Annotated in this window: 56 protein-coding genes, 1 tRNA gene, 1 pseudogene and 1 riboswitch (1 of these 59 only partly in view); of the genes and pseudogenes, 34 read left to right on the forward strand and 24 right to left on the reverse strand. The window is 60.5% G+C overall.

Translation table 11 applies throughout. The features are described from left to right. A partial coding sequence (locus NN484_RS25815) for a type I secretion C-terminal target domain-containing protein (RefSeq protein ID WP_274658269.1) occupies nt 1-597 on the forward strand: 597 nt, incomplete at its 5' end. Nucleotides 598-693: 96 nt separating this feature from the next. Here NN484_RS25815 and NN484_RS25820 read toward each other — a convergent pair. From NN484_RS25820 to NN484_RS25840, 5 genes are all read right to left on the reverse strand, one after another. Next, entirely contained in the window at nt 694-3,429 is a 2,736-nt protein-coding gene (locus NN484_RS25820; RefSeq protein ID WP_274658270.1) for a winged helix-turn-helix domain-containing protein, read from the reverse strand. 268 nt (nt 3,430-3,697) lie between these two features. Then, nucleotides 3,698-5,062, reverse strand: coding sequence for a DUF1329 domain-containing protein (locus NN484_RS25825; protein WP_127652361.1), 1,365 nt, complete (start codon nt 5,060-5,062; stop codon nt 3,698-3,700). Nucleotides 5,063-5,090: 28 nt separating this feature from the next. Then, complete coding sequence (locus NN484_RS25830; protein WP_127652362.1) at nt 5,091-6,980, reverse strand: DUF1302 domain-containing protein; 1,890 nt, start codon at nt 6,978-6,980, stop codon at nt 5,091-5,093. A 337-nt stretch (nt 6,981-7,317) separates the two neighbouring features. Then, complete coding sequence (locus tag NN484_RS25835; protein WP_127652363.1) at nt 7,318-9,000, reverse strand: fatty acid--CoA ligase; 1,683 nt, start codon at nt 8,998-9,000, stop codon at nt 7,318-7,320. 146 nt (nt 9,001-9,146) lie between these two features. After that, nucleotides 9,147-10,331, reverse strand: coding sequence for an MFS transporter (locus NN484_RS25840; RefSeq protein WP_274658271.1), 1,185 nt, complete (start codon nt 10,329-10,331; stop codon nt 9,147-9,149). Nucleotides 10,332-10,431: 100 nt separating this feature from the next. Between NN484_RS25840 and NN484_RS25845 the strand changes: the two genes are divergently transcribed. Further along, nucleotides 10,432-11,196, forward strand: a complete 765-nt coding sequence (locus tag NN484_RS25845; protein WP_215502361.1) for an AraC family transcriptional regulator — start codon at nt 10,432-10,434, stop codon at nt 11,194-11,196. A 94-nt stretch (nt 11,197-11,290) separates the two neighbouring features. Here NN484_RS25845 and NN484_RS25850 read toward each other — a convergent pair whose 3' ends face one another. Beyond that, nucleotides 11,291-11,920, reverse strand: coding sequence for a LysE family translocator (locus tag NN484_RS25850; protein ID WP_127652366.1), 630 nt, complete (start codon nt 11,918-11,920; stop codon nt 11,291-11,293). A 266-nt stretch (nt 11,921-12,186) separates the two neighbouring features. Here NN484_RS25850 and NN484_RS25855 point away from each other — a divergent pair, with 266 nt between their 5' ends. The 3 genes from NN484_RS25855 to NN484_RS25865 all read left to right on the forward strand — a co-directional run bounded on the left by NN484_RS25855 (nt 12,187) and on the right by NN484_RS25865 (nt 15,019). Beyond that, nucleotides 12,187-13,152, forward strand: coding sequence for a 2-hydroxyacid dehydrogenase (locus NN484_RS25855; RefSeq protein ID WP_274658272.1), 966 nt, complete (start codon nt 12,187-12,189; stop codon nt 13,150-13,152). A 32-nt stretch (nt 13,153-13,184) separates the two neighbouring features. Beyond that, the gene (locus NN484_RS25860) at nt 13,185-14,183 is read left to right on the forward strand and encodes a methyltransferase (RefSeq protein ID WP_003228088.1); all 999 of its coding nucleotides are present in this window, start codon (nt 13,185-13,187) and stop codon (nt 14,181-14,183) included. 39 nt (nt 14,184-14,222) lie between these two features. Next, nucleotides 14,223-14,347, forward strand: a riboswitch (yybP-ykoY riboswitch). Nucleotides 14,348-14,434: 87 nt separating this feature from the next. Beyond that, on the forward strand, nt 14,435-15,019 hold the full coding sequence (locus NN484_RS25865) for a TMEM165/GDT1 family protein (RefSeq protein WP_134787312.1): 585 nt from the start codon (nt 14,435-14,437) through the stop codon (nt 15,017-15,019). A 174-nt stretch (nt 15,020-15,193) separates the two neighbouring features. Here the strand turns inward: NN484_RS25865 and NN484_RS25870 are convergent, their stop codons facing one another. Next, nucleotides 15,194-16,012: a M48 family metallopeptidase gene (locus NN484_RS25870; RefSeq protein WP_274658273.1), complete on the reverse strand. Its 819-nt coding sequence runs from the start codon at nt 16,010-16,012 to the stop codon at nt 15,194-15,196. 1,352 nt (nt 16,013-17,364) lie between these two features. Here NN484_RS25870 and NN484_RS27435 point away from each other — a divergent pair. Further along, nucleotides 17,365-17,562: pseudogene (locus NN484_RS27435) on the forward strand (HAMP domain-containing protein); the annotation flags it as partial. A 111-nt stretch (nt 17,563-17,673) separates the two neighbouring features. Further along, entirely contained in the window at nt 17,674-18,417 is a 744-nt protein-coding gene (locus NN484_RS27440) for a methyl-accepting chemotaxis protein (protein ID WP_425518817.1), read from the forward strand. A gap of 99 nt (nt 18,418-18,516) precedes the next feature. On the opposite strand, the gene NN484_RS25880 is transcribed toward NN484_RS27440, so the two are convergent. The 3 genes from NN484_RS25880 to NN484_RS25890 are packed head-to-tail and all read right to left on the reverse strand — an operon-like array spanning nt 18,517 to nt 19,629. Beyond that, complete coding sequence (locus NN484_RS25880) at nt 18,517-19,140, reverse strand: SOS response-associated peptidase (protein WP_274658275.1); 624 nt, start codon at nt 19,138-19,140, stop codon at nt 18,517-18,519. A 36-nt stretch (nt 19,141-19,176) separates the two neighbouring features. After that, a complete protein-coding gene (locus tag NN484_RS25885) occupies nt 19,177-19,437 on the reverse strand; it encodes a putative signal transducing protein (protein ID WP_215502366.1) in 261 nt (86 codons plus the stop codon). Between the two features lie 9 nt (nt 19,438-19,446). Beyond that, the gene (locus NN484_RS25890) at nt 19,447-19,629 is read right to left on the reverse strand and encodes a CPXCG motif-containing cysteine-rich protein (protein ID WP_215502367.1); all 183 of its coding nucleotides are present in this window, start codon (nt 19,627-19,629) and stop codon (nt 19,447-19,449) included. Between the two features lie 143 nt (nt 19,630-19,772). Between NN484_RS25890 and NN484_RS25895 the strand changes: the two genes are divergently transcribed. After that, nucleotides 19,773-20,936: a 1-acyl-sn-glycerol-3-phosphate acyltransferase gene (locus NN484_RS25895; protein ID WP_174823809.1), complete on the forward strand. Its 1,164-nt coding sequence runs from the start codon at nt 19,773-19,775 to the stop codon at nt 20,934-20,936. 88 nt (nt 20,937-21,024) lie between these two features. Here the strand turns inward: NN484_RS25895 and NN484_RS25900 are convergent, their stop codons facing one another. After that, nucleotides 21,025-21,303 (reverse strand): hypothetical protein, encoded by a 279-nt coding sequence (locus NN484_RS25900; RefSeq protein WP_007967709.1) that lies wholly within the window; start codon nt 21,301-21,303, stop codon nt 21,025-21,027. A 194-nt stretch (nt 21,304-21,497) separates the two neighbouring features. Between NN484_RS25900 and NN484_RS25905 the strand changes: the two genes are divergently transcribed. After that, nucleotides 21,498-21,704, forward strand: a complete 207-nt coding sequence (locus NN484_RS25905; protein ID WP_027612213.1) for a hypothetical protein — start codon at nt 21,498-21,500, stop codon at nt 21,702-21,704. A gap of 179 nt (nt 21,705-21,883) precedes the next feature. On the opposite strand, the gene NN484_RS25910 is transcribed toward NN484_RS25905, so the two are convergent. Further along, the gene (locus NN484_RS25910; RefSeq protein ID WP_025109324.1) at nt 21,884-22,468 is read right to left on the reverse strand and encodes a YajG family lipoprotein; all 585 of its coding nucleotides are present in this window, start codon (nt 22,466-22,468) and stop codon (nt 21,884-21,886) included. A 205-nt stretch (nt 22,469-22,673) separates the two neighbouring features. Here NN484_RS25910 and NN484_RS25915 point away from each other — a divergent pair, with 205 nt between their 5' ends. Together NN484_RS25915 and mqo are read left to right on the forward strand one after the other, a co-directional pair. Beyond that, entirely contained in the window at nt 22,674-22,907 is a 234-nt protein-coding gene (locus tag NN484_RS25915; RefSeq protein ID WP_215502369.1) for a hypothetical protein, read from the forward strand. 707 nt (nt 22,908-23,614) lie between these two features. Next, a complete protein-coding gene (gene mqo, locus NN484_RS25920; RefSeq protein ID WP_274658276.1) occupies nt 23,615-25,123 on the forward strand; it encodes a malate dehydrogenase (quinone) in 1,509 nt (502 codons plus the stop codon). Between the two features lie 148 nt (nt 25,124-25,271). Here the strand turns inward: mqo and NN484_RS25925 are convergent, their stop codons facing one another. The 3 genes from NN484_RS25925 to NN484_RS25935 form a co-directional block, all read right to left on the reverse strand. Beyond that, nucleotides 25,272-25,559, reverse strand: coding sequence for a PA4642 family protein (locus NN484_RS25925; protein ID WP_215502371.1), 288 nt, complete (start codon nt 25,557-25,559; stop codon nt 25,272-25,274). Nucleotides 25,560-25,622: 63 nt separating this feature from the next. Further along, nucleotides 25,623-26,108: a hypothetical protein gene (locus tag NN484_RS25930; protein WP_274658277.1), complete on the reverse strand. Its 486-nt coding sequence runs from the start codon at nt 26,106-26,108 to the stop codon at nt 25,623-25,625. Between the two features lie 133 nt (nt 26,109-26,241). Beyond that, on the reverse strand, nt 26,242-26,799 hold the full coding sequence (locus NN484_RS25935) for a hypoxanthine-guanine phosphoribosyltransferase (RefSeq protein ID WP_127652380.1): 558 nt from the start codon (nt 26,797-26,799) through the stop codon (nt 26,242-26,244). 175 nt (nt 26,800-26,974) lie between these two features. Here NN484_RS25935 and upp point away from each other — a divergent pair, with 175 nt between their 5' ends. Both upp and NN484_RS25945 read left to right on the forward strand, forming a co-directional pair. Continuing rightward, nucleotides 26,975-27,613: a uracil phosphoribosyltransferase gene (gene upp, locus NN484_RS25940; RefSeq protein ID WP_064589149.1), complete on the forward strand. Its 639-nt coding sequence runs from the start codon at nt 26,975-26,977 to the stop codon at nt 27,611-27,613. A 2-nt stretch (nt 27,614-27,615) separates the two neighbouring features. Next, nucleotides 27,616-28,890, forward strand: coding sequence for a uracil-xanthine permease family protein (locus NN484_RS25945; RefSeq protein ID WP_127652381.1), 1,275 nt, complete (start codon nt 27,616-27,618; stop codon nt 28,888-28,890). A 103-nt stretch (nt 28,891-28,993) separates the two neighbouring features. Here the strand turns inward: NN484_RS25945 and hemH are convergent, their stop codons facing one another. Next, a complete protein-coding gene (hemH, locus tag NN484_RS25950) occupies nt 28,994-30,019 on the reverse strand; it encodes a ferrochelatase (RefSeq protein ID WP_274658278.1) in 1,026 nt (341 codons plus the stop codon). 13 nt (nt 30,020-30,032) lie between these two features. Beyond that, on the reverse strand, nt 30,033-30,935 hold the full coding sequence (locus NN484_RS25955) for a TIGR01777 family oxidoreductase (protein WP_274658279.1): 903 nt from the start codon (nt 30,933-30,935) through the stop codon (nt 30,033-30,035). Between the two features lie 197 nt (nt 30,936-31,132). On the opposite strand from NN484_RS25955, the gene NN484_RS25960 reads away from it, so the two are divergent. The 12 genes from NN484_RS25960 to NN484_RS26015 all read left to right on the forward strand — a co-directional run bounded on the left by NN484_RS25960 (nt 31,133) and on the right by NN484_RS26015 (nt 41,252). Next, nucleotides 31,133-32,119, forward strand: coding sequence for an NAD(P)/FAD-dependent oxidoreductase (locus NN484_RS25960; RefSeq protein ID WP_215502375.1), 987 nt, complete (start codon nt 31,133-31,135; stop codon nt 32,117-32,119). Next, on the forward strand, nt 32,116-32,331 hold the full coding sequence (locus NN484_RS25965; protein ID WP_127652385.1) for a TIGR02450 family Trp-rich protein: 216 nt from the start codon (nt 32,116-32,118) through the stop codon (nt 32,329-32,331). Before NN484_RS25960 ends, NN484_RS25965 begins: the two co-directional genes overlap by 4 nt. 216 nt (nt 32,332-32,547) lie before the next feature. Next, nucleotides 32,548-33,510, forward strand: coding sequence for a YbgA family protein (locus tag NN484_RS25970; RefSeq protein WP_127652386.1), 963 nt, complete (start codon nt 32,548-32,550; stop codon nt 33,508-33,510). After that, entirely contained in the window at nt 33,510-34,451 is a 942-nt protein-coding gene (locus tag NN484_RS25975; RefSeq protein WP_274658280.1) for a MerR family transcriptional regulator, read from the forward strand. The genes NN484_RS25970 and NN484_RS25975 overlap by 1 nt, the downstream gene beginning before the upstream one ends. A gap of 11 nt (nt 34,452-34,462) precedes the next feature. Further along, nucleotides 34,463-35,908, forward strand: coding sequence for a deoxyribodipyrimidine photo-lyase (gene phrB, locus NN484_RS25980; protein ID WP_274658281.1), 1,446 nt, complete (start codon nt 34,463-34,465; stop codon nt 35,906-35,908). Further along, the gene (locus tag NN484_RS25985; RefSeq protein WP_003228136.1) at nt 35,901-36,323 is read left to right on the forward strand and encodes a nuclear transport factor 2 family protein; all 423 of its coding nucleotides are present in this window, start codon (nt 35,901-35,903) and stop codon (nt 36,321-36,323) included. The genes phrB and NN484_RS25985 overlap by 8 nt, the downstream gene beginning before the upstream one ends. Continuing rightward, the gene (locus NN484_RS25990) at nt 36,320-37,102 is read left to right on the forward strand and encodes an SDR family NAD(P)-dependent oxidoreductase (RefSeq protein ID WP_215502380.1); all 783 of its coding nucleotides are present in this window, start codon (nt 36,320-36,322) and stop codon (nt 37,100-37,102) included. Before NN484_RS25985 ends, NN484_RS25990 begins: the two co-directional genes overlap by 4 nt. Then, on the forward strand, nt 37,099-38,346 hold the full coding sequence (locus tag NN484_RS25995; protein ID WP_274658282.1) for an NAD(P)/FAD-dependent oxidoreductase: 1,248 nt from the start codon (nt 37,099-37,101) through the stop codon (nt 38,344-38,346). Before NN484_RS25990 ends, NN484_RS25995 begins: the two co-directional genes overlap by 4 nt. Further along, nucleotides 38,343-39,158, forward strand: coding sequence for a DUF1365 domain-containing protein (locus NN484_RS26000; protein ID WP_215502381.1), 816 nt, complete (start codon nt 38,343-38,345; stop codon nt 39,156-39,158). Before NN484_RS25995 ends, NN484_RS26000 begins: the two co-directional genes overlap by 4 nt. Then, a complete protein-coding gene (locus NN484_RS26005; protein WP_127652392.1) occupies nt 39,145-40,410 on the forward strand; it encodes an SAM-dependent methyltransferase in 1,266 nt (421 codons plus the stop codon). The genes NN484_RS26000 and NN484_RS26005 overlap by 14 nt, the downstream gene beginning before the upstream one ends. Then, nucleotides 40,403-40,894, forward strand: coding sequence for a DUF2878 domain-containing protein (locus tag NN484_RS26010; RefSeq protein ID WP_215502382.1), 492 nt, complete (start codon nt 40,403-40,405; stop codon nt 40,892-40,894). Before NN484_RS26005 ends, NN484_RS26010 begins: the two co-directional genes overlap by 8 nt. Nucleotides 40,895-40,946: 52 nt before the next feature. Continuing rightward, nucleotides 40,947-41,252 carry a YkgJ family cysteine cluster protein gene (locus tag NN484_RS26015; protein ID WP_127652394.1) on the forward strand — a complete coding sequence of 102 codons (306 nt, stop codon included), beginning with the start codon at nt 40,947-40,949 and terminating at the stop codon, nt 41,250-41,252. A gap of 92 nt (nt 41,253-41,344) precedes the next feature. Here the strand turns inward: NN484_RS26015 and NN484_RS26020 are convergent, their stop codons facing one another. The 6 genes from NN484_RS26020 to hemA all read right to left on the reverse strand — a co-directional run bounded on the left by NN484_RS26020 (nt 41,345) and on the right by hemA (nt 46,705). Next, the gene (locus tag NN484_RS26020; RefSeq protein ID WP_127652395.1) at nt 41,345-41,863 is read right to left on the reverse strand and encodes an acyloxyacyl hydrolase; all 519 of its coding nucleotides are present in this window, start codon (nt 41,861-41,863) and stop codon (nt 41,345-41,347) included. A 112-nt stretch (nt 41,864-41,975) separates the two neighbouring features. Further along, on the reverse strand, nt 41,976-42,767 hold the full coding sequence (gene murI / locus NN484_RS26025) for a glutamate racemase (RefSeq protein WP_215502383.1): 792 nt from the start codon (nt 42,765-42,767) through the stop codon (nt 41,976-41,978). After that, on the reverse strand, nt 42,760-43,515 hold the full coding sequence (locus NN484_RS26030; RefSeq protein WP_274658283.1) for a molybdopterin-synthase adenylyltransferase MoeB: 756 nt from the start codon (nt 43,513-43,515) through the stop codon (nt 42,760-42,762). Before NN484_RS26030 ends, murI begins: the two co-directional genes overlap by 8 nt. Then, nucleotides 43,509-44,339: a peptide chain release factor N(5)-glutamine methyltransferase gene (prmC, locus tag NN484_RS26035; protein WP_215502385.1), complete on the reverse strand. Its 831-nt coding sequence runs from the start codon at nt 44,337-44,339 to the stop codon at nt 43,509-43,511. The genes NN484_RS26030 and prmC overlap by 7 nt, the downstream gene beginning before the upstream one ends. Then, the gene (gene prfA, locus NN484_RS26040; RefSeq protein ID WP_127652399.1) at nt 44,340-45,422 is read right to left on the reverse strand and encodes a peptide chain release factor 1; all 1,083 of its coding nucleotides are present in this window, start codon (nt 45,420-45,422) and stop codon (nt 44,340-44,342) included. Next, nucleotides 45,419-46,705 (reverse strand): glutamyl-tRNA reductase, encoded by a 1,287-nt coding sequence (gene hemA / locus NN484_RS26045; protein WP_127652400.1) that lies wholly within the window; start codon nt 46,703-46,705, stop codon nt 45,419-45,421. The genes prfA and hemA overlap by 4 nt, the downstream gene beginning before the upstream one ends. A 317-nt stretch (nt 46,706-47,022) precedes the next feature. Between hemA and NN484_RS26050 the strand changes: the two genes are divergently transcribed. From NN484_RS26050 to ychF, 8 genes are all read left to right on the forward strand, one after another. Continuing rightward, nucleotides 47,023-48,747 (forward strand): tetratricopeptide repeat protein, encoded by a 1,725-nt coding sequence (locus tag NN484_RS26050; RefSeq protein ID WP_127652401.1) that lies wholly within the window; start codon nt 47,023-47,025, stop codon nt 48,745-48,747. 3 nt (nt 48,748-48,750) lie between these two features. Then, on the forward strand, nt 48,751-49,368 hold the full coding sequence (gene lolB, locus NN484_RS26055) for a lipoprotein insertase outer membrane protein LolB (protein ID WP_127652402.1): 618 nt from the start codon (nt 48,751-48,753) through the stop codon (nt 49,366-49,368). Nucleotides 49,369-49,370: 2 nt separating this feature from the next. Then, a complete protein-coding gene (ispE, locus tag NN484_RS26060) occupies nt 49,371-50,222 on the forward strand; it encodes a 4-(cytidine 5'-diphospho)-2-C-methyl-D-erythritol kinase (protein ID WP_127652403.1) in 852 nt (283 codons plus the stop codon). A 37-nt stretch (nt 50,223-50,259) separates the two neighbouring features. Then, nucleotides 50,260-50,334 (forward strand) — tRNA-Gln (locus tag NN484_RS26065). Between the two features lie 45 nt (nt 50,335-50,379). Next, entirely contained in the window at nt 50,380-51,321 is a 942-nt protein-coding gene (locus tag NN484_RS26070) for a ribose-phosphate pyrophosphokinase (RefSeq protein ID WP_003171603.1), read from the forward strand. Nucleotides 51,322-51,462: 141 nt separating this feature from the next. Further along, nucleotides 51,463-52,065, forward strand: a complete 603-nt coding sequence (locus NN484_RS26075) for a 50S ribosomal protein L25/general stress protein Ctc (protein WP_215502387.1) — start codon at nt 51,463-51,465, stop codon at nt 52,063-52,065. Between the two features lie 171 nt (nt 52,066-52,236). Then, a complete protein-coding gene (pth, locus tag NN484_RS26080; protein ID WP_003228164.1) occupies nt 52,237-52,821 on the forward strand; it encodes an aminoacyl-tRNA hydrolase in 585 nt (194 codons plus the stop codon). Nucleotides 52,822-52,843: 22 nt separating this feature from the next. After that, the gene (gene ychF, locus NN484_RS26085) at nt 52,844-53,944 is read left to right on the forward strand and encodes a redox-regulated ATPase YchF (protein ID WP_127652405.1); all 1,101 of its coding nucleotides are present in this window, start codon (nt 52,844-52,846) and stop codon (nt 53,942-53,944) included. 182 nt (nt 53,945-54,126) lie between these two features. On the opposite strand, the gene NN484_RS26090 is transcribed toward ychF, so the two are convergent. Then, nucleotides 54,127-55,344: an MFS transporter gene (locus NN484_RS26090; protein WP_127652406.1), complete on the reverse strand. Its 1,218-nt coding sequence runs from the start codon at nt 55,342-55,344 to the stop codon at nt 54,127-54,129. A gap of 439 nt (nt 55,345-55,783) precedes the next feature. On the opposite strand from NN484_RS26090, the gene NN484_RS26095 reads away from it, so the two are divergent. Beyond that, nucleotides 55,784-56,624 carry the 5' portion of a methyl-accepting chemotaxis protein gene (locus NN484_RS26095; RefSeq protein ID WP_274658284.1) on the forward strand. 1,217 nt of this gene lie beyond the right edge of the window, so only the first 841 of its 2,058 coding nucleotides appear in the window; its start codon is at nt 55,784-55,786; the stop codon falls past the right edge of the window.

Here is a 56,624-nt window from a genome sequence, read left to right on the forward strand (position 1 = left end):
ACCATGATCGGCGGCGGTGGCTTCGATACTTACTACGTCGATAACGTCGGTGATGTGGTGATCGAAACCGACGCGACCCCAAGTGCGACCGACCGGGTGTTCGCATCCATCGACTACACCCTGACTGCCAATGTCGAAAATCTGCTCCTGACTGGCAGCGCCAACCTCACAGGCACAGGCAACGATAGCAACAACCGCCTGGTGGGCAACGATGGCGCGAACATCCTCGACGGCGGCCTGGGGAACGACACATTGATCGGCGGCCTGGGCACCGACTCTCTGACGGGCGGAAGTGGCGCGGACCGGTTCGTGTTCAATGACTGGAACGAGTCCGGAATCGGTAACCTGCGCGACGTCATCACCGACTTCAACAGCGCGCAAGGCGACAAGATCGATCTGACGAAGTTTGATGCCAATCTGTTGAGCGAAGGCATCAACGGTTTCAACTTCATCGGTGCAAATGACTTCACCGGTGCAGGTCAAATTCGCTTCGTTGACCACGTACTCTCGGGTAACGTCAGCGGGAATTCCGGTGCCGACTTTGAAATCCAGTTGGTGGGTGTGAACAGCTTCAGCGCCAACGACTTGGTGGCCTGATACAGCACGACACCCGATCTGCTTGCGGATCGGGTGCAAACCAAAACGCCCTGATTGATTCAGGGCGTTTTGGTTTGTGTGAGTGTCACATCAAAACTACGTCAGAACCCCCAGGGCTTTCGCCCTCGCCACTGCTTGCGTCCGCCGCTCAACGCCCAGTTTGCTGTTGATATGACTGGCGTGGGTTTTCACGGTATGCAACGAAATGAACAACTGCTCGCTGATTTCCTGATTCGAGCACCCCTGAGCGATCAGATGCAGAACCGCCAGCTCTCGAGTACTGAGTTGTTCCGTTGACCCGGGTTCCATAATGGTCCGGGTGACCGGTTGCGGAAAATGCGCGAGCAGTTGCTGGCTGACAGCTGTCGAAGCGATCGATACCAATTGCCCGCGTAACCAGTCGCCATGCTCTTTCACCAGTAAATCGAACGGCTGCACCACGCCACCGCCAGCCGCCTCCAGCGCATGGCTCAGTGCTTTTCTGGCCTCCGGCTCACGTCCGCCCGCCAGCATCAGCGCCACTGTCTGCGTCAACGCCATCACACTGAGCAACTGCCGGCCGGTTTGCTGGCCGTTTTCATGCAATGCGTTCAAACGCCCTTCGGCGAGCATGGCGTTCCCTTGAATCGTGTCAAGCAACGCCTGTTGCAGTTCAACATGCAAAGGCAGTTGTGGATGAAACTCTGGCGGCGCGGCAGCACGCTCGCCCGTGTAAGTCTGTCCAAGACGCGCCAGCCACGCCTCGGCCAGATCGGTACGGCCCTGCGCCAGCCACAGTTCGCATTTGACCAGGGTGATCATCGCCAGATAGTAGATCGGTGGCACATCCCAGATGTGCATCAGGCGCTCGGCTTCGGCGAGCTCGGCAAAGGCCTTGGCAAACTCGCCGGCGCTGCCGTCCAGACGGGCGATCACGCAGTGGCCGATCAACACACTGATATCGCGGCAGGCCCGCGCCTCGCTCAGACCACTCAGCAATCGAGCCCGGGCCTGCTGTGGCTGCAAGCGCATCGACAGCAGAAAACCTTCATACAACGTCAGCCGCGCACGCACCGCGTACAGACGTTGCGCCGACAGCCCGCGCAGACGCTCAAGGCCTTGGTGGACCTCATCCAGTGCGCGCAGAATCTCGCCACGGGCCTGTAATACCCGCGCCCGGTCATAATGCGCCAGGGCCTCGAACAACGGGTTGCCGACCCGCTGCGCCAGCTCGAGGGATTCGCGATTCAAGCCCCTGGCCCGCCACAGGTCACCGTCGGCAATCGCCAGATTGGATAACGTAGACAGGCACATCAGGCGTTGCCCGTAACGCTTGACCGGCAGGCTGTCCAGCGCCTCGCTGCAATAGCGTTGGGTCAGCTCACGATGCCCGCGCCCACGGGCAATGATGCCGCTGAGCGCCAGCCACTGCGCGAGCATCGACTTCTGCGCAGAGGCCGAGGGCGCCGGCAGAAACCGGCTCAGATGACTCGACAACTCTTCGGCAGCATCGAGCTGACAGGCCAGCCCCAGCGCCCAGCTGTACAGCACGATCAAGCGTGGCGTGCTGATCAGAAGGCTGTCGGGCAAGTCCATTTTCCAGCGCAGCAGCATGCCGACGTTCTGCTCGGCGAGTAGTTGTTCCTCGGACAGGTTCTGCACCAGATTGGCCGCGACATCCAGATGACCGGCGCGCAAGGCCTGCTCCACCGCTTCATCCAGCAAGCCTTGGGCATTGAACCAGCGGCAGGCGCGCAGATGTAACGTCGCCGCCGGCACCAGGGTCTGGGCGAGGGGTCGGCTGCGCAGCAGATCGGAAAACAGATGGTGGTAGCGGTACCAGTGGCCGTGTTCGTCCAGCGGCACCAGGAACACTTGATGCGCCAACAGAAACCGCAGGATTTCAGCGCTGTCGTGGGCTTCGCGCACCGCATCGCACAGCTCGCTGCAAAAGCGCTCTTGAGGGGCGGTGTCGTAGAGAAACGCCTGCACCTCGGCCGGCAGACAATCGATGACTTCTTCCAGCAGGTAATCGCGGATCAGCCCCTCCCCGCCGTTCAGCGCAGGTGGCAACGCCGCCTCGCTGCCGGCTTCGGAGACCGCCAGCAACCAGAAACGCAACCCGGCCACCCAGCCTTCACTGCGCTGGATCAGGTTTTCCAGAGCCTCGCCACGCAAGGAACTGCTGTGCCGGTCGAGCAGCGTCAGGGCTTCATCGTGGGTCAGGCGCAGATCCTGTTCATGCAGTTCGAGCAACTGGCGCGACAGGCGCAAACGCGCCAGATGCCAATCCGGACGCTGACGGCTGGTGACCATGACCAGCAAGCCGTCGGGCAGGTGATTGAGGAAAAATTGCAGGCAGCGGTCGAGCACCGGCCCTTGGGCGAGATGGTAATCGTCGAGCACCAGCAACAGCGGCGCGGTCGGTTGCAGTTGCAGCGCCAGTTCATCGAGCAAGCCGTCGAGCCACTCTTCAAAGGCGAACGGCTGGTGGCGCTGGCGCATCTTCAACAGGCCGAGCGCGCGGCTGCCCAGGTCCGGAAAGTAATCCTGCAAGCCTTCCAGCAATCGCTCGAGAAACCGCCCCGGATCGTTGTCCCGCGGGCTGAGGCCCAGCCAGAGGCTTTGCCAGTGCGCCGGCAGGCTTTGGCAGAACTCCACCGCCAGCGAGCTCTTGCCGAAACCTGCCGGGGCGCAGACCAGCAACAGACGTCCACCGAGCCCGGCGCTCAGGCGTTCACACAGACGCGGTCGCAATACGTAACCATCGGGCAACGGCGGGCGAAAAAAACGCCCGTCCAGTGTCGCAATGGTGACGCTTGCAGGACCCGGTAGCGGGGACAGATCAGTCATGGCCGGCTCTTGTTTGAATGGCGGTTGGCGGCGTAGCGGATGTCCGCAGACTAGCGGTAAACGTAGAGGGTTTGAAGGTTATTGCTACAAATGGCTACAAAAAGACTACAGGCCAGCAGGCGCACCCCTGCAGAAGCTGCCGAAGGCTGCGATCTTTCAGGATCAAAAGATCGCCGCCTGCGACAGCGCCTACACAAAATCGAAACGCAAAAAAAACGCCCCGAACCAGTCGGGGCGTTTTTTCGAGGATGCGGCCTCGGGTCAAAGCTTAGCGGATACCGTCCTGGCCCAGGTTGCCCGGCTGGAATTCGCTCTTGGTGGCAGAGAAGCCGAAGTCATACGCCGATTTCTCTTCGTTCTTCATGCCCAGCGCCAGGTAGCGGCCCGATTGCAGGTCGTACAGGGCCTCCAGCGCGTACCATGGCACTTGCTTGTCGTAGTAGTCCTCGGCATGCGCCTCGGCAACGCGCCACAGCTGACCGCGACCGTCGTAATGATCGATGACCGCTGCCTGCCAGGTGTCTTCGTCGATGTAGAAGTCACGTTTGGCGTAGATGTGGCGCTGACCTTCCTTCAGAGTTGCCACCACATGCCAGACGCGGCGCAGCTCGTAACGGGTCAAGTCCTGGTTGATGTGACCGGCCTTGATGATGTCGGCGTACTTGAGGGTCGGCGAATCGATCTTGTAGCTGTTGGAGGCGATGTACATCTCTTTCTTGCCTTCGAGCTTCCAGTCGTAACGATCCGGTGCACCGTTGTACATGTCCAGGTTGTCGGAGGTCCGCAGACCGTCCGCGGCAGTGCCCGGACCGTCATAGGACACTTGCGGTGCCTGACGTACGCGGCGCTGCCCGGTGGCGTAGACCCACGCCTTGCGCGGTTCCTTCACCTGGTCGAGGGTTTCGTGCACCAGCAGCACGGTACCGGCCAGACGTGCCGGCGCGGTCACTTTTTGCTTGAAGTAGAACAGGATGTTGCCCGGATTGGCCGGATCGTAGTCCTTCATCTTGTCGCGGAACACGAACTGGTCCTGGAAATACACCAGGCTGAACGAGCCGTTGGTTTGTGGCGTCGCCTGGGTCACCAGACGGGTCACGCTGCCACCGCGATAACGGGTGATGTGGTTCCAGATCACTTCCAGGCCGCTTTTCGGAATCGGGAACGGCACGGCGGTGTCGAAGTTTTCCAGACCGTTGCCACCGGCCACCAGATTGGTGGTGGTGGCGTTTTTCTTGATGGCGGCGAACACGGCATCCGGCACGGTCGAGCCGCGATGGGACGGGTAGACCGGCATCTTGAAGGTCTCCGGGTAGCGCTTGAACATCGCGTACTGACCCGGCGCAAGCTTGTCCTTGTACTGGTCGACGTTCTGCGCGGTGATGGTGAACAGCGGCTTTTCACTGCCGAACGGATCGGACAGGAAGCCCTTGCTGTCGACCGTGCCGGCATTTTTCGGCAGCGGTTTCCAGGCCGGGATCGAACCGTCGGCGTTGCCGGCCATTTCAGCGCCCATCGGGGTCAGGCTCTTGCCCAGCTTGTCGGCTTCGGCAGCTGGAACGGCCGCCATGACGCTGGTCGCCAGCAACGACAATCCCAGAACACCGGCGTGGAACAGACTCTTTGTTATTTTCATATGTATGTTCGTCCTGAAAAAACTCTGCTTAGAAGTTCACGCCAACACTGAGGGCAACGAAGTCACGATCATCCACGGTCGTGTAATCGCCACCAAAGAAGTTGGTGTAGGCCACACTCGCCGTGTAGGTGTTCTGGTATTCGGCATCCAGCCCGAGGCTGATGGCCTTGCGACCTTCCTCGAAGTTGCCGCCTGGGCCTGGCGAGTAACCTTTCACGTCATGCGACCAGGCCACGTTCGGCTTGAGGTTCACACCGGCAAACACATCGCTGTAATCCCAGATCGCGCGAGCGCGATAGCCCCACGAGGTAGAGGTGGTGAAACCGTCGTTGTTGCAGTTGCTGGAAACGTTATCGCGCGAAGCACCCGGACCGGCACCGTTGATGGTCGAGGTGTTGAGGATCTGCGAGCAGGTGTTGAGGCCACCGGTCGCCGGCAATTCACCCGGCCCGAACACCGGGTCGCGGCCGTAGCGCGCTTCGGACTTGCTCTCCAGACCACCGACGTGAGTCACGCCGACCTCACCCACCAGGGTCAGACGGTTGGCGCCCATCACCTGATCGAAGAAGTGCGTCAGGGTGGTTTGCAGTTGAGTGATCTCTTTACGGTTGTAACCGTGCAGGTCCTGGCCCGGTACACCGTTGAGGACCGACGCATTGGTCAACGCGCCACCGATCGGACGCACGCCGGCGAACAGGATGTCGGTGGAGTTCAACTGCACCGGCGCATTCGGCCGGTAGCTGACCTCACCGCTCCACGCCGTACCGGTAGGCAGGGTGGTGGAGAAACTCAGACCGTAGAGGCGAATGTCTTCAGGGTATTCGATGAAGTATTGCGAGTTGCCCGCGACCACCAGTGGCCCCAGCGCCCGGAACGGGCCAGGCAATGCTGCCACGCCGTTATAGATCGACTGTGGCGCACCGGTGGCGCTGAAGATCGGCGCACGGCTGTGGTAGTTCATGAAGTAGGCACCGAACTCGGTGGCCAGCGGGTCGAACATGTACTTGGCGGAAACGCCCCACTGCCCGCTGTCTCGCGCGTTGCGGTTAGGCGCACGACGTACCAGCACACCCTCGTCGTTGACGTCGACGCCGGCGTTGGCCAAAGGACCGAGCGCAATGCCCGGAATGGTCGAACGCTTGTTCAGTACCCGCAGGTTGTCGTCGCAACCGGTGGTCACGATGTCCGGCTGCGAGAAGAACGTGCCGCAGTTGTCGGTCACGGTCTTCTGCCAGTCGATCTGATAGAAACCTTCGGCCGAGAGGTTTTCGGTGATGCTCTGCGACACGTAGAACATGTTGACCGGGATCAGACCTTCCTTGATCTCGGCACCCGGACGGCGGAACGCGGAAACGTCGATCGGGTTGATCGAGTTGATGCCGCCACCGATGAAAGTACTTTCACCCCAGTTCACCACCTGCTTGCCCAGACGCACCGAACCCGGCTCATCGGCAATCGAGTAGTTGTGGTAAACGAAGGCGTCGAGGATCTGCCCACCCGAAGAACGCGCCGCGACATCGCGGTTGTGGTTGCTGACGTCCTTGTATTCCAGATCCTGGTTCTGCAGCGCGAAGTCGTACCAGTATTTGCCCCGGACGAAGACCCCGGTGTCGCCGTATTTCAGTTCGAGATCATGGATGCCCTTGAAGATCTTCGAGAAGGCTTGCCCGCTCTTGAAGTTCAGGTGGCCGTTATCGGAGGTCTGGGACAGGCCCTTGCCGCCGTTGTTGACACCAATAAGATCCTTGTTCGGCTGCTGAGTCGAAATACTCATGCCCAGGGAGAGCGAGGAATCGAACTGACCTTCGATCTCACCGACGTTGAAACTGACGCCGAATGCGGGCCCGGCGAGCGTAGAGGCAAGACTGACGGCCAGAGGCAGTTTAGCCCGGCGCCAGAACTGGTTTACTGAGGTCATCGACGCTACTCCATGTGCATTATTGTTATGGCAGTGAGTACTTTTAAAAACGTCTGGAAGACCGGGAGCCAGTAGCCGCCCGACGTCACTCCAAAGTTGCATCGCCCCTGTTCGTGCGTGTGCCGCGTTTTTAAAAATCCTTGAGCGGACTATAGCCAGCAGGTGGTACTGCTTGATCCCTCTAAAGTGTGATTTGCAGCTGCCGGCCACTCTGGAACAGTCCTTTCGCCAGTCCGACACATGTCGGCACCGCAAGGATGGCTGATTTTTTCGATTTCACAAGCCAAGCGCTTGCTTGGGGGGTCTGGCGCGCCGGTTTCGGCGCGCCAGCAGGCACTCAAAGTGTCGAGAGGAAGGTGCTGTTGTTGGCCTGCCATTCGGTGATGTCGAGGCGGATGCGCTTCTTGTCGAGTTTGCCGACACTGGTCTTGGGAATTTCCGTAACAAGGGCGATCTGGCTCGGAATCGCCCACTTGCTCAGGTGCCCCAACTCCACGAATGGCTTGAGGTGTTCCTTGAGCTCACGCGCACCGATCTCGTGCCCTTCGCGGATCACCAGCAGCGCAAACGGCCGCTCGCCCCACTGCGGATCGGCGATGCCGACCACTGCTACTTCACGTACCGCCGCGTGACGACTGATCAGGTCTTCAAGGTCCAGAGAGGAGATCCATTCGCCACCGGTCTTGATCACGTCCTTGATCCGGTCGCGGATGTCAATCACGCCCATGCTGTCGAGCGTTGCCACATCGCCGGTGTGCAGCCAGCCGCCGGCCCACAGCTCGGCGCCCTTCTGCGGTTCATTGAAATAGCCTTCGGTGAGCCATGGCGCACGCAACACCAGTTCGCCCTGGGTTTCGCCGTCGGCGGGCAGAAAGTTGCCTTCGGCGTCGACGATCGCGGCCTCCACCAGCGGCCCCGGTACACCTGCCTTGATCCGGTAAGTGGTGCGCTCGTCTTCGGTGCCGGCCATCAGTTCGTCGTTCAGATGCGCACACGAGACCAGTGGCCCGGTCTCCGACATGCCGTACGCCGCCGTCAGCTGAATGCCCCGGGCCTTGGCGGTTTCATACAGCGTGCGGTTGAGCGCACTGCCGCCGATGACAATTTTCCAGCCGCCGAAATCGGTGCCCTGCGCGCCTTTGGCGTTGAGCAGCATTTGCAGGATGGTCGGCACGCAGTGGGAGAACGTGACCTTCTCCTTGCGCCACAGCTCGACGAGGAATTCCGGGTCGTAACGTCCCGGATAAACCTGCTTGAGCCCGAGCATGGTCGCCACGTACGGCAAACCCCAGGCGTGCACGTGGAACATCGGGGTGATCGGCATGTACACGTCGTTGGTGCCGAGCAGGCGCACGCTGTCGATCGCGCCCATGATGGTCGACACGCCCATGGTGTGCAGCACCAGTTGCCGATGGGTGAAGTACACGCCCTTCGGGTTGCCGGTGGTGCCCGTGGTGTAGAACGTGGTGGCGACCGAGTTTTCGTCGAAGTCCTGGAAGTCGTACTGCGCACTCGCGGCGGCCAGCAATTGCTCGTACTCGCCAACCAGGTTCGGCAGCTCGGCAGTCTTCTCCGGCAGATCGGTCAGCAGCAGGGTTTTCTCCACCGTGGTCAGGTGCGGCGCGATGGCCTGGTACAACCCGACGAACTCGCTGTTGACCAGCACGAAGCGATCCTCGGCGTGGTTCATGGTGTAGAGGATCTGCTCCGGCGACAGGCGTACGTTGATGGTGTGGATCACCGCGCCGATCATCGGAATGGCGAACATGCATTCCAGGTAGCGATGGCTGTCCCAGTCCATCACTGCCACGGTGTCCCCCGCCTTCACCCCGGCCGCCGTCAACACGTTGGCCAGCCGTGCCACCCGCTCGATCAGGGTCGGATAGCTGTAGCGCAACTGGTCTCGGTAGATGATCTCGCGGGTTTTCTCGTAACGGGCGCCGGACATCAGCAGCCGTTTGATCAGCAATGGATACTGGTAGGCCCCATCGGCCGGGGGAATGACGCGAGTCTGCAACATATGAATCCCTTTTCTGGCTGCACGGTGTTGGCGTAGAGAGCATTACTCTAGAGCCGTTATACCCCAGCCAAATCAGCCAAAGGAATGATTTGCAGAGCCGTACAAATACTAGCTTTGCGCCAGCATTTGCCGGTATTCAGCGCCGATCAGGCCGTTTGCCCTACAGCCGCTTCGGAAGGTGTGCGTGGGAAAACCACGGCAGCGAGGAAGGTCAACGCACCAAAACCCGCCAGAATCAAGTAAAGCCCGACAAAACCATGGCGCGGTTCGACATAGGCAATCAGCGGAATCGCTGTCGCACTGGCGCCGAACGACAGGCAGTAACGCAGGGCGAATACCCGTGACTGCCACTGCGGCGCAACGAAATTGGCGACCATCGAGTCGTTCACTGTCACCTGACCGAACACCACGAACATGAACGCCGCACCGAGCACGATCACCGCCCAGCCATCGACATACGCCATGGCGTACAACAGCGGCGCCTGAAACAGCGTCAACACGATAAACGGCCATTTCAGGCTGACTCGGTGCAACACCTGGCCGATGCTCAACTGCGCCACCGCACCGAAGGCGTATGCCAGGCTGACCACCACGCCTAGGGTTTGCGGCGAGGCGAACACATCATGCAGACGTTCCTGAAACAGCTTCGGGTAAGTCATGGTCGTGGCGTTGAACACCACGCCACCCGTGGCCGTCGCCAGCGCCAGCACCGTGAACACCATGACCATCGAAATGCGCCGCCCGGCAGCGCCCTTCAGTGCGGTGTGTGGACGCTGCGGGATCGGTTCTTCACGTACCTGCAAGGCAAAGCCGATCCCCAACACGATCGCCACCACCCCCGGTAACACAAAGGCCGAACGCCAGCCGAATTGCGCCACCAGCAACCCGGTGATCAGCGCCGAAAACGCCACGCCGAGGTTGCCCCACATGCCATTGATACCAATCTCCCGCCCGCGATTCTGCGCGTAGGCCACCAGCATCGCGGTGCCCACCGGGTGATAGATCGCGGCGAAAATGCCGATCAGGGTCAGCCCGACCACCAGCATCGTCGGGCTGGTGCTCAGCCCGGTGAAGATCGCCGAAACGCCAATACCGAAGAAAAATACCAGCATCATCTGCCGCCGGCTCCAGTGATCACCCAGCCAGCCGGCCGGTAGCGAACACGCGCCAAAGGCAATGAAGCCGCCCAGCGACAGGCCGATCAGCGCGGCATAGTCGAGGCCGAAGGCCTGGGTCATGCCGAGCACGGCGGCGGGAAAAATCAGCATGAACATGTGATCGATCACATGGGCAGCGTTGACGTAGCGTATGACGTTTCGAGATTGATTCATGGCGGCACGCTTGTGTTTGTTATGGGCGGAAGGTTGTCAGCGGCTTTATGCTAAGTTGGCGAAAAAGCGCATACCTGCCAACCAAGTCATCAGATCCGACATGTTGATCAGCCATTTCGAACACGGCCCGGTGAGTGCCTACCCCCGGGATTATCTGGACGGCGCGCACCAGCCGCTGCACCTGCACCGCGAGGCGCAGTTGCTGTATGCCGTCAGAGGGATCATGCGGGTGGTCACCGACCTCGGTGCCTGGGTGATTCCGCCGAGTCGTGCGGTGTGGATTCCGCCGCAAGTCGCACACGAGATTTTCATGTCCGGCGACGTGCAGATGCGTTCGCTGTTCATCGCCCCCGAACTGTCCCCGGCGAGCCTGCAACAGTGCTGCGTGCTGGCGGTGACGCCGCTGCTGCGCGAGTTGATCCTGCGCGCCGTGCAGGGCCCGCCGCATGCGGACAATCCGCTGATCCAGCAATTGATGCTGGAAGAACTCGCCAGCCTGGAAAACCTGCCGCTGCACATTCCGATGCCCACTGACCGACGCCTGCAGAACATCTGTCTGGCGTTGCTGCACACACCGGATCACCCCAACACCCTGGAAGACTGGGCGCAGCAGGTCGGCGCCAGCTCACGTACCCTGGCGCGGCTGTTCCAGCGACAACTGAAGATGAGTTTCAACGCCTGGCGCCAGCAACTGCGCCTGATGGAAGCCCTGCCGCGCCTGCTCGCCGGGGACAGCGTGCAGAGCGTGGCGCGGGACTTGGGTTACGGCAGCGCGCGGGCGTTCAGCGCGATGTTTCGCCGTTTGCTCGGGGACAATCCCCGGGATTATCTGCATACCCTGAGCAAGCTGAGCGAACTCGTGTAGGAGCTGTCGAGTGAAACGAGGCTGCGATCTTTTAATCCTCAAAGACAAGATCAAAAGATCGCAGCCTGCGGCAGCTCCTACAAGTGAGTGTTGGTCAATGCATCTCGGTGAACGCGAGTTTCACACCGATGGCGACCAGCACCGCGCCCATGGTGCGGTCGAACCAGTGGCCCATGCGGGCGAAACCGGCGCGCACGCGTTGCTGGCTGAACAGCATCGCCACCAGGCAAAACCAGATCGCTGTCGCAACAGCGAGGTAAACCCCATACCCGGCCTGCACCGCCAGCGGGGTGTGCGGGTTGATCACCACGGTGAACAGCGAGAGGAAGAACAGCGTGGCTTTCGGGTTCAGACCATTGGTGACGAAGCCCGAAGTGAAGGCACCGCGCGCGGTACGCACACCGGTTTCCTTGTGCAGATCGTCAGTGACGGTTTTCGCCGGTTGCGCGCGCAAGGCCTTGAAGCCGATGTACAGCAGGTAAGCCGCGGCGGCCCATTTCAAGGCGTTGAACAGCACGATCGATTGCGACACGATCAGGCCGATACCCAGCAGCGAATAACCCACGTGCAGAAAAATCGCCGAGCCCACGCCCAGTGCCGTCCAGGTGCCGGCGCGGCGACCATGGGTCACGCTCTCGCGCACCACCACGGCAAAGTCCGGGCCGGGGCTGGCCACGGCCAACAGATGGATCAGTGCAACGGTCAAGAACTCGGTCCAGTACATGGGGGCTCCTTTGGGGCGGCTTGGTCAAGAAATCTGTAGGAAACACAGTCCTGTGGTGAGGGGGCTTGCCCCCGTTCGGCTGCGCAGCAGTCGTAAGTTCAGCCGGTTTCAGGGCCGCTTCGCGACCCGACGGGGGCAAGCCCTCTCACCACAGGAGATGCCAGCAGGCATTAGGCATGAGACTTCAGCGCTCTGCGTAACCAATTGTTTCATCTGGTAGGCTCGGCAGATTACGCCTTCCGTTCACCGCACAAAAGGTACAGTTGATGAGCAACCCGCGCCGCGCCGTATTCCTCGATCACCCGTCTCTGGATCTTGGCGATCTCGACCTCAGCCCGTTGCGTGCCTGCTTCAGTGATCTGCAACTGTTCGCCCAGACCTTGCCCGAACAAGTCAGCGAACGCCTGCACGGTGCCACCGTGGCGATCACCAACAAGATCCGCATTGACGCCGCCGCGATGGCCGCCAACCCTGATCTGAAGCTGATCCTGATCACCGCCACCGGCACCAATAACGTCGACCTGGAAGCGGCTCGCACCCACGGTATCACCGTGTGCAACTGTCAGGGTTACGGCACACCGTCGGTGGCGCAGCACACGATCATGTTGCTGCTCAACCTCGCCACCCGCCTCGCGGATTATCAGAAAGCCGTCGGCGAAGGTCGCTGGCAGCAAGCGCAACAGTTCTGCCTGCTGGACTACCCGATCGTCGAACTGGAAGGCAAAACCCTTGGCCTGCTCGGTCATGGCGAACTCGGTGGCGCGGTCGCGCGGCTGGCCGAAGCGTTTGGCATGCGCGTGCTGCTCGGGCAGATTCCCGGCCGCCCCGCCCGCCCGGATCGTCTGCCGCTGAACGAATTGCTCCCGCAGATCGACGCCCTGACCCTGCACTGCCCGCTGAACGAACATACCCGCCATTTCATCGGCGCCCGCGAACTGGCGGCGATGAAGCCCGGCGCATTTGTAGTCAACACGGCCCGTGGCGGTTTGATCGACGAACAAGCCCTGGCTGACGCATTGCGCAATGGCCATCTCGGCGGCGCGGCCACCGATGTGCTCAGCGTCGAACCACCGGTCAATGGCAATCCATTGCTGGCCGCCGACATTCCGCGACTGATCGTCACCCCGCACAACGCCTGGGGCAGTCGCGAGGCGCGGCAGCGTATCGTTGGCCAATTGACCGAAAACGCGCAGGCGTTCTTCAGCGGTAAAGCGCTGCGGGTCGTCAGTTGATAAACTGCGGCACTTTTTTCCAAGGAGCAGTTATGGATCCGCGCAGTGAAGTACTGCTTCGTCAGGCCGAGTTATTCCAGGGTTCGCTGTTGTTGGCCGGGTTGCCCGCCGACGATTTGCTCGGGCGCCTGCCCAATGCCTTCGGCTGGTGCTGGCACGCCGGCGATCAGGCCGCACTCGATGCGCGCTTCGAAGGTCGCAGCCATTTCGGCGTGAACGTGCCGGAGCGTGAGTTCGACAGCGCCGTGGTGTTTTTGCCCAAGTCCAAGGACTTGACCGACTACATCCTCAACGCCGTGGCTGCGCGTTTACCGGGGCGTGAGGTGTTTCTGGTCGGGGAAAAGCGCAGCGGTATCGAGGGCGCATCGAAACAGCTCAACCCGTTCGGCAAGCCACGCAAACTCGACAGCGCACGCCATTGCCAGCTGTGGCAGGTCACCGTGGCCAATGCGCCTGAAGCCAAATCGCTGGAAAGCCTGGCGCAGACTTATGAGCTGCCACTGGCCGAAGGCCCGTTGAAAGTCATCAGCCTGCCGGGCGTGTTCAGCCACGGTCGGCTGGATCGCGGCAGCGCCCTGCTGCTGGAGCATCTGGACAAACTGCCAAGCGGTCATCTGCTCGATTTCGGTTGTGGCGCCGGGGTCCTGGGCGCGGCGGTCAAGCGTCGTTATCCGCACAATCAGGTAACCCTGCTCGACGTCGATGCCTTCGCCGCCGCCAGCAGTCGCCTGACATTGGCGGCCAACGGTCTGGAAGCCGAGGTGCTGACCGGTGACGGCATCGATGCCGCGCCGATGGGTTTGAACGCGATTCTGAGCAACCCGCCGTTCCATGTCGGGGTCCACACCGATTATTTCGCCACCGAGAACTTGCTGCGAAAAGCGGCCAAACATCTGAAAAACGGCGGCGAACTGCGGCTGGTGGCGAACAGTTTCCTGAAGTACCAGCCGCTGATCGAGGAGCATCTGGGCGTGTGTGCGATCAAGGCCGAAGGCAATGGCTTCCGGATCTATCGGGCCAAGCGCGGCTGAAAATTAGCACTTGCCGAATGGATTCTGCCTAGGCAGAATCCGCTCCGTCCTAGGGGAGTAGTCTCCCACGAGCGCCAAGCTCGTCCGGCATACGTCAACATACTTGATCCTCAGATCATGGCGTATGCGACCCAAGCGTCCGCACCAGACGGATCGCAGGGTTTGACAAGACCTATGACACGCACACCTACCCGGGGCGGGAAGGCTGTACGTGTCATAGCCGTGTCGACCCGCCCCTTAGGAAAATCCTGATGCTGGACTCGTTACTCGTTCCCACCGCAATCGTTGCCTTGGCCGAAATCGGCGACAAGACGCAACTGCTCGCGCTGATTCTCGCCGCTCGCTTTCGCAAACCCTGGCCGATCATCGCCGGTATCGTCGCCGCGACCCTGGCCAACCACGCGGCAGCCGGTGCGGTAGGCGCCTGGTTCGGCAGCTTCTTCTCCGATTCGGTGCTGCACTGGATTCTCGCCGCGAGCTTCACCGCCACCGCACTGTGGACGTTGGTCCCGGACAAAATGGACGACGATGAAGCCAGTACCGCACGCAAATTCGGCCCCTTCCTGACCACGCTGATCGCGTTCTTCCTCGCGGAAATCGGTGACAAGACGCAGATCGCCACCGTGATGCTGGCGGCGCAATACCCTGAGCTGTGGCTGGTGATTATCGGCACCACCCTGGGCATGTTGATTGCCAACGTGCCGGTGGTACTGGCGGGTAATTTTGCCGCGGAGAAATTGCCACTGACCTTGATCCGTCGCCTGGCGGCTTCGGCGTTCTTCATTCTGGCGATCGTTGCGGTGTACAAGGCGATGCAGAGCAGTGGCTGGATTTAAACCCTTTTTCTGATCTGGCACAGGCCTGTGGCGAGGGAGCTTGCTCCCGTTGGGCTGCGAAGCGGCCCTGAACCCTGCAAACGCGGTTTTACAGTTTCACCGCATTGGCCGGGTTTACGACTGCTGCGCAGCCGAGCGGGAGCAAGCTCCCTCGCCACAATGGCCCCGTCAATCTCAGGATTTCGGGGCCTGTTCGTACAGCGGCATGACCTTCGGAATCGCCGCCTGCAACGAGGCGATCCGGCTGGACGAGGCCGGGTGGGTGCTCATGAATTCCGGCGGTGCGCCTTCCGAAACCTTGCTCATCTTGTTCCACAAGGTGATCGCCGCATTCGGGTTGTACCCGGCGCGGGCGGCCAGTTCGAGGCCGATCAGGTCGGCTTCGTTTTCGTTGGCGCGACTGTTGGGCAAGGTCATGCCGTAGTTGGCGACGGTGTCGGCCAGCGCCAGGCTGTCCTGACCCAGACCCAACAACGCGCCAGCACCCTGCTTGGCCATCTCGATCCCGTAGGCCTTGGACATCGCTTCACGACCGTGCTCGCGCAGGGCGTGGGCGATTTCATGGCCCATGACCGCGGCGATTTCATCGTCGGTCAGCTTCAGGCTGTCGATCAGCCCGGTGTAGAAAATGATCTTGCCGCCAGGGCCGCAGTTGGCGTTGAGCTCATCGCTCTTGATCAGGTTGACCTCCCACTGCCATTGCGCCGCATCGGGACGGAAGTTCGGTGCCTGGGCGATCAGCCGGTTGGCAATCGCCTGAACCCGCCTGGCCTCCGGGCTGGTCTTGTCCAGCACACCTTTGCTCGACGCTTCGCCAACGGTCTTCTGATAGGACTGGGCATACATCTGGTCGACCTCTTGCGAGGACAGCATGCTGAACATGTACTGCTTGCGCTCCACCCCCACGGCTCCGCCGCTGGTGGTGTTGACCGACTGACAACCGGCCAGCAACAGCGCTGCGCTCAGTGCACTTACAACCAATGTCTTGTTCATTCAAAAGCTCCCTGAAAACATGCCGCGTATCCTAGGCGGGTAATTGTATCGACGCCAGATACAACAGACGTGTTGCACCGTCTTTCGGACGTTTCCCACCCCTGCTGTCGTAAAAAATTCACTGAGCCCGGCAAGCCTGCTGTCACTGCGTCGCGCACCGATCCATTTGCGACATCCCCCGCCCTTTGTTCCGCTCAACGCTCATGGCGCAATGCCTGCTGCCGATACAACAGCGCAGACGTCCTCTTGCGTGCGGAGCTCCCATGAAGTTCAAGTCGATCCAGTTTTCCGTCGCCGCCCTGGCCGGCGCCATCGTCCTCAGCGTGGTCGCTGCGCTGGTGCTGTATGCGCTGTTTTCCGGCGCCCGTACGCAAGAGATGGTGCAACAGCGCACTCAGGCGCAGTTCGAGCAGGTCATCGAACAACGCCTGACTTCGCTGGCGCAGACCCAGGTCAGCCAGATCCAGCGCGAACTCGAAGCGCCGCTGCTGATTGCCGGCGGCCTGGTGCGGGTCAACGCCTTGCTCGGTACACCGGACGCCGATGGTCAGCCGAAACTGACCGTCAGCCGCGAGCAACTGATCAATCTGATCAAGGAAAACGTCGAGAAGAACCCGAAGATTCTCGGCACTTACATCGGTTGGGAAAAAAACGCCCTTGATCACAACGACGCCGCCTACGTCGGCACCCGCGTGGTCGGCATCGACGCGACCAACGGGCGCTTCCTGCCATGGTGGTTCCGCAATGACGACGGCACCCTGGGCCTGGACAAACTGGTGGACGTCGACGACCAGAAAGTCCTGTCCACCGGCGTGCGCGCCAGCGAGTACTACCTGTGCTCGAAAGAGAGCAAAAAAGCCTGCGTGATCGATCCGGCACCGTACAAGGTCGGCGACAAATTCGTCATGCTCGCCTCCTTTATTGAACCGATCATGCTCAACGGCGCGTTCCAAGGCATCGTCGGCGCTGACCTGTCGGTGAACTTCATCCAGGAAATGCTCCTCGCTGCCAACCAGAAGCTTTACAGCGGCGCCGGGCAAATGGCCCTGATCGGCGGCAATGGCCGGATCGTTGCCTACACCAAGGACCCGAGCAAATTCGGTGAGAAGGTCAGCGACATACTCGACGCCGAGCAGATCGCCAACCTGACCAATCTCAAGCGCGGCGAAGTCACTTATTCCGTCAACAAGGACAAGGGCCGCATTGAGTTGTACCTGCCGTTCGGCATCGGCCAGACCGATGCGCGCTGGACCTTGATGCTGCAACTGCCACTGAACGCGGTGATGGCGGATCTGCAGAAGCTGCAGGGTGACCTCGATGCCCAGCGCAAATCCGATACCTTCGGCATGGCCATGGTCGGCCTGATCATCGCCGGCGTCGGTCTGCTGGTGATCTGGCTGGTGGGCCACGGCATCGCACGTCCGCTCAAGCAGATGGTTGCCATGCTGGATGACATTGCCAAAGGTGAAGGCGATCTGACCCGCCGTTTGAGCAGTGATCGCAGCGATGAACTGGGCTCGATTGCCAAGGGCTTCAACACCTTCCTTGCCAAGTTGCAGGCAATGATCACGCAGGTGGTGACGTCGGTGCAGAGTGTCAGCGATTCCTCGGAACACACCGCCGACATCGCAATTCGTACCAACATCGGCATTCAGAAACAAATGGCCGAGATCGATCAGGTCGCCACCGCGGTGCAGGAAATGACCGCGACTGCGCAGGACGTGGCACGCAACGCCACCCAGGCCGCGCAAGCCGCCAGCCATGCGGATCAGGCCGCCGGCCAAGGCATGCAGATTGTTCGCGACACGTCGGATTCGATTGGCGTGCTGGCGGTGGAAATCGGCAAGGCCGTGGAAGTGGTGCAGACCCTGGCCAAGGACAGCGAGAACATCAACGCGATCCTCACCGCGATACGCGGGATCGCCGAGCAGACCAACCTGCTGGCGCTGAACGCGGCGATCGAAGCGGCGCGAGCCGGCGAGCAGGGGCGCGGTTTTGCGGTGGTGGCGGACGAGGTGCGCAATCTGGCACAGAAAACCCAGAAGGCCACCGAAGAAATCCAGAGCATGATCCAGCAACTGCAACAGGGCACCCGCGACGTGGTGCGGGTCATGGAAGACAGCCAGCACCGCACCGACGAGAGCGTGCAGCACGCGGCAAAAGCCGCTGAAGCGCTGGAGACGATTACCCAGGCGGTGTCGGTGATCAACGACATGAACACGCAGATCGCCAGTGCGGCGGAAGAGCAAAGCGCGGTGGCTGATGACATCAACCGCAACGTGATCAATATCGGTCAGGTGGCCAATGAAGTGGCGGGCGGTGCGGATGAGTCGAGTTCGGCGAGTGCCGGCCTGACCAAACTGGCGGAACAGCAGCGACGGTTGATCAATCAGTTCAAGGTTTAAGGGCAAGATCAAAAGATCGCAGCCTGCGGCAGCTCCTACATGGGGATGTGCGTTTCCCTGTAGGAGCTGCCGCAGGCTGCGATCTTTTGGCTTTTTGCATCAACCCGGAGTCAGGCACTCCGGCCCATTGAGCTTCGGATCATTGATCAAGTTCGCCAGCACCCGCTCGCGCAACGCTGCGGGTTCACTGGCGAGCAAGCCCTGCAGCACATGCAGCGGCGTCTCGGGATCGAGCCAGGCCGCCTGCCCCGCCTCATCGAGAATCAGCGGCCGGCGCTGACTGGCTGCCGACTGGGTGATCACCGCCGTGCTCAGCCACACCTGCTCCTGCACCGGATACGCTTCCCAGATCGCCGCGAAAAACAGCGAGGAGCCCTCCCCCGGCGTCAGCCAGTACGGGCGCTTGCGCACGGTGCCGCGCCATTCGTAGAAACCGTTGGCCGGCAACAGGCAGCGACGCAGACGTAGCGCTTCGCGAAACATCGGTTGCTCGGCCACGGTTTCGGCCCGAGCGTGGGCCGGGGTGCGCGACAGGTCGGTCAGCCACGGCGGCGTCAGGCCCCAACGGGCGCGGGCCAGCGAGCGCTGGCCGTCGGCCTCGGCGCGCAGCATCAACACCGAATCATTGGGGGAAATGTTCCACTGCGCCTGTTGATCGGCGGGAAAACCAGGCAGGGCCGCGAAATCGCGGTTCCAGCGAAACAGGGCATAACGTCCACACATGGGGCAACACGACTCAGAAGTAAAACGAACGCCAGCCTAACAGACCAGCGTCCCGGGGAAGCTCTCCGGTTCATCGCCGGGCAGCGGCAGCGCGGCATTGTACGCGGTGATCAGTTCGCGGGCGTATTCGGCCTGATCGTTATCGACCGACAGGCCGAGCAAGCCAAAAATCGGCAACTCCCCCGTGCCGCCGAGCAGATCCCGGCCCACCAGATGCGCTTCGATGCCCTCGCTGGCGAGCATGCCCTTGAGCATCTCGCCTTCCATCAGGCTTTCCGGCTCGTAGATTCGCTGCATGGGTGGCCCTCACTCGTTTTCGCTAAACACTTCCAGGTGCCACTCACCTTCGTGAACCTGCAAAACAAACTTGATCGGTCGACAACACACCTGGCAGTCCTCGATATAGGTCTGATCGCCACCGGACAGGTCCAGCGTCGTCTCGACCTCTTCACCACAATACGGACATTCATACAGTGCGCTTTCCAGCATCGCGGTCTCCCAGGTGACTTGTGCGTATAATCGCCGGTCTATTTGCAGGGCTATTTTTGTCTGGCTACTTTTTCAGACCGTGCCCCGTGGGTTTTCGATCAAAACCTTTACTTACCCTAGCCGTTTCCCAACAAGAGAGCATGATGGGCGAATTCGATGCCATCCGACCTTACGACGACAGCGAAGTACCTGTGGTACTGGCAAGACTGCTCGGCGACAAGGCGTTTCTAGATATCCTCACCCACTTCCGCTTCCCGCGTTTTGCCGGTGCCTTCGGCTGGATGCTCAAACCACTTATAGCCCATCGGCTGCGTCGTGAGTTCGCCGACGTGACATCGGTGGCGACTTTGCAGGACAAGGTCGAGTCCTACGTCGACCACACCATCGAGCGCGCCACCGACGGCGTGACCTACACCGGTGTCGAGCAATTCAAGTCCGGCAGCGCTTATCTGTTCATCGCCAACCACCGCGACATCGTGATGGACCCGGCCTTCGTCAACTACGCCGTGTACCACGCCGGCCTGCCGACCCCGCGTATCGCGATCGGCGACAACCTGCTGCAAAAGCCCTTCGTCAGCGACCTGATGCGCCTGAACAAGAGCTTTATCGTGCACCGCTCGATCACCGGGCGCCGCGAGAAGATGGCCGCGTATCAGCTGCTGTCGGCGTACATCAACCACTCGATCCGCAACGATTGCGCCTCGATCTGGATCGCGCAGGCCGAAGGCCGGGCCAAGGACGGCGACGACCGTACCGAGTCGGCGATCCTCAAGATGTTCCACATGAGCCGCAAGGACGAGCCGTTCGGCGAGGTCATCCAGTCGCTGAACCTGACCCCGGTGTCGATCAGCTACGAATACGACCCGTGCGATCAGGCCAAGGCCCGCGAGCTGTACATCCGCGCCACCACCGGCACCTACGCCAAGGCGCCGGGCGAGGATGACGTGAGCATTGCCAAGGGCATCACCGGCTACAAGGGCCGGGTGCACGTGAACTTCGCCGCGCCGATCACCGAATTGTTCGAAGACACCAAGCAATTGGCGGTCGAAATGGACAAGCAGATTCTCGGTGGTTATCGCCTGTTCCCGGTGCATTACCTGGCCTACGCGCAGTGGGCCGATGCCGATCCGCAACTGAACGTGCCGAAAGCGGCCGAGTTGTTCCCGGCCGATGAACTGGCCAAGGCGCAGGAAGAATGGCAGAGCCGACTGGACGCCTGCCCTGAGGAGCACCGTCCGTATCTGGTGCTGCAATATGCGACGCCGGTGCGCAATCAGTACCGGGTCAAGGCTGGGCTGCCGTTGTAAAGCAACAGCAAGATCAAAAGATCGCAGCCTGCGGCAGTTCCTACATGAATCCCCTGTAGGAGCTGCCGCAGGCTGCGATCTTTTGCTTTTAGAAGCGGGTGCTGATCCAGGAGACGATCAGGGCCAGGCCAAGGCAGGCAAAACCAAACCGATAGAAAAACCGGTTCATGCGCAACGTCGCCCAATCCAGAATCGGTTCGGCGTTCGGTTGGGCCTGGCGCTGAGCGGCGATGCTGGCCATGGCACGTTGTTCACGACGGCGGGTCGCGTGCAGCAGCCAACTGCCCGGGAAGGCCAATGCCAGCGCCAGCAGGTTGATCAATTTGGCGGGATGGGCGGTAAACAGCGTCATCAAATGCAACGACATCACAGACCTCGAAACTGAATCGGTGTGGCAGACGCCCGATCGACGGCTGCGGCGCGGATTCTACCGAAACGCTCCTGCACTGCCCTAGCCTTTGCGACAAATAACATGACAATCGACCGATGGCTGTCCTGTGTCACGGCTTCGTCATTTGGATCGGCCACCATGCGCGCCTCGAAACACACATGGAACGCGACATGCTTCACGCAGAAAACCAGGATCGTCTGTACCTCATCACCCCGACCGACGAACAACAGAGCCTCGTCGGCAGCCTCGCCTTCAATGTCCAGGACCGCCACTGGCTGGTGTATTGCGCCCTCGGCGGGCATCAGCACGCGGATTTGCCGGAGACTGATCTGCTGACGGGCGTGAGTGTTCTCGACTTCTATTCACAAGCCGCCTGAACAACACTGCCACAGTAGGAGCTGCCGAAGGCTGCGATCTTTTGACTTTGATTGTTAAAAACAGGATCAAAAGATCGCAGCCTTCGGCAGCTCCTACAGGGGATTCGCGGGGAATCAGTGGCCATGAAAAAGCCCGGGGCCATCGCTGGCCCCGGGCTTTTTTACAGCCGCCGAAAAGCTTACTCGGCGAGGATCTGACCCACGGTCGGGTCCTTGAACAGACGGGTCAAGGCGTCGCTCAACACGTCGCTGACCAGCTTGGTGTTGGTTTCCTGGTTCGGCGCCATGCCGAAACGCTGGTCCAGCGAAGCGCCGTAGCGGCCGCTGTAGCGACGGTTGCCGCTCTGCACGTCGGAACGGAAGGTCGCGCCGATGGTGGCCTCGGTCACGTACATGCCTTCTTTCGGCGACTGGTACTTCAGCTCGGTCAGGGTCACGGTCAACTGCGGCGCGTTCATCGCGTTGCTGGTCGGGGTGAAGCCGAGCAGACGCACGGCGGCTTCGGCCTGAGCCTGCAACTTCGGCAGGATCTGCTCGCGCTGTACGGTGATGGCGCTGGTTTCCGGGTACAGGCCACCACGGGTGCCGAGGGTTGGCGACGGACGACCGTCAACCACGCGCACCACCACTTGCTGGCCATGGCCGACCGGCGCCAGCTGCGTGGTCAGCTTCGGTTCCGGGCTCAGTTGTTGCGGGCTGTGGGCGCAGCCAACCAGGGTCAAACTGGTCACAGTGATCAAACCGAACAACAGGCGTTGCAACATGCTCTTTTCTCCAGAATCAGGCACAAACAGGCCGGCAGTATAGCGGTGGGCCACTGTGGGTAACCAGCACTCGACAGTGAATACTGAAATGTCTGACAACCCCTTGGCAAAGCGGTTCCTGTCACAGATTGTTCACCGCCCATACACCTTGGCGTCACGGCCGCTTGGCAAGCTTCAAGCCAGTCCTCCCACAAGGTACTCGGCCATGCGTTATCTGATCTCGTTGTTTGCCCCACGCCCGCTGCACCGCAGCTTTGCCCTGCTCGATCGCAACGGTCACTGCCAGGCCTTCAAACAGTGCAGCCTCAAGCCAATGGGCGACGGTTGGGTGGAAATCGAAGAAATCCGCCTCAACTGGCTGCACCAGCCGCTGCCGGCCAGCGCCCGGGTCATCGAGCCACAGCCTCGCGCACGTGCCCAGGCGATGTTGAGCATCTGACCGGATGCTTAATAAAAGTCATTAAACTCGACCAACTGCCCGCATTTCTTCGATACAATCTCCCCCCGATTATAAGGACGTCTCCTGATCGGGCCCCGCAACATCGTCAATGCCCCGGCATTGGCACTCAAAATCGCCCACAGAGAGCCGCCCACACAGATCGAGTGAAGTTGGCGCGCTTGCCTGTTCTTCCGGCAAAACCCCGCTTTTCGCGAATCTGCAGAGCTGTCATACGCTCGGCCACCGCGTTGTTTTGCCCTTGCGGGCACGGTGCCAGGCTGGGACAGCCCTTTTTTGAGGTTCACGTCTTCAAAAGAGCGTGAAAAAAACGGGTTTTCACAACTTCACAAGAGTGTGGCGAGCAAATGAATAGTTTTGCGTCTGAACATGCACCATTAGCGTCTGAAACAGCCCAACGACACAGGACCGGGGATACCTCGAACATCGGAGCCTGAAGCCTGTCCGCTACGGATTTGGTTGCACAAAACGGATGTCTCGACCATAAGTCGAATTGCCAGCCGCGTGCTGAAATGAGTTCATGTGACTCTTGAAGCCAGGCCGCATGCATCCGTCGAAGTTGCGAAAAATTGCGAAGATTCGGACATGGCGAACCTGGCCATGGGTATCTGGGGCGCAACTGACCTGCCCCGTCACTCCCTGGCAGCCATGCCGACAATTTGGTGCTGCAGATTTTGGAGACGCGTTAAATGGCGCATAACGAAGCAGTCGACGTAGTTCTGGTTGGGGCCGGCATCATGAGTGCCACCCTGGCAGTACTGCTCAAAGAGCTCGACCCGGCGATCAAGCTGGAAGTCGTCGAGCTGATGGATTCCGGTGCGGCGGAGAGTTCCAACCCGTGGAACAACGCCGGTACCGGCCACGCCGGCCTGTGCGAGCTGAACTACACGCCGCAGGCGGCCGACGGCAGCGTCGACATCAAGAAAGCCGTGCACATCAACACCCAGTTCGAAGTGTCCAAGCAGTTCTGGTCGTACCTGGCCAAAAAAGGCACCTTCGGCTCGTGCAAATCCTTCATCAGCCCGGTGCCCCACCTGAGCTTCGTCCAGGGCGACAGCGGCGTATCCTTCCTCAAGTCACGCTTCAACGTACTGAGCAAGCACCACGCCTTCGCCGACATGGAATACACCGAAGACAAGGCCAAGATGGCCGAGTGGATGCCGCTGATGATGCCGGGCCGCTCGCCGGATGAAGTGCTGGCCGCCACCCGCGTGATGAACGGCACCGACGTCAACTTCGGCGCCCTGACCAATCAGTTGCTCAAGCACCTGACCAGCGCTCCCGACACCCAGGTCAAATACTGCAAGCGCGTGACCGGCCTCAAGCGTAACGGCAGCGGCTGGACCGTCAGCATCAAGGACGTCAACAGCGGCAACAGCCGTGAAGTCGACGCCAAGTTCGTCTTCCTCGGCGCCGGTGGCGCGGCCCTGCCGCTGCTGCAGGCTTCGGGCATCGAAGAAAGCAAAGGCTTCGGCGGCTTCCCGATCAGCGGCCAGTGGCTGCGTTGCGACAACCCGGAAGTGGTCAAACAGCACCAGGCCAAGGTCTACAGCCAGGCTGCCGTGGGTTCGCCGCCAATGTCCGTGCCGCACCTGGACACCCGCGTGGTCGACGGCAAGAAATCCCTGCTGTTCGGGCCATACGCCGGTTTCACCACCAAGTTCCTCAAGCACGGCTCCTTCATGGACCTGCCGCTGTCGGTTCGCGCCGGTAACATCGGGCCGATGCTGGCGGTGGCAAAGAACAACATGGACCTGACCAAGTATCTGGTCAGCGAAGTGATGCAATCGATGGAGCAGCGCCTGGACTCCCTGCGCCGCTTCTACCCGGAGGCGAAAGCCGAAGACTGGCGCCTGGAAGTGGCCGGCCAGCGGGTACAGATCATCAAGAAAGACCCGAAAAAGGGCGGCGTCCTGCAATTCGGTACCGAACTGGTCGCGGCGAAAGACGGCTCCCTCGCCGCCCTGCTCGGCGCTTCGCCAGGTGCTTCGGTAACCGTTTCGATCATGCTGGAACTGATCGAGAAATGCTTCCCGACCAAGGCCAAGGGTGAGTGGGCTGCCAAACTGGCAGAGATCTTCCCGGCCCGCGAGAAAGTCCTGGAAACCGATGCTGCGCTGTACCGCAAGATCAACACGCAGAACAACATCGCTCTGGAACTGGTTGAAGAAAGCAGCGAGACCCCAAGCTTCGCTTGATCTCGCGGCATGAAAAACGCCCCGTACTCAGTGAGTGCGGGGCGTTTTTTTATGGCCTTGAAAAGCAAAAGATCGCAGCCTTCGGCAGCTCCTACACAAGGTTTGTGTTCAACCTGTAGGAGCTGCCGAAGGCTGCGATCTTTTGATCTTAGCCGCGAGCTTTTTCTATCAGCTCAATGTACTCGGCCGCATTTCGCTGATCCTTGATCTGGTCAACAAACGTCTGGCCCTGCTCGTCCTTGCCATCGACGTCATAGCCAGCTTCAACGAAGAAGCCCAGGAAGCGCTCGAAGTCATCAATGCGCAGGCCACGGTAAGCCTTGACCAGTTTGTGCAGCGACGGCGAAGTGGCGTCGATCGGCTCGAAATCGAGGAACAGCTTGATCTGCTCATCGCCGATCTCGTCACCAATCACCTGTTTCTTATCTTTACGCATTGCCGACTCCAGCTCGTAGACATTACACGGGGCGGGCAGTTTACCCCTGCCCGGGCGCCGGGCTCAACGCGATCGAACGGCCCCGGTGTGCAAATCCGCCCAGATATGGCCGTTGGCGTAACTGAGGAACTGCACATACACGGTGTCGTTGCGCAGCAGATCGATCACCACCCGGTACTGCGCCAGCGGGTAATACAGCGTCAGGGTTTTGCTCTTGTCGTCATAGACCGGCTTTTTCAGGCTTTTGCTTTCGCCATCGAAGTTGAGCAATACCTGGGTGATGGTCGCGCCCTTGTTCAGCGACTTGCCCTTGAGGCGAATCATCAGCGGTGAAGTGACCGGAATCGGCTGCTGGCTGGACTGGCGTTGCGCGCCGATCACCACGGAATAGTCAGTGACCTGCAGCAATTGTTGCTGTTCGGGTTCGGCATCGCGCAGGGTCAGGTCGTCCGGCGGCAGAAATTGACTGTGCATCGGCGCCGGGGCGGCGGCCAGAGGCAGGCTGAGGGTCAGCAACAGGGCGGCAAGGCTGCGGATCAGAAGGCTCATGACAGGCTCCGGAGGCGGGGCCGGGCACTCTAGCATGGGATTAAAAGCAAAAGATCGCAGCGTTCCGCAGCTCTTACAGGTTTACATCAATCCCCTGTAGGAGCTGCCGAAGGCTGCGATCTTTTGATCTTGCTTACATGCCTTTAACGGCAAAGATCCCGTTGGCGTTGCGCCAGTAGCCTTTGTAGTCCATGCCGTAACCGAAGATGTAGCGGTCAATACACGGCAGGCCGACGAAGTCTGCTTTCAGGTCAGGACGCGCCTTGCGGTCGTGATCCTTGTCGATCAGCACGGCGGTGTGCACTTTGCGCGCGCCGGCGTGTTTGCAGAAGTCGATGATCGCGCCCAGGGTGTGACCTTCATCGAGGATGTCGTCGATGATCAGCACGTCGCGGTCGATGAACGAGACTTCCGGCTTGGCCTTCCAGAACAGGTCGCCACCGCTGGTTTCGTTGCGATAACGGGTGGCGTGCAGGTAGGACGCTTCCAGCGGGAACTGCAGATGAGTCAGCAGCTTGCCGGAGAAAATCAGCCCGCCGTTCATCACGCAGAACACCACCGGATTGGTCTCGGCCAGTTGTTCGTTGATTTGTGCACCGACGCGGGCGATGGCGGCCTCGACTTCAGCTTCGGTGTACAGGCAGTCAGCCTCTCGCATGATTTGACGGATATGCTCGAGATCAGCGGACATGGCGCTCTCCAGGGGGGGAATGTGGGGGGACATGGTTGCGAAAAGCGGGCAAAGGTACGCATCTCGCAGGACCGAATCAAGCTCTTATGGACTAACGTACTGTATGTCCTATAGGACATCACCCTCGGATAGATTAATCTAGGCCGGTTTTTTTGCCCGCCGCCGGAGTTTTTCCATGCCCATCCTCGAGATCCGCCATCCGCTGATCCGCCATAAACTCGGCCTGATGCGCCGCGCTGACATCAGCACCAAGAACTTCCGTGAGCTTGCTCAGGAAGTCGGCGCCCTGTTGACCTATGAAGCTACAAAAGACCTGCCCCTGGAAACCTACGATATTCCAGGTTGGTGCGGCACAGTGTCGGTGGAGAAAATCGCCGGCAAGAAGATCACCGTCGTGCCGATCCTGCGCGCCGGTATCGGCATGCTGGAAGGCGTGCTGAGCCTGATCCCGGGCGCCAAGGTTTCCGCTGTGGGTGTCGCCCGCAACGAAGAAACCCTGCAAGCGCACACCTATCTGGAAAAACTGGTACCGGAAATCAACGAACGCCTGGCGATGATCATCGACCCGATGCTCGCCACCGGCAGTTCCATGGTTGCGACCATCGACCTGCTGAAAAAGGCCGGTTGCAAGGACATCCGCGCCATGGTGCTGGTCGCCGCGCCGGAAGGCATTGCTGCCGTAGAAAAGGCTCACCCGGACGTGACCATCTATACCGCCTCCATCGATGAACGTCTGAACGAACACGGTTACATCATCCCAGGGCTTGGCGATGCCGGTGACAAGATCTTCGGTACCAAGCAGAAGGACGCGTGAGCATGCAGCAAGAGTTCAACGATCCGCTCTGGCGCACGGTGCTGTCCGGCGCCCAGATGCTGTTCGTGGCTTTCGGCGCCCTGGTGCTGATGCCGCTGATCACGGGCCTGGACCCGAACGTGGCACTGTTTACTGCAGGTCTGGGGACGATCCTGTTCCAGATCGTCACCGGGCGTCAGGTGCCGGTGTTCCTGGCGTCGAGCTTTGCGTTCATCACCCCGATCATTCTCGCCAAGGGCCAGTTCGGCCTCGCCGCGACCATGGGCGGCGTGATGGCGGCCGGTTTCGTCTACACCTTCCTGGGCCTTGCCGTGAAGATCAAAGGCACCGGTTTCATTGACCGTCTGCTGCCGCCAGTGGTGATTGGTCCGGTGATCATTTCGATTGGCCTGGCCATGGCGCCGATTGCCGCGAACATGGCGATGGGCAAGGCTGGCGACGGTTCCGAGCTGATCCACTACCAGACCGCAATGTTGATCTCGATGCCGGCGCTGCTGACCACGTTGATCGTGGCGGTGTTCGGCAAAGGCATCTTCCGTCTGGTACCGATCATTTCCGGTGTGCTGGTCGGTTTTGCCATGTCGTTCTACTTCGGCGTGGTCGATACCGCGAAGATTGCCGCAGCGCCATGGTTTGCGCTGCCGCACTTCACCGCCCCCGAGTTCAACTGGCAGGCGATCCTGTTCATCGTCCCCGTGGCTCTGGCGCCGGCGATCGAGCACATTGGCGGCGTGATTGCCGTGGGTAGCGTGACCGGTCGTGACTACCTGAAGAAGCCTGGTCTGCATCGCACTCTGCTGGGTGACGGCATCGCCACCACGGCCGCCGGCCTGTTTGGCGGCCCGCCGAACACCACCTACGCCGAAGTGACCGGCGCGGTGATGCTGACCAAGAACTACAACCCGAAAATCATGACCTGGGCGGCGATCTTCGCCATCACCCTGGCGTTCATCGGCAAGTTCGGTGCGCTGCTGCAAAGTATTCCGGTGCCGGTGATGGGCGGGATTCTGTGCCTGTTGTTCGGTTCGATCGCCGCAGTGGGGATGAACACCCTGATCCGTCACAAGATCGATCTGGGCGAAGCGCGCAATCTGGTGATCGTGTCGGTGACCCTGGTATTCGGTATCGGCGGTGTGCTGGTCGGCACCGGCACCGGTCCGGACGACTTCGGCCTCAAAGGCATCGCGCTGTGCGCGGTGGTGGCGATTGCGCTGAACCTGATTCTGCCGGGCAATGATGGCTGGAAGAACAAGAAGGCGGATGAGCCGCTGATTTAAGGCCTGAAGATTTTTATTGCCTGACAGATAGCTATCGCGAGCAGGCTCACTCCTACAAGGTCAACGCAATACCTGTAGGAGTGAGCCTGCTCGCGATTTGCTTTTAGAGGGCCAGTGGCGCTCGCTCGCACAGGGTCGCCAACGCCTTCGCCCATTGCGGGTCGTCATTCAGGCACGGCACCAGTACCAACTCCTCGCCCCCCGCTTCGCGGAACTGCTCCTTGCCGCGATCACCGATCTCTTCCAGAGTCTCGATGCAATCGGCGACAAACGCCGGACACATCACCAGAATCTTTTTCAACCCGCTTTTCGCCAGCTCATCGAGCCGCGCCTCGGTGTAGGGTTCGATCCACTTGGCCCGCCCCAGCCGCGACTGAAACGACACCGACCATTTGCCATCGGCGATGCCCGCGCGCTTGGCGAACTCCGCCGCCGTGCGCAAGCACTGGGCGCGGTAACAGGTCGCGAGGACTGCCGGCGAAGCATTCTTGCAGCAATCCTCGTTTTTGAAGCAGTGATAACCGGTCGGATCGAGCTTGGTCAGGTGCCGCTCCGGCAAGCCGTGGAAGCTCAGCAGCAAGTGATCGTAGTCCTGCTGCAAATGCGGTTTGGCACTGGCGACCAAGGCGTCGAGGTATTCCGGCTGATCATAGAACGGTTGCAGCACCGAGAGCTGTACATCGAGTTTCTTCTCGCGGATCACCCGTTTGGCTTCTTCGATCACCGTGGTGGTGGTGCTGTCGGCGAACTGTGGATAAAGCGGTGCCAGGGTGATGCGCTTGTGCCCCGCAGCGACCAATTGCAGCAACTTCGTCTCAATCGACGGCTCGCCATAACGCATGGCCAGTTCCACCGGGCCATGGCTCCACTGCGAGACCATCTGCTGTTGCAGACGGCGGCTGAGCACCACCAGCGGCGAGCCCTCCTCCCACCAGATCGAGGCGTAGGCATGGGCCGATTGCTCGGGACGCTTGATCAGGATCAGCGACACCAACAGACGCCGCACCGGCCATGGCAGGTCGATCACGTACGGGTCCATCAGAAATTGATTGAGGTAGCTGCGAACATCGGCCACCGAGGTGGAGGCCGGGGAACCCAGGTTGACCAGAAGCAAGGCGTGATCGGTCATGCATCGTCCTATTTCAAAGGCGGCCGGAGAGATCATCCAGGGCCGCGCGCAAATCCGTGAACTGGAAAGTGAAACCCGCTTCCAGCAAGCGTGCCGGCATGGCCCGTTGGCCGCCCAGCAACAGCAATGACATTTCGCCAAGCCCGACTTTCAGCGCCAGCGCCGGCATCGGCATGAACGCCGGACGGTGCAATACGCTGCCCAGCGTCTTGGCAAACTCGCGATTGCGCACCGGTTTCGGCGCGCAGGCATTATAAGGACCGCTCGCCTGATTGCGGTGCAGAAGAAAATCAATCAGGGCGATTTGATCTTCGATATGAATCCATGGCATCCACTGCCGGCCATTGCCCAGAGGCCCGCCCAGGCCGAGTTTGAACGGCAGCAACAACCGCGACAAAAAGCCGCCGTCGGCCGACAGCACCAGCCCGGTACGCACCAGTACCACGCGGATGCCCAACGCTTCGGCACGCTGGGCGGTTTCCTCCCAGGCAATGCACAACTGGCTGGCGAAATCGTCGATCACCGGCGGCGAATCTTCCGTCAGCTCGCGCTCACCACCATCACCGTACCAGCCGATGGCCGAACCGGAAATCAGCAACGCCGGTTTCTGTTCGCGTGTTTCCAGCCAGGCCAGCAGGGATTCGGTCAGGGTGATGCGGCTGCTCCACAACAACGCCTTGCGCCGATGGGTCCATGGCCGATCAGCAATCGGCGCTCCGGCCAGGTTGATGATCGCGTCCAGCGACTCATCACCGAGGTCCTCTAGACGCGCAATACCGCGCACCTGAGCACCACAGATTTGCGCGACTTTTTCCGGACGCCGACTCCACACCGTCAGTTGATGACCCTGCCCCGACCAGTGCCGGCAGAGCTGACGTCCTATCAAACCAGTACCGCCGGTCAGCAATATGTGCATGACATCTTCCTCGCGTGGCGTTTTACCCGGATCACTAGTCTATTTTTATAAGCAGGGATCTTTTCTATCGGGCAGGCTCTATTGTTTAACCATAGGCCAAGCTGTCAGAACGAGAACGCTAGAAGTTATACCAAAAAACAAAATTGTACAGGTTTCATTCACGGCGTAGTCTGTACAGAAAGGTAAACGAGGCCCCTATGACTGTACCTATCGCAATCATCGGCACCGGCATCGCCGGACTCTCCGCCGCCCAGGCGCTGACAGAGACCGGACATACCGTCCAGCTCTTCGACAAAAGCCGCGGCAGCGGCGGACGCATGTCGAGCAAACGCAGCGACGCCGGTTCGCTGGACATGGGCGCGCAATACTTCACCGCCCGCGACCGGCGCTTCGTCACCGAAGTGCAACGTTGGCAAAGTCTGGGCTGGGTCGCCGAATGGCAACCGCAGCTCTACACCTTTCAGGGCGGCCAGTTGAATCTGTCGCCGGACGAGCAGACCCGCTGGGTCGGCACGCCGCGCATGAGCGCGATCACCCGGGGTTTGCTCAACGGTCTGGAAGTGCACTTCGCCTGCCGCATCACCGAAGTCTTTCGCGGTGAAGAACACTGGCACCTGCAAGACGCCGAAGGTTTCACCCACGGCCCCTTCAGCCATGTGGTGATCGCCACCCCGGCACCGCAGGCCACTGCCTTGCTGGCCGCCGCACCGAAACTCGCCGGTGCGGCCGCCGGAGTGAAGATGGACCCGACCTGGGCCGTCGCCCTCGCCTTCGACACGCCACTGGATACACCGATCGAAGGTTGCTTCGTGCAGGACAGCCCGCTCGACTGGCTGGCGCGCAACCGCAGCAAACCGGGGCGCGACACCACATGCGATACCTGGGTGCTGCACGCCAGCAGCGCCTGGAGCCGGCAACACATCGACCTGCCCAAGGAAGCGGTGATCGAACAACTGCACGGCGCGTTCGCCGAACTGCTGCACAGCGCCATGCCCGCCCCGACCTTCAGCCTCGCCCACCGCTGGCTCTACGCACGCCCGGCGAGCGGCCACGAATGGGGCACGCTGGCCGATGCCGATCTGGGCCTGTACGCCTGCGGCGACTGGTGCCTGTCCGGGCGCGTCGAAGGGGCCTGGCTCAGCGGCCAGGAAGCCGCGCGCCGCTTGCACGAACACCTGCAGTGAACCGCCTCAACCCGCAAAAACTGCTGCTGTCGAAGTGGACAGCAGCCCACCCGCAAAACCGCGAAAAACATTTTCTGGTAACCGAACTGTTCCGCGACGATGAAGGGACGGTGCTGGAGATCGAGTTGCAGGCGGTGTTGACCAAACGCGCCGAACGCATCGATTGGCAGACGCTGAAGAATAACGATCACTGGCTACTGGGCTGGCAATAGCAACCCTGCAGGCGTGAGCCTGCTCGCGATAACTGAGTGCCAGCCGGCGCAAAGGCTGAATGTCACACCGCTATCGCGAGCAGCCTCACTCCTACAGAAGGTTAGTGGACACTCGCAAAAACTTATACAAATCATTTGACTTGTACACGCATGAATCTATGCTGTTAAAAGTTGTACAGAAATAACATCCTGTACAGGAATAGATTCGAGGTGTACATGTCCGACCTTTCTGTCTCCCGGCCCAAAATCGCCATCAGCGCCTGCCTGATGGGCGCCGAAGTGCGCTACAACGGTGGGCACAAGGAATCGCGGCTGTGCAGCCGCACCCTTGCCGAGTATTTCGAATTCGTCCCGGTATGCCCCGAAGTCGCCATTGGCCTGGGCATCCCTCGCGAGCCGATCCGGCTGGTCGGGGATCCGGACACTCCCGAAGCCGTCGGCACCGTCAACCCGCAAGTCAATGTCACTGAACCGTTGGCCACCTATGGGCAGAAAATGGCCGGCGAGCTCAATGACATCTGCGGCTACATCTTCATGCAGCAATCGCCGTCGTGCGGTCTGGAACGGGTCAAGGTCTATCACGCCAACGGCGCCCCGGTGAACGGCGGCGGTCGGGGCATCTATGCCCAGGCGTTCTGTGCCCGACACCCGGACCTGCCGGTGGAAGAAGCCGGACGCCTCAACGACCCGGTGCTGCGGGAAAATTTCATCACCCGCGTACTCGCCTACAGCGCCTGGCAACAGGTGCTCGCACAAGGCTTGAGCCGCCGCGCACTGACCGAATTCCACTCGCGTTACAAATACCTGCTGATGGCCCACAACCCGGAGCAGTACAAGGCGCTGGGCAAACTGCTGGGCAACATGGGCCAGACCGATCCGGTCGAACTCGGCCCGCGCTACTTCAGCGAGCTGATGGGGGCGTTGAAGAAATGCGCCACCCGCCGTACCCACAGCAATGTGCTGCAACATATAAGCGGTTATCTGAAGCAAGCAATCAGCAGCGAAGACAAACAGGAAGTGCTGCATGTCATCGGCCAGTACCGCCACGGCATCGTGCCGCTGGTGGTGCCGTTGACGTTGCTCAAGCATCATTTTCGGCAACACCCGGATCCGTACATTGCGCAACAGGTGTACCTGCAGCCGCATCCGGAAAACCTCAGCCTGCGAAACGCCATTTGATGAACGAGACCCTCGACACCAGCGCCCGGGAAGACCTCGGCGCCGACTTCAAGAAAGCCCTCGACGAGGGCTGGCTGCCGATCCGTGAAGTCGCGCGCCAGACGGGCGTCAACGCCATCACCCTGCGCGCCTGGGAGCGCCGTTACGGGCTGATCGTGCCGCAACGCACACCCAAGGGCCATCGCCTGTACTCCAGCGAACATGTGCAACGGATCCTGACCATCCTCACCTGGCTCAACCGGGGCGTGGCGGTCAGTCAGGTCAAACCGCTGCTCGACACCCCGCAAGCCTTTACCGAAACGGTGGAAAACGACTGGCAGCGCCTGCGTCAGGCCCTGCTCAACGCCGTAACCCAGCTCAACGAGCGCAACCTCGACGACAGCGTCAACCAGGCCATGGCCCTGTATCCGCCACGCACCTTGTGCGAGCAATTGCTGCTGCCGCTGCTGGCCGAACTCGAGCAGCGCTGGCAGGGCCAGTTCGGTGCACAGATGGAGCGGGTATTCTTTTATTCGTGGTTACGCAGCAAATTCGGCGCACGCATCTACCATAACAATCGACAGTTACACGCGGCGCCCCTGCTGTTGATCAATCACTCGGACCTGCCACTGGAACCACACCTGTGGCTATGCGCGTGGCTGATCAGCAGTGCCGACTGCCCGGTACAAGTATTCGACTGGCCGCTACCGGCCGGAGAACTGGCACTGGCGGTCGACCATCTGCAAGCGCGTGGCGTACTGCTGTATTCCAGCAAGGCGATGAACCTGGCGCAGCTGCCAAAACTGCTGCATGGCGTCAGTGCTCCGACAATGCTGGTCGGACCAACGGTATGCATCCACCAGACCGAGTTGTCCGTAAGAACAAGTGAGATCGCTGATTTGATCCTGGCCGAAGATCCGCTCTCGGCACATCAGGTACTCGTTCAGCGTGGGCTGATTTAATGGAAACCGCGATGCAATTGATCTGGCTGCGCAGCGACCTGCGCCAACATGACAACACCGCCCTCGCGGCCGCCGCAGCGCGCGGGCCGACGGTTGCCGTGTATCTGTTGAGCCCACGGCAGTGGCTGGAGCATGACGATGCCGCGTGCAAGGTCGATTTCTGGCTGCGCAATCTGCGTGAACTGAGCAGCGCCCTCGGCGAGCGGAACATCCCGTTGCTGATCCGCACCGCTGACCATTGGGATCAGGCCCCGGTGGTGCTAGTCGAGCTTTGCCGGCAACTGAACGTCGAGGCGGTGCACGTCAACGAAGAATACGGCGTCCACGAAAGCCGTCGCGATGCGGCGGTTGCCCAGGCCCTGAAAACCACAGGCATCGCCTTTCACAGTTACCTTGACCAACTGCTGTTCAAGCCCGGCACGGTACTGACCAAGACAGAGACCTACTTTCAGGTGTTCAGCCAGTTCCGCAAGGTCTGCTACGAACGCCTGCACCGCTCGGTGCCCGGGCTGATCAAAGCACCCGGCAAACAGGCGAAGCTGAACATCGACAGCGATCCGGTGCCTGCATCCGTCGAAGGTTTTGCAGCGCCGAGCGAATCATTACGCGCCCTGTGGCCTGCTGGCGAACAGCAAGCCCGGCGCCGACTCGACACCTTCGCCGACGCGCAGATCGACTACTACCAGAGCGAACGCGACTTCCCGGCCAAGCCCGGCACCAGTCAACTCTCGGCCTATCTGGCCGCCGGGGTGATCTCGCCGCGCCAATGCCTGCACGCCGCGCTGCAAAGCAATCAGGGCGAGTTCGACAGCGGCAAGGTCGGTGCGGTGACCTGGATCAACGAGCTGCTGTGGCGCGAGTTCTACAAGCACATTCTGGTCGGCTATCCACGGGTCTCGCGCCATCGCGCGTTTCGCCCGGAAACCGAGGCCGTGGCCTGGCGCAACGCGCCGGACGAACTGGCCGCGTGGCAAGAGGCACGCACCGGTTTGCCGATCATCGATGCGGCCATGCGCCAACTGCTGGAGACCGGCTGGATGCACAACCGCCTGCGGATGGTGGTGGCGATGTTCCTGACCAAAAACCTGCTGATCGACTGGCGAGAAGGCGAGCGTTTTTTCATGCGTCACCTGATCGACGGCGATCTGGCGGCGAACAACGGCGGCTGGCAGTGGAGCGCTTCGACCGGCACCGATTCGGCACCGTATTTCCGCATTTTCAACCCGCTGAGCCAATCGGAAAAATTCGACAGCGAAGGCCTGTTCATCAAGCACTGGTTGCCTGAGCTGGCCGGCCTGAACAAAAAGGAAGTACACAACCCGGCCAGCGTCGGCGGACTGTTCGGCGTTGCGGATTATCCGGCGCCGATCGTCAATCTCGGGGCTTCGCGCGAACGCGCGCTGGCGGCCTTCAAGAATCTGCCGTCGCGCTCGTCCATGGGAGAGGTCCATGAGTGAATTCCTGCGCCGCTTCGCCCGCCAGTTTGCCGAGTTGGACAAAGACAACCTGCAGCGTCTGGGCGAGCTTTACAGCGATGACATTCACTTCACCGACCCACTGCATGAAGTGCAAGGGCTGGCGCAACTGCGCCATTACTTCAGCGAGCTGTACGCCAACGTCAGCGAGCTGCGCTTCGACTTCCACGGCTTCGACCAGATCGGCGACTGTGAAGGTTACCTGCGCTGGGTCATGAGTTACCGTCACCCGCGCCTGGCGGGTGGCCGATTGATTCGCGTCGCCGGGTGTTCGCACCTGCTGTGGCGCGATAAGGTTTATCGCCACCGGGACTACTTCGATGCCGGGGCCATGCTGTATGAACATTTACCCGTATTGGGCCGCGTGATCGCTTGGCTGAAAAGGAGAATGGGATGAGTCGTACACCTCCACGGCGTTATTGGCTGACCGGTGCCAGCAGTGGCATCGGCGCAGCACTGGCCGAAGAGATTCTGAAAAGCGGCGCGCATCTGGCCGTCAGTTCGCGGCAAGTGGCACCGCTCAAAGTGCTGTCGCAACGCTATCCGGGGCAAGTGCTGGTGGTGGCGGGCGATTTGACCAACAGTCAGACCGTGCGCGAAATCGGTCAGCAGATCGAACGGGCCTGGGGCTCGCTCGACAGCGTGATCCTCAATGCCGGCACCTGCGAGTACGTTGACGCCCGACAGTTCGACGCGTCGATCATCGAACACGTGGTGCGCACCAACCTGCTCGCCAGCAGTTACTGCATCGAGGCCGCCCTGCCGCTGCTGCGCAACGGCACCACGCCGCATCTGGTCGGGATGGCCAGCTCCGTGACCTACCTGCCGCTACCTCGGGCCGAAGCCTATGGCGCGTCGAAGGCCGGGCTGCGCTACCTGTTTGAATCGCTGCGTATCGATCTCGCCATCGAGGGCATGGATGTCACGATCATCAGTCCAGGCTTCGTCGAAACCCCACTGACCGCCAGAAACGACTTCCCGATGCCGCTGAGCTGGCCTGCGGATAAAGCCGCACGGCACATCTTCGCCAAGCTCAAGGATCGCCCTCTGGAAATCGCTTTTCCGGCGCTGTTCATGGCGGCGTTGTGGCCACTGTCGATACTGCCCGACCGCCTGCAACTGGCGATTGGCAAGCGCATGGTGCGCAGCAGTCCGCCGCTGCGGGATCCAACGTGAAAATCGCCATTGTCGGCAGCGGAATCGCGGGCCTGACCTGCGCCTACCTGCTCAATCGCCGACACGACGTCACGGTGTTCGAGGCCAGCGACTGGGTCGGCGGCCACACGCACACCGTGCAGGTGACCGTCGATGGCCGCCCCTACAGCGTGGACACCGGCTTCATCGTGTTCAACGACTGGACTTATCCGAACTTCATCCGTTTGCTCGGCCAGCTCGGCGTGTCGTTCAAACCGACCGAAATGAGCTTTTCGGTGACCGACCCGGACACGGGCCTGGAATACAACGGTAACAACCTCAACAGCCTGTTCGCCCAGCGTCGCAACCTGCTGTCGCCGGGGTTCTGGGGCATGTTGCGCGACATCCTGCGTTTCAATAAAGAGGCCCAGCACGACCTCGCCGAACAACGGATCGGCGCCGACACCACGCTCGACGATTACCTCAAGGCCGGCGGTTATGGCGAACGCTTCATCCTGCATTACATCGTGCCGATGGGGTCGGCGATCTGGTCGATGTCGATGGCCGAGATGCTCAATTTCCCCCTGCAGTTCTTCGTGCGGTTCTTCAAGAACCATGGCCTGTTGTCGGTCAGTGATCGCCCGCAATGGCAGGTGATCGAGGGCGGTTCCAGCGCTTATGTTGCGCCGTTGACTGCTGCGTTCAACGATAAAATCCGCCTCAGTTGCCCGGTGACCCGCATCGATCGCGACGAGCACGGCGTGGTTATCCACAGCCCGGCCGGCATCGAGCGTTTCGACAAAGTGGTGCTCGCCTGCCACAGCGATCAAGCCCTGCAATTGCTGGCCATCCCCAGCCAGGCAGAACGGACGATTCTCGGTGCCCTGCCCTACGCCGACAACGAAGTGGTGCTGCACACCGACACCCGCCTGCTGCCCTCGCGCAAACTGGCCTGGGCCAGTTGGAACTATCGCTTGAGCGGCGCCGGCCATACGCATGCGGCCGTCACCTACGACATGAACATCCTGCAGGGGATTGCGAGCGACACCACGTTCTGTGTCAGCCTCAACCAGAGCGCCGGCATCAGCCCGTTCAAGGTGCTCGCCAAATACACCTACGCCCACCCGCAATTCAGCCTCGCGGCGCTAGCGGCACAGAACCGTTGGGCCGAACTGGACGGCCAGCAACACACCCACTTCTGCGGCGCCTACTGGGCCAACGGTTTTCATGAGGACGGCGTGGTCAGCGCGTTACGCGTGGCGGCCGCGTTCGGGGAAAGCTTATGAACAGCGCGCTGTACAGTGGCTGGATCGGCCATCGGCGCTTTGCGCCCAGACGCCATGAATTCCGTTACCGGATCGGTCTGCTGTACCTCGACCTGGCCGAGCAGGACGCCGTGTTCGAGCTGTCGGCGCTCGCCAGTCGCAGCCGCTTTGCGCCGTTTTCGTTTCGCGAAACCGACTACCTGAAAACCTTCACTGGCAGCGGCATGCGCCTGATCGATGCGGTGCGCCAACAGGTCGGCGCCGCCCTCGGCCATCAGCCGCAAGGTTCAGTCTGCCTGCTGACCCAACCGCGCAGTTGGGGCCTGGCCTTCAATCCGGTGAGCTTCTTTTATTGCCACGAGGCCGACGGGCAACTGGCGGCGATCCTCTGTGAAGTGACCAACACGCCGTGGCGTGAGCGTTATCACTACGTGCTGCCGGCCCGCGCACCGGTCAATCTGCAGGACTTTCACCAGCACTTCGCGGTGGCCAAGGCTTTTCACGTCTCGCCGTTCCTGCCGCGCGATCTTGAGTACCGCATGAGTTTCAGTCCGGCCGCGCAGAACCTCGGCGTGCACATGGCCGACTGGCAGGGCGAGCAAAAACTGTTCGACGCCACGCTGAACCTGCAGCGCGAGCCCCTCGACCGCCGCAGCCTGCACCGCTACTTGTGGCGTTTTCCGTGGATGACCGCGAAAACCGCTCTGGCGATTTATTGGCAAGCCCTGCGCCTGTTGCTCAAGCGCGCACCGATTTTTGCTCATCAGGCTGCCGAGGGCAGCTTTCAAACTGCCACTGTGCCGCCCAAGGAGCAGCGCCATGAAATCCTCTAGCCTGTCAGTCAATCGCTTTAACACCAACGGTTTGACCGGCTCGCTGCTGCGGCGCGGCGTGCTGCGCCAATTGGGCCAACTCAAGCACGGCCAATTGCTGCTGATCGAGGACGGCGAACAAATGCTGTTCGGTACTCCGGGCAGTGCGTTGCTGGGCGAAATCCACATACAGGACCCGGCCGCCTGGGGCATGGTCGCCAGCAACGGCTCGATCGGCGCGGGCGAGGCGTTCATTCATGGCTACTGGAGCTCACCGGACCTGACCGCCGTGGTGCGGGTGTTCGTCAGCAATCTTGAAGTACTGGATGCGATGGAGGGCGGTCTGGCCCGCCTCAGCCGGCCGCTGGTGCAAGGTTTGCATTGGCTCAACCGCAATACGCGCAAGGGTTCGCAGAAAAACATTGCCGCGCACTATGATCTGGGCAACGACCTGTTCGAACAGTTTCTCGACCCGACCATGATGTATTCGGCAGCGCAATTCCTCACCCCCGAGGACAGCCTGGAACAGGCACAACTGAACAAACTGGAACGGATCTGCCAGAAACTCGCGCTCAAACCCAGTGATCACCTGCTGGAAATCGGTACCGGCTGGGGCAGCATGGCGCTTTACGCCGCACAGCATTACGGTTGCCATGTCACCACCACGACGCTGTCGAAAGAGCAGTACGCGTTTACCGCCCGGCGCATCGAGGCGCTGGGGTTGCAGGAGCGGGTGACGCTGCTGCTCAAGGACTACCGCGACCTCACCGGTGAGTACGACAAACTGGTATCGATCGAGATGATCGAAGCGGTCGGTCATCGCTTCCTGCCGACTTACTTCAAGCAGTGCGCGCACCTGCTCAAGAGCAACGGCCTGATGCTGTTGCAGGCGATCACCATCCGCGAGCAGCGTTATGAACAGGCACGGCGCGGCGTCGATTTCATCCAGCGTTACATCTTCCCCGGCGGCGCCCTGCCCTGCGTGCAGAAAATGCTGGAGATCGTCAGCCGTGACACCGACATGAACCTGCTGCACATGGAAGATTTCGGCCTGCATTACGCCCGTACCCTGCGCCTGTGGCACGAGAACTTCCGGCGCGCCCATGGCCGGTTGAGCGAGTTGGGTTACGACGATTACTTCCTGCGGCTGTGGGAGTTTTACCTGTGCTACTGCGAAGGCGGGTTCCTGGAACGCACCATCGGCACCGCACAATTGCTCCTGGCCAAACCGGCAGCGATGCCCGCGCCGCTGCTCGGGCGCTTCGATGCTTGAGCGACTGGCCAATGCCGTGCTGTTTCAGGTCGGCTGGCTGGCCTGTGTCATCGGCGGCAACAGTCTGTGGTTGTTGTTGGCGCTGGCGGTGCTGGTGATCCATCTGGGCTGGATCAGCAGTTGGGCGGTGGAAGGTCGTTTGATCCTCAGCGTAGTGATTGTCGGCACGGCGGTGGACAGCCTATTGCGCGCTGCCGGCGTGTTCGCATTTCAAGACCTGTCACCCCTGATTCCGCTGTGGCTGATGCTGCTCTGGGCCTTGCTCGCCACCACCCTGCGCCACTGCCTGCAATGGAGCGCCCGGCCATGGTGGCTGGCCAGCGCACTCGGTGCGGTGGGCGGTGCGTTGTCTTACTACGGGGGCGGACGCCTGGCCGGGGTGCAATTTCCTTACGGCGAATGGCCGACGCTGATCGGCATCGGTCTGCTGTGGGCGCTGCTGTTTCCGTTATTGCATGCCATGGCGCGGCGTCTGAGCCACTGAGCGTCTGTCAGGCCTTTCACACAGCCAACGGCCACTGCCTTACACTGCCGCCATGAAAACCATTCCCCACCATCAAATCGCCGAACCTGCGGTCACCTGCTCAACCTGCGCAGCGTGCTGCTGTCAGCTCGAAGTGATGCTGATCACCGACACCGGCGTGCCTGAGCGCTTTATCGATACCGATGAGTGGGGCGGAGAAGTCATGCTGCGTCTGGACGACGGCTGGTGCGCGGCGCTGGATCGCGACAGCATGATGTGCACGATCTACGAGAAACGTCCGCTGATCTGTCGCGAATTCGAAATGGGCGCGCCGGAATGCATTGAAGAACGCAAAGGCATTGCCACGGCCTACCGCTGATTTAAAGCAAAAGATCGCAGCCTTCGGCAGCTCCTGCATGGGAATGATTTCTCCTGTAGGAGCTGCCGAAGGCTGCGATCTTTTGATCTTTTTTACAGCGGCATCGTGTAATGCAGCGAGTAGCTTTCTACACCATCGTTACTGCTGGCCAGGCCGGCGTTGGAATAGTGCGTTGCACGAATCCCGACTTCATGCCCGCCATTAAAGCGCAGACCAAAACCGAAACGGTCTTCGAACTGGAAAGAGCCGCCGAGGTTGTTGTTCTCATAGTGGGTGTTGGAGAACGCTGCCACACCAATCCCCGCTTCAACATACGGTTTGACCGACTGGCCGGCGAACTCGTAAACGAATACCGGCGAGAACGACAGGCTGTTGTTGCTGGAAGTTTTGTCGCCTTCCCAATAGGTGTAAGCACCGCTCCAGTAACCGGTCAGGCGACCGACGTCACTTTGCAGCCAGCTCTTGTCCCAATCGAAATTCATGCCCAGGCGATACGTCATCGTCGAATCGCTGGTCGCACCCACCGCAAACTCGACGCCTGCCGCTTGTGCGGTAAAACTTTGCCCCATCAGTGCAGCCGCAATCGCGGCCAAGCAGAATAGTCGCTTCACGTTGAAACTTCCTTTTCCGGAACGATCGTTTGGTTTTCTAAGTAACTCAGCCGTATAGAAATCAGCGTTTGATCAGAAGTTCAGCTGACTTTTTAGATATTTCACACTTTTTTTACAAGGTGAATTTTTCGACGTCACCGGCAACTTGGCCCAGCAGGGGCAGGGTCTTGCGAAAGGACTCGGGGTTGGCGCTGGTCCAGAATCTGACCGGGCGGTTCGGCCCCTCGGCGAGCAGGTCTCGTTCGGCCAGCAGCCGCTGCAATTGGCGGGCAACGGCGGCACCGGTGTCGATCAGACTGATGCTCTCGGGGATCATCGTCTTGAGCATCGGCTTGAGAAACGGATAGTGGGTGCAGCCCAGGATGATCGTGTCGCAACCGTTGGCCAGCAGCGGATCGACATAGTGTTTGAGCAATGCGCGCAACTCGGCGCTGTGCAGATCACCGCTTTCAATCAGCTCAACCAGACCGGGACACGGCTGGGTGATGACTCGCACATCCGTGGCGAACCGGTCGAGCAACGCGGCGAACTTGGCGCTCTGCAACGTGCCGGTGGTGGCGAGCACGCCAACCACGCCACTACGAGTGGCGGCGGCAGCGGGTTTGACCGCCGGCTCCATGCCAACGATCGGCCAGTCGGGAAAATCCCGGCGCAGATCGGCAACAGCCGCCACCGTGGCGGTATTGCAGGCAATGACCAGGGCCTTGGCACCCTGCTCGCGGAAAAATCCGGCCATCACGTTACAACGCTGGCGGATGAACTCGGGGGATTTCTCGCCGTAGGGAATGTGCCCGCAATCGGCGAAATACAGCAGTGACTCATGGGGCAGCAAACGCTGGATCTCGGCCAATACCGACAAGCCGCCGACACCGGAATCGAACACCGCGATCGGTGCTTCACGCATGGTTCGAACCACAGACGCTGCAACCGGGGTCGCGCTTGACCCGCAATTCACGGAAGCGCGAGCCCAACGCATCGATCAGCAGCAAGCGACCCACCAGCGGCTCGCCGAAGCCGACCAGCACCTTCAACGCTTCCAGCGCCTGCAGACTGCCGACCAGCCCTACCAGTGGCCCGACCACACCGGCTTCGCTGCAGGTCAGCTCGGCCTCGCTGCCATGCCCGTACAGGCAGTGGTAGCACGGACTTTCCGGGCGGCGCGGGTCAAACACCGACAACTGCCCTTCCAGGCGAATCGCCGCACCACTGACCAAGGGTTTGCGCGCCGCCACGCAGGCGGCGTTGACCGCTTCGCGGGTGGAGAAATTGTCGGAGCAGTCGAGCACCAGATCCACCGCTGTCACCGCGGCGGCCAGCGAGTCCGCGTCCAGCGCCTGGCGATGGGCAGCCAGTTGAATCTCGGGATTGATCGCGCTCAGACGCTTGAGCGCCGAGTCGACCTTGCTCATGCCGACGCTGTCGGTGTCATGGATGATCTGGCGTTGCAGGTTGGTCAGATCGACCGTGTCGAAATCCGCCAAGTGCAGCTCACCGACACCGGCCGCTGCCAGATACAGCGCAACCGGCGCGCCGAGACCGCCAAGGCCGACGATCAGCACGCGGCTGTCCTTGAGCTTCAGTTGCCCGTCGATATCGATGTGTTGCAGCAGAATCTGCCGGCTATAGCGCAGCAATTCCTGATCATTCAGCACGGCAGACGCCCCAGGCTGATCCGTTGATGGCCGCCCAGATCGGTACGGCTGTGGACTTCTTCGAAACCGTGGGTCAGCAACAGATCGCGCACGGCCTCGGCTTGATCATAGCCGTGTTCGAGCATCAGCCAGCCACCGGCTTCAAGATGGCCCGGGGCCTGGGCGACGATCAGGCGCAGATCGTCGAGCCCGTCGACACCGGCGACCAGTGCGCTGGCCGGTTCGAAGCGCACATCGCCTTCGACCAGATGCGGGTCGGCGGCAGCGATGTACGGCGGGTTGCTGATAATCAGATTGAAGCGCTGGCCTTCGAGAGCGCTGAACCAGTGGCTGTTCAGCACCGTGGCGTTGCTCAGATTCAAGCGCTGGCGATTGCGTTCGGCGAGGGCCACGGCCTCCAGCACGCGATCCACCGCCGTGACCTTCCACGCCGGGCGTTCACTGGCCAGGGCCAGGGCAATCGCGCCGCTGCCGGTGCCCAGATCAAGAACTGTCGCCGGCGTTGCCGCCAGCAGCTCCAGCGCGGCCTCTACCAGCAATTCGGTGTCGGGACGCGGAATCAGGGTGTGCGGCGCGACTTCCAGGTCGAGTTTCCAGAAACCCTGCTGACCAAGGATGTAGGCCACTGGCTCACCGCTGCGACGTCGCTGCAGGTACTCGGTAAAAACCAGCACCGCTTCGCTGGGCACAATGCGCTCGGGCCAGGTGTGCAGGAAACTGCGCGGTTTGCCCAGTGCCGCCGCCAGCAGCAACTCGGCATCCAGACGCGCCGTGGGCGAGTCCGGCAGTTCGGCGGCGCGCAACAGGCTGGCAATGATGGTCATTTATTCACCTATCGCTGCAAGTTGGTCGGCCTGGTACTCGGCCAGCAAAGGCTCGATCACCGCTTCAACGCCACCGGCGAGAATTTCGTCAAGGGAGTACAGGGTCAGGTTGACGCGATGGTCTGTGACCCGGCCCTGGGCAAAGTTGTAAGTACGGATGCGCTCGGAACGATCACCGGAACCGACGAGCAATTTACGCTCGCTGGCAATCGCATTGGCCGCCGCAGCGGTCTGCTGATCGTTGAGCTTGGCCGCCAGCCACGCCATCGCCCGCGCACGGTTCTTGTGCTGGGAACGTTCTTCCTGACACTCGACGACGGTGCCGGTCGGTATGTGGGTGATGCGGATCGCCGAGTCGGTGGTGTTGACGTGCTGACCACCGGCCCCGGAGGAGCGGTAGGTGTCGACGCGCAAATCCGCCGGGTTGATCTCGATGGCTTCGCGCTCGTCCGGCTCGGGCAACACCGCCACGGTGCAGGCCGAGGTGTGGATACGGCCCTGGGATTCGGTAGCGGGTACACGTTGTACGCGGTGCGCGCCGGATTCGAATTTCAGCTTGCCGTAAACGTTGTCGCCTTCAATGCGGGCGATGACTTCTTTATAGCCACCGTGTTCGCCTTCGTTTTCCGACAGGATTTCCACGCGCCAGCCACGACGTTCGGCGTAACGCGAGTACATGCGGAACAGGTCGCCAGAGAAGATCGCCGCCTCGTCGCCACCGGTGCCGGCGCGGATTTCGAGGAACACGTTGCGCCCGTCGTTCGGGTCCTTGGGTAACAACATGCGTTGCAGGTCGGATTCCAGCGTGATCAACAACTCTTTGGCTTCGCGCACTTCTTCCACGGCCATTTCACGCATGTCCGGGTCGCTGTCCTTGAGCAGCGCCTGCGCGCCTTCAAGATCGCTTTGTACGCCGAGCAGCTTTTTATACGCTTGTACGACCGGCTCGAGTTCGGCGTATTCCTTGGAATAGGCACGGAATTTGGTTTGATCGGAAATGACTTCGCCGTCGCCGAGCAACGCGGTCAGTTCCTCGAAACGGTCCTGGAGGATGTCCAGCTTATTGAGCAGTGACGCTTTCATTGCGGTTTTTTATCCGAAAAGCTATCCGGTGAGCCCTCGAGGGCAAAGAGTTCCTGGGCCATGGCCAGCGCATCGAGGCGGCCTTCGGCAGAAAGCTTTTTCAGTTGCACGCTGGGCGCATGCAACAGTTTATTGGTCAGGCCGCGGGCCAGTTGCCCGAGCACCTCTTCGGCGTTGCCGCCGTTGGCCAGCAGACGCAGGGCTTTTTGCAGCTCTTCGTCACGCAGGCGTTCGCTCTGTTGCCGATAGGCCTTGAGCACATCGACCGCCGCCAGCTCTCGCAGGCGCACCATGAAATCGTCGGCGCCGACCGAAACCATCTCTTCGGCCGCCTGGGCTGCGCCCTGGCGACTCTTGAGGTTTTCGGCGACCACTTCGTGCAGATCGTCGACGCTGTAGAGGTAAACGTCGTCGAGTTCGCCGACTTCCGGCTCGATGTCTCGCGGTACGGCAATGTCGACCATGAAAATCGGCTTGTGCTTGCGCTGCTTCAACGCACTTTCCACCGCGCCCTTGCCGAGGATCGGCAACTGACTGGCGGTCGAACTGATCACGATATCGCTGCGCACCAGCTCCGCCGGAATGTCCGAGAGCAGCACCGCGTGGGCGCCGAACTGCTCGGCCAGCAGGCTGGCGCGCTCCAGCGTACGGTTGGCGACCACGATGCGCTTGACCCCCAGCTCATGCAAATGGCGGGCGACCAGGGTGATGGTCTCGCCGGCGCCGATCAGCAGGGCCTGGCTGCGTTGCAGGTCGCTGAAAATCTGTTTGGCCAGGCTGACCGCGGCAAACGCCACGGACACCGGGTTTTCGCCAATGGCGGTATCGGTGCGCACCTGTTTGGCGGCATTGAACGTCGCTTGAAACAGCCGTCCCAGCAGCGGGCCGATGGTGCCGGCCTCGCGGGCCACGGCGTAGGCCGATTTCATCTGACCGAGAATCTGCGGTTCGCCCAACACCAGCGAGTCGAGCCCGGAGGCGACACGCATCATGTGACGAACTGCCGCATCATCTTCGTGCACATAGGCACTCGCGCGCAGCTCATCAAGGCTTAAATGGTGATAGTCAGCCAGCCAGCGCAGCACGAGATCAGCTGAAAGCTGGTCCTGTTCTATATAAAGCTCACTGCGATTGCAGGTGGAGAGGATCGCAGCTTCGCGGCTGTCGGTGAGTCGGCAGAGCTGCTGCAAGGCCTCAACCAACTGCTCAGGGGTAAAGGCCACGCGCTCGCGGACGTCTACTGAAGCAGTCTTGTGGTTAATACCGAGTGCAAGGAAGGCCATTCAAGGTCGCTGATGGTGACGTGAAGCCGGCAATTGTCCTACTTCGTCAGATCCAGAACAACTATTGGATATCTATCGCCCTTATTGTATCCACTGCCTGCTGCGATCCATTCTCGTTCATGTACACATCGCCCCCCCGTAGGAGCTGCCGCAGGCTGCGATCTTTTGATTCTGGTTTTGCGAATCAGAAGCAAGATCAAAAGATCCCAGCCTGAGGCAGCTCCTACAGGGGATAGCGTAAATTGCCTGAGCGGTTATGTTTGGCCGAAGGCTTGTGTCATGATGATCCGACCGCAGGTTAGTCGTCCTTCTCCTATATGAATAGATCTTCCGCGTTGCTCCTTGCTTTTGTCTTCCTCAGCGGCTGCCAGGCCTTGGCCCCCGTTTCGCCGGACGGTACTCCGCCGGTCGAAGACACCACGCCCACGCCTGAAAAGCCCAAGGTTTACAGCTCGTTCAGCGAGGAAACCGTTTTCAGTCTGTTGAGCGCCGAACTCGCCGGCCAGCGCAATCGCTTCGACATTGCCCTGGACAACTACGTGACCCAGGCCATCAATACCCAGGATCCAGGTGTTTCCGAGCGCGCGTTCCGCATCGCCGAATACCTGGGCGCCGACCAGCCTGCGCTGGATACCGCGCTGATCTGGGCAAAAAACGCCCCCGACGACCTCGAAGCGCAACGCGCCGCCGCCGTGCAACTGGCCCGCGCCGGGCGTTATGACGACTCCATGGTCTATATGGAGAAAGTCCTGCAGGGCAAGGGCGACACCCATTTCGACTTCCTCGCGCTGTCGGCAGCCGACACCGATCAGGAAACCCGCAACGGTCTGATGAAAAGTTTCGACCGTCTGCTGCAGCGCCACCCGAAGAACAGTCAGCTGATTTTCGGCAAGGCTCTGCTGCTGCAACAGGACGGCGACAATAAAGCCGCATTGACCCTGCTCGAAGACAACCCGCCGGAAGAAGGCGAGATCGCACCGATTCTGCTGCGCGCGCGCCTGCTACAAACCATGAATCGTGGCGACGAAGCCCTGCCGCTGCTGCGCAAAAGCATCAAGAAATACCCGGACGACAAGCGCCTGCGCCTGACCTATGCGCGCACGCTGGTCGAACAGGACCGGATGGACGACGCCAAGGTCGAGTTCTCCACCCTCGTTCAGCAATACCCCGAAGACGATGAACTGCGTTACTCGCTGGCGCTGGTGTGCCTGGAAGCCAAGGCCTGGGACGAGGCCAAGGGTTATCTGGAAGACCTGATCGCCCGGGAAAGCCACGTCGATTCGGCGCACCTGAACCTCGGTCGCATCGCTGAAGAGCGCAACGACCCGCAGGGCGCGCTGATCGAATACGCCCAGGTCGGCCCGGGCAATGACTATCTGCCGGCGCAACTGCGTCAGGCCGATATCCTGATGAACAACGGCAAGACCGCCGAAGCGCAAAGCAAACTGGCAACCGAGCGCGACGCGCAACCGGATTACGCGATCCAGCTGTACCTGATCGAATCCGAAACCCTGTCGGCCAACAAACACGACGACAAGGCCTGGAAAGTCTTGCAGCAAGCCCTGCTGCAATACCCGGATGACCTGAATCTGCTCTACACCCGGGCCATGCTCGCGGAAAAACGCAATGACCTGGCGCAGATGGAAAAAGACCTGCGTCTGATCATCAAGCGTGACCCGGACAACGCCATGGCGCTCAACGCCCTGGGTTACACCCTGTCCGATCGCACCACCCGCTATGCGGAAGCCAAGGCGCTGATCGAACAGGCGCACCAGATCAATCCGGAAGATCCGGCGGTACTCGACAGCCTCGGCTGGGTGAACTTCCGCATGGGCAATCTGGACGACGCCGAGAAATATCTGCGTCAGGCACTGGAGCGTTTCCCTGACCACGAAGTCGCCGCGCACCTGGGCGAAGTGCTGTGGACCAAGGGTAATCAGCGTGAAGCCAAGCAAATCTGGGGCAAGTTCCTCAAGGATCAGCCCGACAGCACCATCCTGCGCAGCACCATCAAGCGCCTGACCGGATCCGAGACTCTTTAACTCATGTTTTTGCGCCACGTCATTGTTTTCAGCTTCATCGCCCTGCTCGCCGGTTGCGCGGGCTTCGGCGCTCGCGAATCGGTCGAGGGCCACGGCAGTCCGGCTCAATGGGCCGCGAACAAACAACAGCTGACCGGCCTCGACGGCTGGCAGATCGACGGCAAGATCGGCATCCGCGCACCGAAAGATTCCGGTAGCGGCACGCTGTTCTGGCTGCAGCGTCAGGACTATTACGACATTCGTCTGTCCGGCCCGCTGGGTCGTGGCGCGGCACGTCTGACCGGGCGTCCGGGCAAGGTCTCGCTGGAAGTCGCCAATCAGGGTCGCTATGACTCCGAGTCGCCGGAATCGCTGCTCGAAGAGCAACTCGGCTGGAAACTGCCGGTATCGAATCTGGCCTGGTGGGTCCGCGGCCTGCCGGCGCCAAGCAGCAAAAGCCGTCTGACCCTCGATAACGACAGCCGCCTGGCCAATCTGGAACAGGATGGCTGGCAGGTCGAGTACCTCAGCTACGCCGAGCAGAACGGTTACTGGCTGCCCGAGCGAATCAAACTGCACGGCACCGACCTTGACGTGACGCTGGTGATCAAGACCTGGCAACCGCGTAAATTGGGGCAGTAAGCATGAGCGCTCCACGCCTGACGCTGCCGTCGCCAGCCAAGCTCAATCTGATGTTGCACATTCTCGGTCGCCGCGAAGACGGCTATCACGAACTGCAGACGCTGTTTCAGTTCGTCGATTACGGCGACGAAATCACTTTCGCCGTGCGTGATGACGGCGTGATTCGTCTGCACACCGAATTCGCCGGTGTGCCCCACGACAGTAACCTGATCGTGCGCGCGGCAAAAATGCTCCAGGCACAATCCGGCTGCACCCTCGGTATCGACATCTGGATTGATAAAGTGCTGCCCATGGGCGGAGGCATCGGCGGCGGCAGTTCGAATGCGGCCACTACCCTGCTCGGTCTCAATCACTTGTGGCAACTGGGCTGGGATGAGGATCGCCTCGCTGCACTGGGCCTGACACTGGGTGCCGACGTCCCGGTTTTCGTCCGTGGTCACGCGGCATTTGCCGAAGGCGTGGGTGAGAAACTGACCCCGGTCGACCCCGAAGAACCGTGGTATCTGGTGCTCGTGCCGCAAGTCTCTGTAAGTACGGCAGAAATTTTTTCCGATCCTTTGTTGACACGTAACACGCCGCCCATTAAAGTGCGCCCCGTTCCCGAGGGAAACAGTCGAAATGACTGCTTGCCGGTGGTTGCAAGGCGTTATCCAGAGGTACGTAACGCATTGGATTTGTTAGGTAAATTTACCGAAGCAAAACTAACCGGAACTGGAAGTTGTGTGTTTGGGGGCTTCCCAAGCAAAGCTGAAGCTGATAAAGTCTCGGCCCTTCTGACAGAGACCCTTACAGGGTTTGTAGCAAAAGGAAGCAACGTTTCGATGTTGCATCGCAAGCTGCAAAGTCTGCTCTAAAAGGAATCAAGTGCCAGGCACTTGAAGCAACAGATACAGGGGCGTCGCCAAGCGGTAAGGCAGCAGGTTTTGATCCTGCCATGCGTTGGTTCGAATCCAGCCGCCCCTGCCATTTTCTTTACTCATCCAGGTTACCCTCAGCCTCTAGGTACTGCGCGTGTCCAAGATGATGGTCTTTACGGGGAACGCTAACCCCGATCTGGCTCGGCGTGTTGTACGTCAGCTGCATATCCCTCTCGGTGACATCTCTGTCGGTAAGTTCTCCGACGGCGAAATTACTGCCGAGATCAATGAAAACGTTCGCGGTAAAGACGTTTTCATTATTCAGCCGACTTGCGCTCCGACCAACGATAACCTGATGGAACTGGTAGTGATGGCTGACGCCTTCCGCCGCTCCTCGGCTACTCGTATCACTGCTGTTATTCCTTATTTTGGTTATGCCCGTCAGGATCGCCGTCCGCGTTCCGCACGTGTGGCTATCAGCGCGAAAGTCGTTGCTGACATGCTTACCGTAGTCGGCATCGACCGTGTTCTCACGGTTGATCTGCATGCTGACCAGATTCAGGGTTTCTTCGATATTCCGGTAGATAACATCTACGGCTCCCCGGTTCTGGTGGATGACATCGAAGATCAGCGCTTCGAAAACCTGATGATCGTGTCCCCGGACATTGGTGGCGTCGTGCGTGCACGTGCCGTTGCCAAATCCCTGGGCGTGGATCTCGGGATCATCGACAAACGCCGTGAGAAAGCCAATCACTCTGAAGTGATGCATATCATCGGTGATGTCGAAGGGCGTACCTGCATTCTGGTCGATGACATGGTCGATACCGCCGGCACTCTGTGCCACGCGGCCAAGGCCTTGAAAGAGCATGGCGCAGCCAAGGTCTTTGCCTACTGCACACACCCAGTGCTGTCGGGTCGGGCCATCGAGAATATCGAAAATTCCGTGCTGGACGAGCTGGTGGTGACCAACACCATCCCGCTGTCCGCTGCCGCACAAGCCTGTGCACGTATCCGTCAACTGGATATCGCACCGGTTGTTGCCGAAGCGGTTCGCCGCATCAGCAATGAAGAATCGATCAGCGCGATGTTCCGTTAAGGGCCCTGCCCTTCTCGAAATGTCTCGTTGACGAAAAGCGCCCCGCCCCGGCATTCCTGTCGGGGCGGGGCTTTTTTGCCCATACCGTGTTTGGCGCTGGTCGCAAACGCCACTCGGTCATGGCTATTTTGGAGATACAAAATGAACGATTTTACTCTGAATGCTGAAGTGCGTTCCGACCTGGGGAAAGGTGCGAGCCGCCGCCTGCGTCGTCTCGCCGCCCTGGTTCCAGCTGTTGTTTACGGTGGCGACAAAGCCCCTGAATCCATCAGCATGCTGGCCAAAGAAGTTGCCAAACTGCTCGAAAACGAAGCGGCTTACAGCCACATCATCGAGCTGAACGTTGGTGGCAAGAAACAGAACGTCGTCATCAAAGCTCTGCAACGTCACCCGGCCAAAGGCCACGTGATGCACGCTGACTTCGTACGCGTTGTAGCTGGCCAGAAACTGACCGCTATCGTTCCTGTGCACTTCGTCAACGAAGCTGCTCCAGTGAAGAAAGGCGGCGAAATCTCGCACGTTGTTGCCGAGATCGAAGTTTCCTGCCTGCCAAAAGATCTGCCTGAGTTCATCGAAGTCGACCTGGCTAACGCTGAAATCGGTTCGATCATTCACCTGTCGGACCTCAAAGCTCCTAAAGGCGTTGAGTTCGTTGCTCTGGCACACGGCGATGACAAGGCTGTTGCCAACGTCCACGCTCCACGTGTTGCTCCAGAAGCTACCGAAGAAGGCGCAGCAGAGTAATTCACTCTGTTATGCCTGAGTGAGCAAGTAACATCGCGGACTGGAACGTAGCGAGAAAGCGGGCGAGAACGCGGAGTTTACATTCATGGTAAATGAGCAATTTTCGTCCACTTTCGCCGCTTTCCCTGATCGCGGCGATGTTATCCACCACTCCAAGGAAGGGCCCCTATCGTGACTGCCATCAAACTGATCGTTGGCCTGGGAAATCCAGGCGCTGAATACGAACAGACCCGGCATAACGCAGGGGCCCTTTTTGTTGAGCGCATCGCCGCCGCGCAAGGTGTGAACCTTGTGGCCGATCGCAAATATTTCGGCCTGACCGGGCGCTATTCGCATCAGGGTCAGGATGTTCGTCTGCTGATTCCCACCACCTACATGAACCGCAGCGGCCAGGCCGTGGCGGCACTCGCCGGTTTCTTCCGCATCAAGCCTGAAGAAATCCTCGTGGCGCACGACGAACTCGATTTGCCTCCGGGCGTTGCCAAGCTCAAGCAGGGCGGCGGCCATGGCGGTCACAACGGGTTGCGCGACATCATTGCGCAACTGGGCAATCAGAATACTTTCTACCGCCTGCGGCTTGGCATCGGCCACCCGGGTGTCGCCAGTATGGTTTCAAATTTCGTCCTGGGTCGTGCGCCACGCGCCGAACAGGAAAAACTCGATGCCAGCATCGACTTTGCCCTCGGCGTGCTGCCGGATATCCTCGCCGGTGAATGGAACCGCGCGATGAAAAACCTGCACAGCCAGAAGGCCTGACTCTAATCCGAGGGGAAACACCATGGGATTCAATTGCGGCATCGTCGGCCTGCCTAACGTCGGCAAGTCCACCCTGTTCAACGCCCTGACCAAATCCGGTATCGCGGCCGAGAACTTCCCCTTCTGCACCATCGAGCCGAACAGCGGCATCGTGCCGATGCCGGATCCGCGTCTGGACGCTCTGGCGGCCATCGTCAATCCGAAGCGCATCCTGCCGACCACCATGGAGTTCGTCGACATCGCAGGTCTGGTGGCCGGCGCCTCGAAAGGTGAAGGCCTGGGCAACAAGTTCCTGGCCAACATCCGTGAAACCGACGCCATCGCTCACGTGGTGCGCTGCTTCGAAGACGACAACGTGATCCACGTGTCCAACAGCGTCGACCCGAAACGCGATATCGAGATCATCGACCTGGAACTGATCTTCGCTGACCTCGACAGCTGCGAGAAGCAACTGCAGAAAGTCGCGCGCAACGCCAAGGGCGGCGACAAGGATGCCGTGGTTCAGAAAGGCCTGCTGGAGCAGTTGATCGCGCACTTCACCGAAGCCAAGCCTGCGCGCAGCCTGATGAAGAACATGAGCGCTGACGAAAAGGCCGTGATCAAAGGCTTCCACCTGCTGACCACCAAACCGGTCATGTACATCGCCAACGTGGCTGAAGACGGTTTCGAGAACAACCCGCATCTGGACGTGGTCAAGGCCATCGCCGAAGAAGAAGGCGCCATGGTCGTTCCAGTCTGCAACAAGATCGAAGCGGAAATCGCCGAGCTCGACGACGGTGAAGAGAAGGACATGTTCCTCGAGGCCCTGGGCCTGGAAGAGCCTGGCCTGAACCGCGTGATCCGCGCCGGCTACGAAATGCTGCACCTGCAGACCTACTTCACCGCCGGTGTCGAAGAAGTCCGCGCCTGGACCGTCCGCGTCGGGGCCACCGCACCACAAGCGGCCGGCGTGATCCACACCGACTTCGAGAAAGGCTTCATCCGCGCTGAAGTGATCGCCTACAACGACTTCATCCAGTACAAGGGCGAAGCCGGTACCAAAGAAGCCGGTAAATGGCGTCTGGAAGGCAAGGATTACATCGTTAAAGACGGCGACGTGATGCACTTCCGCTTCAACGTGTAAGCGTTACGCCCAAGAAAAAGCCGCGTTTGATACGCGGCTTTTTTGTGCCTGCGATTTATGGCCAACAGATTCCCCCTGTAGGAGTGAGCCTGCTCGCGATAGCGGAGTGTCAGTTAAATCAACCGCAACTGACACGCCGCTATCGCGAGCAGGCTCACTCCTACAATTGGAATTGCGTGGAATCAGGCCTTCTTGGTACGCGGCAAGAAGATCGCCAACACGCCAAACAACGGCAGGAACGAACACAGAAAATACACGTACTCAATCCCGTGTACATCCGCCAGGTGCCCGAGCAGTGCCGCACCAATCCCGCCGAAGCCAAACATCAAACCAAAGAACACCCCGGCGATCATGCCGACGTTGCCCGGCACCAGTTCCTGCGCGTACACCACAATCGCCGAGAACGCCGAGGCGAGGATGAAGCCGATCAGCACGCTGAGGAGGGTGGTCCAGAACAGATCGACGTGAGGCATGAGCAGCGTGAACGGTGCCACACCGAGGATCGAAAACCAGATCACCGCCTTACGCCCGATCTTGTCGCCAATCGGCCCACCGAAAAACGTGCCCGCTGCTACGGCGCCGAGAAACAGAAACAGGTGCAACTGCGAGCTGGCGACCGACAGGTCGAACTTCTCGATCAGATAGAAGGTGAAATAGCTCGTGAGGCTGGCCATGTAGAAATACTTGGAAAACACCAACAGCCCCAGCACCACCAGCGCACTGGTCACCCTGCCCTTCGATAACCCGTGAGTCGCCGCCTGGCCGGCCTTGAGCTTGAACAGGTTGAGGTGATGGGCGTACCAGCGACTGATGCGGTACAGCACGAACAACGCGAACACCGCGAACAGGCCGAACCACGCCACATTGCCTTGACCGAACGGAATGATGATCGCCGCCGCCAGCAACGGACCGAACGCCGAACCGGCGTTACCGCCCACCTGGAAGGTCGATTGCGCCAGCCCAAAGCGTCCGCCCGAAGCCAGCCGCGCAATCCGCGAAGCCTCGGGGTGAAAGGTCGAGGAGCCAATGCCGATGAGCGCCGCCGCCAACAGAATCAATGGAAAACTGCCCACCATCGACATCATCACGATGCCAATCAGTGTGCAAATGGAGCCTACCGGCAACAGCCACGGCTTAGGATGACGATCCGTGTGATAACCGACCCACGGCTGCAGCAGCGAGGCCGTCAACTGGAAAGTGAGTGTGATCAGGCCGACCTGAGTAAAGCTCAGATCGTATTTGGCCTTGAGCATCGGGTAGATCGACGGCAGCACCGACTGAATCAGGTCGTTGATCAAATGCGCCAGCGCCACGGCGCCGATGATACGCATCACCAGTGGACTGCTTTGCGGAGCAGCGGGCGCCGAGGCAGCGGCGGTCTGAACGTTGCTGATAGCCATGAAGATTTCCGTACAGCAGATGGGCGCACGCAGGCAGGACCGCCAATGTGCCATTTTTCGGTGCGTCTGCGCCATCCTCTTAGCCAGCTAACTAACCAACTGAATAACCGAACCCTGTAGGAGCTGCCGAAGGCTGCGATCTTTTGATCTTGCTTCTAAAAACAAAGATCAAAAGATCGCAGCCTTCGGCAGCTCCTACAGAGGGAGCGCGTTGTTCTTAAAGGTGATAGCGCAACGCCATGGTCTGAATCTTGCCTTGCTTCTCCCCCGAACGCGGCGGCCTTACAAAGGTCGCCGAGAATGGGAAGTTTCGCTACAGAGCCGGCCTACAGAGCGGGCGAGAGTGAACTTTCGAGGCCTTTTAGCAGGGCACAACATCCCGGTTTGCACGACCGCGATGCACGCCATTAGTGCGTGGTGTCCAGAGGAGTCATGAGGCATGCAGGCTTTCTTGTCACCGGGGATCAAATTGCTGGGGCGGTTTGGCTTCGCGCGTAAATTCCAGCTGTTGTTTCTGTTGTTCATTCTGCCGTTGGCCGGCAGCCTGCTGATGATCGGCCAGGACTACCGCGCCAAGCTCAACCTGATTTCCGGCGAACGCGCCGGCGTGCGCCAGTTGCTCAGCCTCGACGCGCTGGACAACCTGCTCGCCGCCCAACGTGACCGTGCCGCCCGTTGGCGCGCCACCGAAACCAATCGCCAGCCGACCCCGGCCACTCTCGCCGCCATGGCTGCATTCGACGCCGTGCAACCGGCCCTCGTGCAAGCTACCAGTGATCTGGGCAATGCGCTGAGCAAGGAAGGTGCCGAAGGTGAAACCCTTGCCCGCTATCAAGCGTTGCAAACCGCACTCGGCGGTCTGGATTCGAAAAGCCTCAGCAGTGTCGGCTGGTGGCCGGACGGTTATGAGCGTTTCACCAACGCCCTCAGCGCCCTGCAAGCCTTGCGTGAGCAGATCGTCATGGACAACCGCCTGACCCTCGCGCCGTGGCTGGAAACCTACCTGCTGACGCAGATCTCCACGCAGCACGCGCCGGACCTGATCGAGCGCGTCGGCCGCCTCGCCGCCGTCGGTCAGGCTTCGGTAGTCTCGGGCCAGTTCACCCTGCAAAGCCGCCTGCAATTGCGCGATCTGCGCAGTCGCATCGGCGACGCCCGCGAGCAACTGGTGAAAACCGCCAGTTTGCTCGAAGCACGGCTGCCGAGCGACTTGCAGACCTGGGCCGGCCAATATCACGACAACCTCAAGCGCCTCGATGCCGGCCTGAAGGTGCTGGATG

The organism is Pseudomonas serboccidentalis (genome assembly GCF_028830055.1).
Lineage (GTDB): Bacteria > Pseudomonadota > Gammaproteobacteria > Pseudomonadales > Pseudomonadaceae > Aquipseudomonas > Aquipseudomonas serboccidentalis.

Coding starts and splice junctions, on each gene's coding strand:
- NN484_RS25925 (WP_215502371.1), bottom strand. CDS start 25,559: ATGCGTAAAGATAAGAAACAGGTGATTGGTGACGAGATCGGCGATGAG.
- ispE (WP_127652403.1), top strand. CDS start 49,371: ATGAGCGCTCCACGCCTGACGCTGCCGTCGCCAGCCAAGCTCAATCTG.
- NN484_RS25915 (WP_215502369.1), top strand. CDS start 22,674: ATGCGTTATCTGATCTCGTTGTTTGCCCCACGCCCGCTGCACCGCAGC.
- NN484_RS25870 (WP_274658273.1), bottom strand. CDS start 16,012: ATGAACAAGACATTGGTTGTAAGTGCACTGAGCGCAGCGCTGTTGCTG.
- NN484_RS25885 (WP_215502366.1), bottom strand. CDS start 19,437: ATGCAGCGAATCTACGAGCCGGAAAGCCTGATGGAAGGCGAGATGCTC.
- NN484_RS25865 (WP_134787312.1), top strand. CDS start 14,435: ATGCTGGACTCGTTACTCGTTCCCACCGCAATCGTTGCCTTGGCCGAA.
- murI (WP_215502383.1), bottom strand. CDS start 42,767: ATGCGTGAAGCACCGATCGCGGTGTTCGATTCCGGTGTCGGCGGCTTG.
- NN484_RS25930 (WP_274658277.1), bottom strand. CDS start 26,108: ATGAGCCTTCTGATCCGCAGCCTTGCCGCCCTGTTGCTGACCCTCAGC.
- NN484_RS25985 (WP_003228136.1), top strand. CDS start 35,901: ATGAGTGAATTCCTGCGCCGCTTCGCCCGCCAGTTTGCCGAGTTGGAC.
- NN484_RS25855 (WP_274658272.1), top strand. CDS start 12,187: ATGAGCAACCCGCGCCGCGCCGTATTCCTCGATCACCCGTCTCTGGAT.
- NN484_RS26005 (WP_127652392.1), top strand. CDS start 39,145: ATGAAATCCTCTAGCCTGTCAGTCAATCGCTTTAACACCAACGGTTTG.
- NN484_RS26000 (WP_215502381.1), top strand. CDS start 38,343: ATGAACAGCGCGCTGTACAGTGGCTGGATCGGCCATCGGCGCTTTGCG.
- prfA (WP_127652399.1), bottom strand. CDS start 45,422: ATGAAAGCGTCACTGCTCAATAAGCTGGACATCCTCCAGGACCGTTTC.
- NN484_RS26050 (WP_127652401.1), top strand. CDS start 47,023: ATGAATAGATCTTCCGCGTTGCTCCTTGCTTTTGTCTTCCTCAGCGGC.
- hemH (WP_274658278.1), bottom strand. CDS start 30,019: ATGACCGATCACGCCTTGCTTCTGGTCAACCTGGGTTCCCCGGCCTCC.
- NN484_RS25825 (WP_127652361.1), bottom strand. CDS start 5,062: ATGAAAATAACAAAGAGTCTGTTCCACGCCGGTGTTCTGGGATTGTCG.
- NN484_RS26090 (WP_127652406.1), bottom strand. CDS start 55,344: ATGGCTATCAGCAACGTTCAGACCGCCGCTGCCTCGGCGCCCGCTGCT.
- NN484_RS25945 (WP_127652381.1), top strand. CDS start 27,616: ATGCAGCAAGAGTTCAACGATCCGCTCTGGCGCACGGTGCTGTCCGGC.
- NN484_RS25850 (WP_127652366.1), bottom strand. CDS start 11,920: ATGTACTGGACCGAGTTCTTGACCGTTGCACTGATCCATCTGTTGGCC.
- NN484_RS25960 (WP_215502375.1), top strand. CDS start 31,133: ATGACTGTACCTATCGCAATCATCGGCACCGGCATCGCCGGACTCTCC.
- NN484_RS25880 (WP_274658275.1), bottom strand. CDS start 19,140: ATGTGTGGACGTTATGCCCTGTTTCGCTGGAACCGCGATTTCGCGGCC.
- NN484_RS27440 (WP_425518817.1), top strand. CDS start 17,674: ATGGCCGAGATCGATCAGGTCGCCACCGCGGTGCAGGAAATGACCGCG.
- NN484_RS25975 (WP_274658280.1), top strand. CDS start 33,510: ATGAACGAGACCCTCGACACCAGCGCCCGGGAAGACCTCGGCGCCGAC.
- NN484_RS25840 (WP_274658271.1), bottom strand. CDS start 10,331: ATGAATCAATCTCGAAACGTCATACGCTACGTCAACGCTGCCCATGTG.
- NN484_RS25860 (WP_003228088.1), top strand. CDS start 13,185: ATGGATCCGCGCAGTGAAGTACTGCTTCGTCAGGCCGAGTTATTCCAG.
- NN484_RS25910 (WP_025109324.1), bottom strand. CDS start 22,468: ATGTTGCAACGCCTGTTGTTCGGTTTGATCACTGTGACCAGTTTGACC.
- NN484_RS25970 (WP_127652386.1), top strand. CDS start 32,548: ATGTCCGACCTTTCTGTCTCCCGGCCCAAAATCGCCATCAGCGCCTGC.
- NN484_RS25830 (WP_127652362.1), bottom strand. CDS start 6,980: ATGACCTCAGTAAACCAGTTCTGGCGCCGGGCTAAACTGCCTCTGGCC.
- hemA (WP_127652400.1), bottom strand. CDS start 46,705: ATGGCCTTCCTTGCACTCGGTATTAACCACAAGACTGCTTCAGTAGAC.
- ychF (WP_127652405.1), top strand. CDS start 52,844: ATGGGATTCAATTGCGGCATCGTCGGCCTGCCTAACGTCGGCAAGTCC.
- NN484_RS25895 (WP_174823809.1), top strand. CDS start 19,773: ATGGGCGAATTCGATGCCATCCGACCTTACGACGACAGCGAAGTACCT.
- phrB (WP_274658281.1), top strand. CDS start 34,463: ATGCAATTGATCTGGCTGCGCAGCGACCTGCGCCAACATGACAACACC.
- NN484_RS25890 (WP_215502367.1), bottom strand. CDS start 19,629: ATGCTGGAAAGCGCACTGTATGAATGTCCGTATTGTGGTGAAGAGGTC.
- NN484_RS25835 (WP_127652363.1), bottom strand. CDS start 9,000: ATGTTGCAGACTCGCGTCATTCCCCCGGCCGATGGGGCCTACCAGTAT.
- upp (WP_064589149.1), top strand. CDS start 26,975: ATGCCCATCCTCGAGATCCGCCATCCGCTGATCCGCCATAAACTCGGC.
- NN484_RS26075 (WP_215502387.1), top strand. CDS start 51,463: ATGAACGATTTTACTCTGAATGCTGAAGTGCGTTCCGACCTGGGGAAA.
- NN484_RS25820 (WP_274658270.1), bottom strand. CDS start 3,429: ATGACTGATCTGTCCCCGCTACCGGGTCCTGCAAGCGTCACCATTGCG.
- NN484_RS25845 (WP_215502361.1), top strand. CDS start 10,432: ATGTTGATCAGCCATTTCGAACACGGCCCGGTGAGTGCCTACCCCCGG.
- NN484_RS26010 (WP_215502382.1), top strand. CDS start 40,403: ATGCTTGAGCGACTGGCCAATGCCGTGCTGTTTCAGGTCGGCTGGCTG.
- NN484_RS25905 (WP_027612213.1), top strand. CDS start 21,498: ATGCTTCACGCAGAAAACCAGGATCGTCTGTACCTCATCACCCCGACC.
- NN484_RS25990 (WP_215502380.1), top strand. CDS start 36,320: ATGAGTCGTACACCTCCACGGCGTTATTGGCTGACCGGTGCCAGCAGT.
- NN484_RS25935 (WP_127652380.1), bottom strand. CDS start 26,799: ATGTCCGCTGATCTCGAGCATATCCGTCAAATCATGCGAGAGGCTGAC.
- NN484_RS25900 (WP_007967709.1), bottom strand. CDS start 21,303: ATGTCGTTGCATTTGATGACGCTGTTTACCGCCCATCCCGCCAAATTG.
- lolB (WP_127652402.1), top strand. CDS start 48,751: ATGTTTTTGCGCCACGTCATTGTTTTCAGCTTCATCGCCCTGCTCGCC.
- mqo (WP_274658276.1), top strand. CDS start 23,615: ATGGCGCATAACGAAGCAGTCGACGTAGTTCTGGTTGGGGCCGGCATC.
- prmC (WP_215502385.1), bottom strand. CDS start 44,339: ATGACCATCATTGCCAGCCTGTTGCGCGCCGCCGAACTGCCGGACTCG.
- NN484_RS26015 (WP_127652394.1), top strand. CDS start 40,947: ATGAAAACCATTCCCCACCATCAAATCGCCGAACCTGCGGTCACCTGC.
- NN484_RS25955 (WP_274658279.1), bottom strand. CDS start 30,935: ATGCACATATTGCTGACCGGCGGTACTGGTTTGATAGGACGTCAGCTC.